The sequence below is a fragment of the Actinoplanes utahensis genome (assembly GCF_016862455.1).
GTDB classification, from domain to species: Bacteria; Actinomycetota; Actinomycetes; order Mycobacteriales; family Micromonosporaceae; genus Actinoplanes; species Actinoplanes utahensis.
The window spans coordinates 1-56,035 of the sequence record NZ_BOMZ01000093.1; the positions used below are offsets into that span (position 1 = coordinate 1).

General features: G+C 71.3%; 53 protein-coding genes and 1 pseudogene (1 of these 54 cut by a window edge). 27 read left to right on the forward strand and 27 right to left on the reverse strand.

Translation table 11 applies throughout. The annotated features are described in order from the left end of the window. Positions 1-597 precede the first annotated feature (597 nt). Complete coding sequence (locus Aut01nite_RS33615; protein WP_236643098.1) at positions 598-1,290, forward strand: Tn3 family transposase; 693 nt, start codon at positions 598-600, stop codon at positions 1,288-1,290. Positions 1,291-1,311: 21 nt separating this feature from the next. On the opposite strand, the gene Aut01nite_RS44970 is transcribed toward Aut01nite_RS33615, so the two are convergent. Further along, positions 1,312-1,626, reverse strand: coding sequence for an MmyB family transcriptional regulator (locus Aut01nite_RS44970; protein ID WP_373871560.1), 315 nt, complete (start codon positions 1,624-1,626; stop codon positions 1,312-1,314). Here Aut01nite_RS44970 and Aut01nite_RS33620 point away from each other — a divergent pair. After that, complete coding sequence (locus tag Aut01nite_RS33620) at positions 1,526-2,032, forward strand: aldo/keto reductase (RefSeq protein WP_201775619.1); 507 nt, start codon at positions 1,526-1,528, stop codon at positions 2,030-2,032. The two genes, Aut01nite_RS44970 and Aut01nite_RS33620, sit on opposite strands and share 101 nt — an antisense overlap. A 364-nt stretch (positions 2,033-2,396) precedes the next feature. Here Aut01nite_RS33620 and Aut01nite_RS33625 read toward each other — a convergent pair whose 3' ends face one another. Then, on the reverse strand, positions 2,397-3,893 hold the full coding sequence (locus Aut01nite_RS33625) for a cellulase family glycosylhydrolase (RefSeq protein WP_043531562.1): 1,497 nt from the start codon (positions 3,891-3,893) through the stop codon (positions 2,397-2,399). Between the two features lie 196 nt (positions 3,894-4,089). On the opposite strand from Aut01nite_RS33625, the gene Aut01nite_RS33630 reads away from it, so the two are divergent. After that, a complete protein-coding gene (locus Aut01nite_RS33630; RefSeq protein WP_043531564.1) occupies positions 4,090-5,349 on the forward strand; it encodes an ROK family protein in 1,260 nt (419 codons plus the stop codon). A gap of 559 nt (positions 5,350-5,908) precedes the next feature. Here the strand turns inward: Aut01nite_RS33630 and Aut01nite_RS33635 are convergent. The 7 genes and pseudogenes from Aut01nite_RS33635 to Aut01nite_RS33665 all read right to left on the reverse strand — a co-directional run bounded on the left by Aut01nite_RS33635 (position 5,909) and on the right by Aut01nite_RS33665 (position 15,120). Continuing rightward, positions 5,909-8,095, reverse strand: coding sequence for an ATP-binding protein (locus Aut01nite_RS33635; protein WP_083999867.1), 2,187 nt, complete (start codon positions 8,093-8,095; stop codon positions 5,909-5,911). 453 nt (positions 8,096-8,548) lie between these two features. Beyond that, positions 8,549-8,857 carry an STAS domain-containing protein gene (locus tag Aut01nite_RS33640; protein WP_043531566.1) on the reverse strand — a complete coding sequence of 103 codons (309 nt, stop codon included), beginning with the start codon at positions 8,855-8,857 and terminating at the stop codon, positions 8,549-8,551. Positions 8,858-9,015: 158 nt separating this feature from the next. Continuing rightward, complete coding sequence (locus Aut01nite_RS33645) at positions 9,016-9,387, reverse strand: STAS domain-containing protein (RefSeq protein WP_152629048.1); 372 nt, start codon at positions 9,385-9,387, stop codon at positions 9,016-9,018. Between the two features lie 100 nt (positions 9,388-9,487). Further along, the gene (locus tag Aut01nite_RS33650; RefSeq protein ID WP_043531570.1) at positions 9,488-9,685 is read right to left on the reverse strand and encodes an ATP-binding protein; all 198 of its coding nucleotides are present in this window, start codon (positions 9,683-9,685) and stop codon (positions 9,488-9,490) included. A gap of 395 nt (positions 9,686-10,080) precedes the next feature. Further along, complete coding sequence (locus tag Aut01nite_RS33655) at positions 10,081-13,053, reverse strand: PAS domain S-box protein (protein WP_052164426.1); 2,973 nt, start codon at positions 13,051-13,053, stop codon at positions 10,081-10,083. A gap of 518 nt (positions 13,054-13,571) precedes the next feature. Further along, positions 13,572-14,065 (reverse strand): annotated as a pseudogene (locus Aut01nite_RS44975) (Tn3 family transposase); the annotation flags it as partial. 65 nt (positions 14,066-14,130) lie between these two features. After that, positions 14,131-15,120, reverse strand: coding sequence for a LacI family DNA-binding transcriptional regulator (locus Aut01nite_RS33665; RefSeq protein WP_083999869.1), 990 nt, complete (start codon positions 15,118-15,120; stop codon positions 14,131-14,133). 284 nt (positions 15,121-15,404) lie between these two features. On the opposite strand from Aut01nite_RS33665, the gene Aut01nite_RS33670 reads away from it, so the two are divergent. From Aut01nite_RS33670 to Aut01nite_RS33685, 4 genes are all read left to right on the forward strand, one after another. Next, positions 15,405-16,646, forward strand: coding sequence for an ABC transporter substrate-binding protein (locus Aut01nite_RS33670; protein WP_236643099.1), 1,242 nt, complete (start codon positions 15,405-15,407; stop codon positions 16,644-16,646). Between the two features lie 67 nt (positions 16,647-16,713). Next, the gene (locus tag Aut01nite_RS33675) at positions 16,714-17,646 is read left to right on the forward strand and encodes a carbohydrate ABC transporter permease (protein WP_043531578.1); all 933 of its coding nucleotides are present in this window, start codon (positions 16,714-16,716) and stop codon (positions 17,644-17,646) included. 10 nt (positions 17,647-17,656) lie between these two features. Further along, complete coding sequence (locus tag Aut01nite_RS33680) at positions 17,657-18,556, forward strand: carbohydrate ABC transporter permease (protein WP_043531580.1); 900 nt, start codon at positions 17,657-17,659, stop codon at positions 18,554-18,556. Beyond that, positions 18,553-19,956 carry a GH1 family beta-glucosidase gene (locus Aut01nite_RS33685; RefSeq protein WP_052164427.1) on the forward strand — a complete coding sequence of 468 codons (1,404 nt, stop codon included), beginning with the start codon at positions 18,553-18,555 and terminating at the stop codon, positions 19,954-19,956. Before Aut01nite_RS33680 ends, Aut01nite_RS33685 begins: the two co-directional genes overlap by 4 nt. A 44-nt stretch (positions 19,957-20,000) precedes the next feature. Here Aut01nite_RS33685 and Aut01nite_RS33690 read toward each other — a convergent pair whose 3' ends face one another. Next, complete coding sequence (locus tag Aut01nite_RS33690; protein ID WP_043531583.1) at positions 20,001-21,143, reverse strand: hypothetical protein; 1,143 nt, start codon at positions 21,141-21,143, stop codon at positions 20,001-20,003. Between the two features lie 56 nt (positions 21,144-21,199). Next, entirely contained in the window at positions 21,200-21,667 is a 468-nt protein-coding gene (locus Aut01nite_RS33695) for a pyridoxamine 5'-phosphate oxidase family protein (RefSeq protein WP_043531585.1), read from the reverse strand. Between the two features lie 61 nt (positions 21,668-21,728). Here Aut01nite_RS33695 and Aut01nite_RS33700 point away from each other — a divergent pair, with 61 nt between their 5' ends. Then, a complete protein-coding gene (locus Aut01nite_RS33700; RefSeq protein ID WP_052164428.1) occupies positions 21,729-22,763 on the forward strand; it encodes an RNA ligase family protein in 1,035 nt (344 codons plus the stop codon). 3 nt (positions 22,764-22,766) lie between these two features. Here Aut01nite_RS33700 and Aut01nite_RS33705 read toward each other — a convergent pair whose 3' ends face one another. Then, entirely contained in the window at positions 22,767-23,738 is a 972-nt protein-coding gene (locus Aut01nite_RS33705; RefSeq protein ID WP_043531587.1) for a hypothetical protein, read from the reverse strand. Between the two features lie 113 nt (positions 23,739-23,851). On the opposite strand from Aut01nite_RS33705, the gene Aut01nite_RS33710 reads away from it, so the two are divergent. Then, positions 23,852-24,931 carry a DUF808 domain-containing protein gene (locus tag Aut01nite_RS33710; RefSeq protein WP_052164429.1) on the forward strand — a complete coding sequence of 360 codons (1,080 nt, stop codon included), beginning with the start codon at positions 23,852-23,854 and terminating at the stop codon, positions 24,929-24,931. Between the two features lie 214 nt (positions 24,932-25,145). Here the strand turns inward: Aut01nite_RS33710 and Aut01nite_RS33715 are convergent, their stop codons facing one another. After that, positions 25,146-25,730: a TetR/AcrR family transcriptional regulator gene (locus Aut01nite_RS33715; protein ID WP_043531589.1), complete on the reverse strand. Its 585-nt coding sequence runs from the start codon at positions 25,728-25,730 to the stop codon at positions 25,146-25,148. Between the two features lie 146 nt (positions 25,731-25,876). Between Aut01nite_RS33715 and Aut01nite_RS33720 the strand changes: the two genes are divergently transcribed. Further along, positions 25,877-26,791, forward strand: coding sequence for a hypothetical protein (locus Aut01nite_RS33720; RefSeq protein ID WP_043531591.1), 915 nt, complete (start codon positions 25,877-25,879; stop codon positions 26,789-26,791). On the opposite strand, the gene Aut01nite_RS33725 is transcribed toward Aut01nite_RS33720, so the two are convergent. Further along, positions 26,792-28,249, reverse strand: a complete 1,458-nt coding sequence (locus Aut01nite_RS33725) for an MFS transporter (RefSeq protein WP_043531593.1) — start codon at positions 28,247-28,249, stop codon at positions 26,792-26,794. It abuts the gene before it with no gap. A 40-nt stretch (positions 28,250-28,289) separates the two neighbouring features. Here Aut01nite_RS33725 and Aut01nite_RS33730 point away from each other — a divergent pair, with 40 nt between their 5' ends. Beyond that, positions 28,290-29,189, forward strand: a complete 900-nt coding sequence (locus tag Aut01nite_RS33730) for a phosphotransferase family protein (protein ID WP_236643109.1) — start codon at positions 28,290-28,292, stop codon at positions 29,187-29,189. A gap of 87 nt (positions 29,190-29,276) precedes the next feature. Here Aut01nite_RS33730 and Aut01nite_RS33735 read toward each other — a convergent pair whose 3' ends face one another. Then, positions 29,277-31,022 (reverse strand): sensor histidine kinase, encoded by a 1,746-nt coding sequence (locus tag Aut01nite_RS33735; RefSeq protein ID WP_083999876.1) that lies wholly within the window; start codon positions 31,020-31,022, stop codon positions 29,277-29,279. A 156-nt stretch (positions 31,023-31,178) separates the two neighbouring features. Beyond that, positions 31,179-32,072, reverse strand: a complete 894-nt coding sequence (locus tag Aut01nite_RS33740) for an RDD family protein (protein ID WP_043531787.1) — start codon at positions 32,070-32,072, stop codon at positions 31,179-31,181. Positions 32,073-32,130: 58 nt separating this feature from the next. Here Aut01nite_RS33740 and Aut01nite_RS33745 point away from each other — a divergent pair, with 58 nt between their 5' ends. Beyond that, positions 32,131-33,093: a stage II sporulation protein M gene (locus tag Aut01nite_RS33745; protein ID WP_043531598.1), complete on the forward strand. Its 963-nt coding sequence runs from the start codon at positions 32,131-32,133 to the stop codon at positions 33,091-33,093. Here the strand turns inward: Aut01nite_RS33745 and Aut01nite_RS33750 are convergent. The 5 genes from Aut01nite_RS33750 to Aut01nite_RS33770 are packed head-to-tail and all read right to left on the reverse strand — an operon-like array spanning position 33,060 to position 38,032. After that, positions 33,060-34,370 (reverse strand): DUF58 domain-containing protein, encoded by a 1,311-nt coding sequence (locus Aut01nite_RS33750; protein WP_043531600.1) that lies wholly within the window; start codon positions 34,368-34,370, stop codon positions 33,060-33,062. The two genes, Aut01nite_RS33745 and Aut01nite_RS33750, sit on opposite strands and share 34 nt — an antisense overlap. Further along, positions 34,370-35,332: an AAA family ATPase gene (locus Aut01nite_RS33755; protein WP_043531602.1), complete on the reverse strand. Its 963-nt coding sequence runs from the start codon at positions 35,330-35,332 to the stop codon at positions 34,370-34,372. Before Aut01nite_RS33755 ends, Aut01nite_RS33750 begins: the two co-directional genes overlap by 1 nt. Further along, entirely contained in the window at positions 35,329-36,612 is a 1,284-nt protein-coding gene (locus Aut01nite_RS33760; RefSeq protein ID WP_052164432.1) for a DUF4350 domain-containing protein, read from the reverse strand. Before Aut01nite_RS33760 ends, Aut01nite_RS33755 begins: the two co-directional genes overlap by 4 nt. Beyond that, the gene (locus tag Aut01nite_RS33765) at positions 36,609-37,184 is read right to left on the reverse strand and encodes a DUF4129 domain-containing protein (protein ID WP_043531604.1); all 576 of its coding nucleotides are present in this window, start codon (positions 37,182-37,184) and stop codon (positions 36,609-36,611) included. Before Aut01nite_RS33765 ends, Aut01nite_RS33760 begins: the two co-directional genes overlap by 4 nt. After that, on the reverse strand, positions 37,181-38,032 hold the full coding sequence (locus Aut01nite_RS33770) for a hypothetical protein (protein WP_052164433.1): 852 nt from the start codon (positions 38,030-38,032) through the stop codon (positions 37,181-37,183). Before Aut01nite_RS33770 ends, Aut01nite_RS33765 begins: the two co-directional genes overlap by 4 nt. Before the next feature lie 61 nt (positions 38,033-38,093). Here Aut01nite_RS33770 and Aut01nite_RS33775 point away from each other — a divergent pair, with 61 nt between their 5' ends. Both Aut01nite_RS33775 and Aut01nite_RS33780 read left to right on the forward strand, forming a co-directional pair. Then, complete coding sequence (locus Aut01nite_RS33775; protein ID WP_043531790.1) at positions 38,094-38,975, forward strand: LLM class flavin-dependent oxidoreductase; 882 nt, start codon at positions 38,094-38,096, stop codon at positions 38,973-38,975. A gap of 207 nt (positions 38,976-39,182) precedes the next feature. Continuing rightward, on the forward strand, positions 39,183-40,604 hold the full coding sequence (locus tag Aut01nite_RS33780) for a hypothetical protein (RefSeq protein ID WP_043531606.1): 1,422 nt from the start codon (positions 39,183-39,185) through the stop codon (positions 40,602-40,604). Positions 40,605-40,624: 20 nt separating this feature from the next. Here the strand turns inward: Aut01nite_RS33780 and Aut01nite_RS33785 are convergent, their stop codons facing one another. Next, positions 40,625-42,739: an ATP-binding protein gene (locus Aut01nite_RS33785; protein WP_152629050.1), complete on the reverse strand. Its 2,115-nt coding sequence runs from the start codon at positions 42,737-42,739 to the stop codon at positions 40,625-40,627. A gap of 160 nt (positions 42,740-42,899) precedes the next feature. On the opposite strand from Aut01nite_RS33785, the gene Aut01nite_RS33790 reads away from it, so the two are divergent. Further along, positions 42,900-43,040: an FAD-dependent oxidoreductase gene (locus Aut01nite_RS33790; RefSeq protein WP_161790742.1), complete on the forward strand. Its 141-nt coding sequence runs from the start codon at positions 42,900-42,902 to the stop codon at positions 43,038-43,040. A 91-nt stretch (positions 43,041-43,131) separates the two neighbouring features. Then, positions 43,132-43,530 carry a hypothetical protein gene (locus Aut01nite_RS33795; protein ID WP_152629052.1) on the forward strand — a complete coding sequence of 133 codons (399 nt, stop codon included), beginning with the start codon at positions 43,132-43,134 and terminating at the stop codon, positions 43,528-43,530. On the opposite strand, the gene Aut01nite_RS33800 is transcribed toward Aut01nite_RS33795, so the two are convergent. Beyond that, complete coding sequence (locus Aut01nite_RS33800) at positions 43,527-45,119, reverse strand: methyl-accepting chemotaxis protein (protein WP_043531793.1); 1,593 nt, start codon at positions 45,117-45,119, stop codon at positions 43,527-43,529. The genes Aut01nite_RS33795 and Aut01nite_RS33800 overlap by 4 nt on opposite strands. A 93-nt stretch (positions 45,120-45,212) precedes the next feature. On the opposite strand from Aut01nite_RS33800, the gene Aut01nite_RS33805 reads away from it, so the two are divergent. The 7 genes from Aut01nite_RS33805 to Aut01nite_RS33835 all read left to right on the forward strand — a co-directional run bounded on the left by Aut01nite_RS33805 (position 45,213) and on the right by Aut01nite_RS33835 (position 49,995). Continuing rightward, the gene (locus Aut01nite_RS33805; RefSeq protein WP_043531608.1) at positions 45,213-45,584 is read left to right on the forward strand and encodes a GntR family transcriptional regulator; all 372 of its coding nucleotides are present in this window, start codon (positions 45,213-45,215) and stop codon (positions 45,582-45,584) included. Next, positions 45,581-46,447: an ATP-binding cassette domain-containing protein gene (locus tag Aut01nite_RS33810; protein ID WP_043531611.1), complete on the forward strand. Its 867-nt coding sequence runs from the start codon at positions 45,581-45,583 to the stop codon at positions 46,445-46,447. Before Aut01nite_RS33805 ends, Aut01nite_RS33810 begins: the two co-directional genes overlap by 4 nt. Next, positions 46,444-47,121 (forward strand): hypothetical protein, encoded by a 678-nt coding sequence (locus tag Aut01nite_RS33815; RefSeq protein WP_043531615.1) that lies wholly within the window; start codon positions 46,444-46,446, stop codon positions 47,119-47,121. The genes Aut01nite_RS33810 and Aut01nite_RS33815 overlap by 4 nt, the downstream gene beginning before the upstream one ends. Before the next feature lie 50 nt (positions 47,122-47,171). Further along, positions 47,172-47,933 (forward strand): sugar nucleotide-binding protein, encoded by a 762-nt coding sequence (locus Aut01nite_RS33820; RefSeq protein ID WP_052164456.1) that lies wholly within the window; start codon positions 47,172-47,174, stop codon positions 47,931-47,933. A gap of 16 nt (positions 47,934-47,949) precedes the next feature. Continuing rightward, positions 47,950-48,303 carry a DUF6204 family protein gene (locus tag Aut01nite_RS33825; protein ID WP_043531619.1) on the forward strand — a complete coding sequence of 118 codons (354 nt, stop codon included), beginning with the start codon at positions 47,950-47,952 and terminating at the stop codon, positions 48,301-48,303. Between the two features lie 53 nt (positions 48,304-48,356). Beyond that, entirely contained in the window at positions 48,357-49,013 is a 657-nt protein-coding gene (locus tag Aut01nite_RS33830; protein ID WP_043531621.1) for a Clp protease N-terminal domain-containing protein, read from the forward strand. 121 nt (positions 49,014-49,134) lie between these two features. Beyond that, positions 49,135-49,995 (forward strand): sigma-70 family RNA polymerase sigma factor, encoded by an 861-nt coding sequence (locus tag Aut01nite_RS33835; RefSeq protein WP_043531623.1) that lies wholly within the window; start codon positions 49,135-49,137, stop codon positions 49,993-49,995. Between the two features lie 114 nt (positions 49,996-50,109). Here Aut01nite_RS33835 and Aut01nite_RS33840 read toward each other — a convergent pair whose 3' ends face one another. Continuing rightward, complete coding sequence (locus Aut01nite_RS33840; RefSeq protein WP_043531625.1) at positions 50,110-50,625, reverse strand: GNAT family N-acetyltransferase; 516 nt, start codon at positions 50,623-50,625, stop codon at positions 50,110-50,112. 79 nt (positions 50,626-50,704) lie between these two features. On the opposite strand from Aut01nite_RS33840, the gene Aut01nite_RS33845 reads away from it, so the two are divergent. Next, complete coding sequence (locus Aut01nite_RS33845; RefSeq protein WP_043531627.1) at positions 50,705-51,136, forward strand: MarR family winged helix-turn-helix transcriptional regulator; 432 nt, start codon at positions 50,705-50,707, stop codon at positions 51,134-51,136. Positions 51,137-51,245: 109 nt separating this feature from the next. Continuing rightward, on the forward strand, positions 51,246-51,665 hold the full coding sequence (locus Aut01nite_RS33850) for an organic hydroperoxide resistance protein (protein ID WP_043531628.1): 420 nt from the start codon (positions 51,246-51,248) through the stop codon (positions 51,663-51,665). 575 nt (positions 51,666-52,240) lie between these two features. Here Aut01nite_RS33850 and Aut01nite_RS33855 read toward each other — a convergent pair. Beyond that, positions 52,241-52,720, reverse strand: coding sequence for a hypothetical protein (locus Aut01nite_RS33855; protein ID WP_043531630.1), 480 nt, complete (start codon positions 52,718-52,720; stop codon positions 52,241-52,243). A 220-nt stretch (positions 52,721-52,940) separates the two neighbouring features. On the opposite strand from Aut01nite_RS33855, the gene Aut01nite_RS33860 reads away from it, so the two are divergent. Both Aut01nite_RS33860 and Aut01nite_RS33865 read left to right on the forward strand, forming a co-directional pair. Continuing rightward, a complete protein-coding gene (locus Aut01nite_RS33860; RefSeq protein WP_043531633.1) occupies positions 52,941-53,435 on the forward strand; it encodes an NUDIX hydrolase in 495 nt (164 codons plus the stop codon). Between the two features lie 109 nt (positions 53,436-53,544). Further along, entirely contained in the window at positions 53,545-53,976 is a 432-nt protein-coding gene (locus Aut01nite_RS33865; RefSeq protein WP_152629053.1) for a hypothetical protein, read from the forward strand. A 502-nt stretch (positions 53,977-54,478) separates the two neighbouring features. Here Aut01nite_RS33865 and Aut01nite_RS33870 read toward each other — a convergent pair. Both Aut01nite_RS33870 and Aut01nite_RS33875 read right to left on the reverse strand, forming a co-directional pair. Next, positions 54,479-54,949, reverse strand: a complete 471-nt coding sequence (locus Aut01nite_RS33870) for a DoxX family protein (protein ID WP_052164437.1) — start codon at positions 54,947-54,949, stop codon at positions 54,479-54,481. Positions 54,950-55,393: 444 nt separating this feature from the next. Beyond that, on the reverse strand, positions 55,394-56,035 hold the 3' portion of the coding sequence (locus tag Aut01nite_RS33875) for a hypothetical protein (protein WP_152629054.1). The gene runs 324 nt beyond the window's last position; only the last 642 of its 966 coding nucleotides appear in the window; its start codon lies off the right edge, out of view; its stop codon occupies positions 55,394-55,396.

Below are 56,035 nucleotides of genomic sequence, written 5' to 3' on the forward strand. Positions count from 1 at the left end.
CATCGCGTACCGCTGGAGCCCATGGCCGGCGACTGACAAAGCCGTCGCCTCACTGATCAGAGGCGGGAGCGTTCGCGACATATGGTGACCCTATCCAGGAAGACGAAGAGGGCAGACGGCGACTCGAATCGGCCTTGGTCATAGAGCAACGGGAATTACTCCTACGCGGAACCGCCCCTGAGCACAGCCGGCCGGTCCGGACAGGACAGGATGACTCATAGAGCAACGAACACCGAGGGCTGGAGGAGCACTGACATCCGATGGCCAAACTACTGACGTTCGGATGGCACTCCACACCTATCTGGCACAGGCTCTGTGTAACTGGCAGAAGCTCCGTGAATCTGGCGGGCGGCTCTGGCTATCTGGCAGATCTTCACGGCGAGTTCAGACGCGCGCCGACGTCGAGCCGGGCTCTTGGACGCAGCTTCTTCGAGGACTATCCGCTTGGCGTAGCCGTTGTATTTGATCGTCTCGGGCGCAGCCTCATGCGCCTTCTCGGCCCTTAAGGACCAATGGCAGTGGATCCGGCGCTAAGCCATCCGGCCTGTTGACGTTCGTGGATGTGCCGTACGTTGATCGGTCGTGCCGACCAGATTCTTGACGGAGATCGGGCTAACCGGCAAGGTGCTGTCCGGCACCCCACGCGACCCCCTCAACGTCGTCGACCTGGTCTACAACCCTGACGGCGGGCCGCGGCCGGATGTGCTGATCACCGACGCCGGGTCGTACTCCGACGTGGTATTCGGGATCGTCACCATGCTGGGCTTCGACTACCGGCCCGTGCTCGCGGACCTATCGGACACCAAGCTGGGGCGTGTCGACGCCCGCGCCGACTACGGCATGCTGGATAAGGCTGCTCGGGGCCGGGTCGACCTGGACAAGATCCGCCGACACTGGCCGGACGTGCTACGAGTGATCGCTTCGGTGCACACCCGGGAGATCTCCGCGCACGATGTGATCCGGGTGTTGCAGCACGACGGCCGGCTCACCGACCTCGGCGAGGCGGTCGCGCACTACGGGCGCATTTTCAAGACGCGGCACGTACTGGCATTCGCTGACGACCCGGACTACCGCCGGCATCTCAAGGGGATGCGCAACCTGCAGGAAGGCCGCCACGGCCTTTGGGACGCACTGCGCGAGCAGGCGTACCCGGTGCTGGATGCCGACGCCGCCCGCCTCTCCGCGTACCAGTACAGACACATCAACGTGCACGGCCACTACACCTTCGCTCTGCCCGAGCTGGACGGTGCTCGCCGGCCGCTGCGCGACCCCGATGCCGTCGAAGAATAAGCCCAGCCGAAGCGACCGGCGTCAGACAGCGCGGAGGGCAGTGCGGTGTGGGCGCTCGCATAGGTGATCTAGCGCCGTGGCGGTCGCGTCATCAGCGGGTAGGAAAAGTACAAGTTGCTGGGCGTCCGAGGCAGGAAGTTCAAGGACCTCCCGACTCCACCGCAGTTGATGCGCGCGCGGGTGAGTCATCCTCAGCGGGCCTCGGGTAGGAGGGATATGGCGGTGCAGCCGCCGTGTGAACTCGGTGCCGGCAACGGTCGCGAAGTCTGCCGTGAACCATTCGAACGTCTCGGTCGAGGGCCCGAGCCACAGGTTGAAAACCTGTTCGTCGGCGATCTGGTCCCAGTCGACGAAGGAGGAACGGGAGATGTTCGGGCTCCTCGCCGATCAGGCCGTATCAAGTCTGACCTGGTGCCCACTCGCCTCCGGCCGCCTTGCCCGCCCCTACGGCCAGCAGACGTCACGCTCGGCCAACGACCAGATCGGCAAGCACTTCTTCGACGACGCCGACCACGCCATCATCGACGCGGTCCAGACCGTCGCGAACGCCCATGACGTCACCATGGCGCAGGTCGCGCTCGCGTGGATCCTGAGCAACCCGGTCGTTGCCGCACCCATCGTGGGTGCCACCGCACCACACCACCTCGACGACGCCGCTGCGGCCTTGAAGGTCACCCTCAGCGGGCAGGAGCACGTCATGCTCACCGCTCCCTACACTCCACGGCAGCCGACCGGCTACTGAAGCGCCGGTGGAAGGAAGGCCGAGGGTGCTGCGACCGAGTCGCAGCACCCTCGGCCTCAACAGCCGCGAGGTGCGGCTGACCAGGGCCACCAAGCGGATCGGCGTACGGGTCCCTTGGTGCTCCCTGGTAGAGGACAGGGCGCGGCGGCCGGCCTCTATACCGGCCGCTGACATCGACGGTAAGCCATGGCCAAGGCGCCGATCACCCGTCGGTGGCGGACCGCTGGCACCTGCGGCAGGGTCGTCCCGTGATCCCGAAGAGCACGAAGCCGGCGCCTTCCGGGTGCTCACCAGTCGGCAAGCTGCGTTGAGGGGGAGGGCTTCCAGCCGGCCGGCGTGACGAGCCGGCCGGCCGAGAGAGCGGTCAGAGGTACGGGCTCTGGGTCAGCAGGTGGGCCTTGAAGCCCTCGCCGACACCGGGCTCGGGGGTGCCGGCCCAGTCCTCGATGAGCACGGCGCCGGTGGTGCAGCCCCAGGGGTTCCAGGTCCAGGCAAGGTATCCCATGTCGTGCGCGTCGGCCCAGTTCACCAGCCGTTGCATGTAGTCGAAGTTGCAGTCGTCCTGGCCGAATTCGCCAAGGACGACCGGCACCTGCTCGGCCAGCGGGGCGATCTGCGTGTCCCAGCAGGATTCGGTGGCGCAGGCGTTGAAGCTGTAGGCGTGCCATGACGCGGCGATGTTGTTCAAGGGGTCGGCCGGCTTGTGGGCCAGCCATTCGCGCATGTCGTTGGTCCACTCGAGTCCGCTGACCATCAGCATGTTGGTGGCGCCGGTGGCGCGGACGGCGTCGACCAGGTCCTGCATGCCGGCCACCTCATAGTCGATGCCGGTACAGGTACCGCCGTCGCGCAGGCACTGCCAGCCGAGCGTCTTGTTCCAGCCGGCGGCCATCTCCGGGTACGGCTCGTTGAACAGGTCGAAGACGACCGCGTCGTTGCCCTTGAACGTGTTGGCCACGCCGGTCCAGAACTGCGGAGCGTACTTCGCGTCGGGTACCGGCTTCTGGCAGGTCGCGTGTTCGTCGGTGCAGTGCCAGTCGGGTCCGGTGGTGTAGGCGCCCCACGTCCAGTGCAGATCCAGGATCACGTTGATGCCGTTGGCGACCAGCAGGTCCACGTAGTCCTTGACGCCCTGCTGGTAGGCGGCACCGCTGGGCGAGCCGTTGATCCCCAGCCAGCACTCCTCGTTCAGCGGCAGGCGTACCGCGTGGATGTTCCAGGTCTTCATCGCGTCGACGGAGGCCTGGTCGACCGGGCCGGAGTCCCAGAGTCCTTTGCCCTGGACGCAGGCGAACTCGCCGCTGGAGCGGCTCACGCCCAGCAGCCGGTAGGCCCGGCCGTCCGCGGTGACGATCTTGTTGCCCGAGACCTTGAGCTCCGGAGCGGATCCGCCGACAGGCGGTGTGCTCGGCGGGACGGACGGGGAGTTCGACGTGGGCGGGACCACGGACCCCGTACACGTGGTGCCGTTGAGCGAGAAGGAAGTGGGCACCGGATTGCTGCCGCTCCACGCGCCGGTGAACCCGACCGATGTGGAAGCGCCCGTGCCGAGCGACCCGTTCCAGCTCAGGCTTGCCGCCGTCACCTGTGCGCCGGACTGCGCCCAGGAGGCGCTCCAGCCTTGGTTGAGCCTCTGGCCGGTGCTCGGGAAGTCGAATGTCAATGTCCAACTGGTGACGGCCGAGCCGAGGTTGGTGACGGCGACGTTCGCGGCGAATCCGCCGGTCCATTGGCTCTGCACCGTGTAGGTGACCGAGCATCCGGTGGTTGCCGCCGCAGCCGGGAGCGTGAGCGTGGCCACGGTGCCGGCGCCGAGTGCCGCGGCGACGCCGCAGGCCAGCAGGGTACGACGAGATCTCATCAGCTGATCTCCTTGCTCTTCTGAGGGCAGCGCATATGGGAGCGCTCCCATGAACTTAGTTATGACATTTATTAAAGTCAATGAAACGCCATGCGCGTGAGGGCGGCGGGACCCCCGCCCTCACCGCGGTCGAGCGTCCGCTCGACGGTCCAAAGTAGGCTGACTGACGAAAGTCGATACGTGCCCAGGAGGTTGCATGGCGACCAGCCCGGTCCGGAGCAACCGACCGAAAACCCGTGGGGCGGTGTTCGACCTGATCCGCGCGGCCCGCTCGATCAGCCGGGTCGAGCTGGCGGCGTCCTCCGGCTTGACGCCGCCGACGATCTCCGGGCTGGTCCGAGATCTGATGATCGAAGGACTGGTCGTCGAGGCCGGGCGCGGCGTGTCGACCGGTGGCAAGCCACCCACGCTGCTGCAGCTCAACCCGTCCGCCCGCTACAGCGTCGGGGTGCAGCTCGAACGCAACACCTGCGTCATCGTGGTCATCGACCTGGCCGGGCACCGAGTGGCCCGAACCTCGTTTCGCGGTACGGCGCAGATGCCGCCGGAACACGCGCTGCCGTTCCTGGCCGCGCAGGTGAATGCGATCCTGGACGCGGTGGCTGTCGACCGCGGCAAGGTGCTGGGGGTGGGCCTGGTCAGCTACGGCCCGCAGGACCGGCACGCGGGCCTGCTGTTGAGCCCGCAACCGACCGGCGAGTGGTTGGACTACCCGGTGGCACCGAGACTGGCCGAGATCCTCGGCATGCCGGTCCTGCTGGACAACGACGCCGCTGCGGCGGCGATCGGCGAGTACTGGCTGGGCACGGTCGACCCGTGCAGCGCGTACGGATGCATTTACATGGCCACCGGGATCGGCGGCGGAGTCGTCGTGGCCGGCGAGGTGTATCGAGGGAGCTCCTCCAACAGCGTGGAAATCGGCCACATCTCCATCGACGTGCACGGCGACGAATGCTCATGCGGCAATCGCGGTTGCCTGGAGAACTACGCCGGTCCGGCCGCAGTCGTCCGGCAGGCGCTGACAGGACCCGGGCTCGCCGAGCAGCTCGCGCTCGACCCGGCCGGAACGGACTTCCTCCACGATTTCGCGCGTATCGCCGCGGCCGCCAACGCAGGCCACCCGCAGGCGCGGCCCCTCATCGAACAGTCCGCACGGTACCTGGGCTGCGCCGCCGTCACGATCACCAGCCTGTTCGACCTGGACCTGATCGTGCTCGCCGGGCCCAGCTTCACCGTGGCGGGTTCGATCTACCAGACGCTGATCCAGCAGGAGGTGGACCGGCGCACGTTCGCTCGCCGGGCGCACCCGGTGCGAGTCGTGCCGTCGGTCAGCGGGCCTGACGCGGCGGCGATCGGCGGGGCAGTGCTCGTGCTGCAGAGCGAGCTGACCGCGGGCCGAACCCGCGCGCAAGACGGTGCAGCTCCGGGGGTGGCCGAGGTGACGCAGTCGATCTGACGGCCGTGAATGTCAAAACCCGGATCGTGGCTCGTATGCGGATGTAGGACCCGGGGCAGACTCCGAAACTGAAAGCGCGGCTGGAGTTTCAGGGGTGCGGCCAAGGCAAGGCCAATGCCCGCCATGAGATGGTCTTGGAGGACTGAGGCCGCGCCATTGCGCGACTCGGCTCGCCGCCGCGGTACCCGCCCCGATGAGGCCGCTTGCCGGCGTGCTGCGGTGGTCACTTCGTCGTGTTCATGGCGCAGGTACAAGAAAGACCGCGGCGGGAGGAGGGGGTCGTGACAGGGCGAATGTCGGGACTGTCCAGTGATCCGGCACCAGGCCGTAGCGGGGTTTGCCAGGCTGGTGGGCGTGGATAGCAGCGGCCGGGGCATCCCGCGTCATGGTGGGCGCAGTTCGTGCAGGTCTCGGAGCCTTCGACGCTGCGGCGAGTTCCCGGGTGATCTCGTCAAGCGTCTCCTGCGCGTCGGACAGTTCACCGGCCAGGCGGCTCGCCTCCTCCACCGCAGCTAGCTCGGCGGCTTCCTGCGCGGCTTCCTTGGGCGGGAGTTGCAGTTCAGCTGGTGCTGTGGTGTTGGGGTAGGCGCACGATGATGCGGGTGCCGGGCTGGTGGTCGGGGTCGTGGGTGATGGTGCCGTTGTGGGCGTGGACGAGGGCGCGTACGAGGGCGAGGCCTAGGCCGTTGCCGCCGATGGCGGTGTGGCGGGCGTTGCCGGCTCGGTGGAAGCGGGTAAATAAGTGAGCGCGGTCGTCGACGGGGATGCCGATGCCGGTGTCGGTGACGGTGAGTTCGATGACGCCGGTGTCGTTGTGGTGGGCGCTGATGTGGATGTCGCCGCCGTTGGGGCTGTATTTGATGGCGTTGGACAGCAACTGGTCGATGATCTGCCGCAGGCGGTGGGGATCGGCGTCAAGGATCAGCGTGGAGGGGATGCCGGTGTGTATGCGTGGCCGGGCGTCAGGTGGGGCGCCGACGACTGCGGCGTCGACGACGTCGCTCAGGTGCACGGGGCGCGGTCGGAGGGACGCATGGCCCGATTCCAGGCCGGCGAGATCCAGCAGCTCGTTGATGATTGTCTGCAGGGCGCCGGTGTTGCGGATGATGGCGCTGAGCATGGGGACGAGTTCCGGATCGGTGATCTCCTCGGCAAGCACGGTGCTGTAGCTGATGATCGAGGTCAGCGGAGTGCGCATCTCGTGGCTGACGAGGGTGAGGAAGTCGTCTTTGGCGTGGGCCAGTTGCTGTTGCAGTTCGATGTTGCGGCGGTGGGTGAGGAACTGGCCGAGTTGCGCGGCGACGCCGGCGAGCAGCCAGGTGATCGAGACGTCGTACTCGGCGGTGGAGCTCAGCGACACCAGGACGCCGAAGATGGTGTCGCCGTCGGGCACCGGTACAGCCATGCTGGCGTGCAGGCCCCGTTGAGCGGCGGCGTGCGCGAAGGCGCGGGCTTGTTCGGTGACGGCGAATTCGGGGTTGGTGAGGTCGGGAAGCCACAACGGCTGGCCGGTGTCCCAGACGTGCCCGGGTCCGGTGCCTCCGCGGGGGACGACGTGAGCGACCAGGTCGTCGACGTGGATTCCGGGGGCGCTCCAGTAGGCGGTCAGGCGCAGCACGTCGGCGACGTCGTCGGCCAGCAGCAGCGCCAGGTGCTGCCAGTTCAGCGTCTCGCCGACGGTTCGCAGGATCGGTGGTGCGGCCTCGGTGATGGTGTCGCAGCCGTTGAGGATCTTGGCCACCTGTAGTTCGCAGTCGCGGAAGCGTTCCCGGCGTCGCCGTTCGGTCACGTCCTGGATGGCGGCTACCGCGCCCAGCAGGCGCCCGTCGGCGTCACGGATCGGCTCGGCGTTGGTGAGCATGTGACGGTCCGGCAGCCCGGGTATCCGCAGGATCGCCTCGACGTCACGGATGCTGCGCCCCTTGGAAGCGCGCACGGTGGAGAGTTCGTCGGTGGTGTAAGGCCTGCCGTCGGGGTGACGCACCTGGTGGTGGCCGCCGGCCATGGCCTGGGCGGGGGTCAGGTGATCGGGCAGGCGGAAGAAGTGGCGCAGGGCGCGGTTGAACAGCACCGGCCGCTGATGGGCGTCGACGGCGAAGACGCCGACCTGCAGGCTGTCCAGGAGCGCGGTGATGAAGCCGGCTTGCACGTCGGCGTGCATCGCAGCGCTGACCGTGGCCGTCGTGGCGGGGCCGTGGTGGTCGGCGCCGGCGTGAGCGAGTCCCGTCAGGGTGGCCATCGCGGTGTCGAGGTCTGCGTCGACAGGGATGGGACCGAGCATTTCGGTGATCTCCACCAGCGTGGCCAGGTCACCGTCGGTCCAGGTGTGTGGTTTGTCGTCCAGGACGGTGAGGGCGCCGACCTGCCGGTCCTGGTCGTCGCGTAGCGGCACCCCGGCGAAGGCCCGGATGCCGTGCCGGGTGAGCAGCGGATCCTCAGCGAACTCGGCGGCAGCCGCCATGTTCGCCATCGCCAGCGGCGCGCCGACGCTGACCACGTTCGCGCACACCAGGTGTTCGCCGGCGCCCCGTGCGGTCAGCGCTTCGGGCAGGCCGAACACGCCGAGCAGCTGCTCGTCGGATCTTCCGACCAGGCTGACGACTGCCATCGGCGCCCGCACCAGGCGTGCTGCCATGCGGGCCACCGCGTCCAGCGGGACCGACATTGTCGGCAGGACCCGGCGGGCGCCGGCGCCCGCCGGGAGCCGGGACGGCGACTTCGGCATCCCGGCGTTCGTGTCAGGCATGTCACTCACCAGCCCTGATCAGGAATGGCCAGGAACGGTTCCTGATCATCTCGTGAGGTTAGAAGGTCAAAACCGGCAGAAACGATGTAAAAGCATGATCTTCCCCCACCCTCCGGTTGGGATCACTGCGGCTTGACGGGTAAGCCGATGGCGAAGGTGGCGCCAGGCCGTGGTGACGTTCGATGATGGCGCTGATGGAACAAACCGGGTCCGTGCCGGGGATGCGCCGGTCCAGAGCGGTGCAAGCGCGGTAGAACCGCCGGAACACTCGGGGCCGCTCACCAGCGGACGGGGATCCCGATGCCGCCGTCGGTGACGGTCCAGCTGATCGTCCGCCCGCTCTCGTCAACGGTAGCCACGATGGTGACGCAATTCTAACGCTCCGCTGTACCGATCTTCCTCAGCCCCGGACTTCTGGTACGGGCGTTCCCGGCAGCAGGCTATGGGTGCGTGTCAGGAACGAGTGAGGGTGTCCAGCATGCCGAGCAGTTCCAGGACGCGACGGACCGGCGGTTGCAGGCCGACGAGCTGGAAGGCGACGCCTTCGGCGGTGGCAGCGCCGTAGGCCCGGTCGAGGACGTTCAGGCCGGAGGAGTCGCAGAAGCCGACCTGGGCGAAGTCGACCAGGATCCTGGTGGCGCCCGGGGCGGCGATCGCGGTGTTCAGAGCTTCGCTGACGCTGTCGGCGGTGGCCATGTCGAGTTCGCCGGCGACGCTGACGTGCACGACACCGCCGGTGTCGGCGCTGGTCTGGATGTTCACCGGCGGCCGGTCAGCGTCGGCCCGGGCATGGCCGGGGCTTCAATACCGCCGGCGGAGGCGCCGATCACGACCACGTTGCTGGCAGCAGCTGCGCTCATCCCACCAACGCTACCCACAGCGCCACGAGCGATCTGCGATGACGGTGCGGCTGGTTGGTGTCACTCGATCGTGGCCGGTGGTGGCGCGTAGTCCAGCAGTCGAGGAATCGGGCACAAGCGCAGCAGCACATCCAGCCAGGGCCCGGCTGCGGTGATCCGCGCCGGCCGTTGCGCCTGGGCGGCGTCGCCTACCGCTTGCAGGGCGCGCAGCCCGGCGACGTCGCAGAAGTCGATACCGGACAGGTCCAACTCCACGCGCTCGCCGCCGCCCTCGTCGGTGAGCAGCGCGGACAACCGCGAGCGAAACACCGGCACGGTCGCCGCGTCGAGATCACCGACGGCCCTGACCCGAACGACGCCTGGAACGAGCTCGGTGGTGGTGGCGGTGACCGTGATACGCGGTGCGCTGACATCCATCATGTGCTCCTTCACCGTCGCGTCCCCCGCGCTCACCCCGCTCTGCCCGCCGTTCTACTCGCCTCCCGACCCCGCCGCCAGGACCGGCTGGGAGGAAACCGCCGGACCGTTAAGGTCATGGGGACAGCCGACCATCGAGCCGGTAGGTCAACAGCAGGCGGGCGCCGGTGGCGTCGGTGGTGATGTCCAGACCGGTGCAGGCCTGCCGGATGACCCACAGCCCCCGCGGACCGGGCTGCCCCGCCGCGGCGACGGGGGCATTGTGACCGGCAGGCGGGTGGGTCGCTGGGATGCCGGGACCGTGATCGCTCATCTCGCACCGTAGGTGCTCGCCGTGGCGCCACAGCAGCAGCTGTCCGTGACCGCCCCGTGGTTCACGGCGTTGATCATCGCCTCGTGCACAGCTAGCTCGAACCGGTACAAGCTATCGCCCTGCAGCCCGTGCCCGGCACCGACCGTGCGGACCTGCCTACGCGCTGCGGACCCTGCAGGCCGGTCGGCCAGCAGGGTCCGCATGGTCTTGCGGGCCCGGGCTCCGGAACGCCGCCGGGGTGCTCTGGCAGATGGCGTCGGGGTCGGGCATGCCCATGAGGCCGACGAGCAGGTAGCGCGGCGTACCGGGTGGGTCAGGCACAGCAGCCTGGGGCCCTCAACAGCCCCGACATGATCGAATCCCGGCGTTCCGTCGCCCACGCTCACCTGAGCATTTCAGGTGTGTGGTCCGCCGTTGGGCAGGGTGATGGTGAAGCGGGTTCCGCCGTGGGCGGCGGGTTGGGCGGTGATGGTGCCGTGGTGGGCGTCGATGATGGCTTTGGTGACGGCGAGGCCGAGGCCGGTGCCTTTGATGCCGCGGTCGGTGGCGGTGCTGGCGCGGAAGAAGCGGGTGAACAGGTGTGGGTACTGGTCGGCGGGGATGCCGATGCCGGTGTCAGTGATGGTGATGGTGATGCCGGTGGTGGTGTTACCGGCGGTGATGGTGACGGTGCCGCCGTCCGGGGTGTATTTGATGGCGTTGGAGAGCAGGTTGTCGAGGACCTGCCGCAGTCGGGCAGCGTCGGCGGGTACCGGGCGTAGTCTGTCGATGTCGGTGGTGATGGTCAGGTGTCTGGTGGCGGCGGCGGGTTCGTGAGCGCGGATCGCGTCGCGGAGCAGCCGCACCAGTGACAGCGGCCGCCGGTTGAGTTTGGCTCCTCCGGCGTCGAGGTGGGCCAAATCGAGTAGGTCGTCGACGATGTGTTCCAGGTGGCTGGTGGTGCGGTCGATGACGGTCAGGTCGGTGCGCTGCCGTTCGGGAAGGTCCGGCTCGTCGAGCAGCATCTCGGTGTAGCTGCGGATCACGCCGATGGGGTTGCGGAGTTCGTGGCTGACCACCGCGACGAGGTCGTCTTTCATCCGGTCGATCTCCCGCAGCCGGTGCACCTGTTCCTGCTGGGCGGTGAGCAACTGCTCGCGTTGCTCTGCCAGCTGCCGGCGTTCGGTGATGTTGGTGCTGATGCCGTCGACGACGAGGTGATCGCCGTCGCGTCGGGGAAAGGCACGAACCCACAGCCAGCGGGTGACACCATCGGCGCCGACGACGCGGCATTCCATCTCAGTCTGCTCGTTGTCGGCCAGCGTGGTGAAGAATTCCTCCAGGATGGGGTGGTCGTCGGGGTGGACCTGCCGGCGCATGGTCTTTGCCGGGTCGGTGTCGGTGGGGAACGGGCCGCCGTAGACGTCGTTGCTGTTGGAGCTGGTGTAGAGCACCCGCAGGGTGCCGTCGGGCAGCATGCGCAGGCGCCAGACGAAGTCGTTGACCCGTGCGATGACCTGGTCGAGGTCGTGGCGGGCGGCGGCCAGGTCCAGGGCGAGGTCTTCGGCGCGGCGGCGTTCCATGAAGCGGCTGACGTGTGCGCAGACGCTGCCGAGCATCGTCAGCACGTCTGGATCGCGGGGCACTTCGGTGTCGGTGAAGAAGGCCAAGACTCCGACGACGCGGTCCGCGCTGTCCACGGGGAGCCCGATGACGGTACGCAGTCCGGTCTGTTCGGCGGCCGACCGCCGGGTGAAGGCGGTGATGTCGGTGCCTGGATCGGTGGTCCAGACCACGGTGGCGTGCTGCCACACGTAGCCGGGCAATCCTTGCCCGCGGTCGAAAGTCAGCGGTTGCGCACCGGTGAAGGTGCTCAGGTCACGGCCGGGCGCTGTCCACGAGCTGACCCGCACGATCTGCTGCCGGTCCTCGGTGACCTGCCAGTATTCGGCACAGACCCAACCCAGTTCGCCGGCCACGGCGGCGGCTGCTGTAGTGGCTGCCTGTTCGGCGTTGGTCGCTTGCGACAGTGCCTCGGCCACCGCGTGCCGTGCTCGGCGTAGCGTCTCAGCGTGGTGCGCGTCGGTGATGTCGTGCATCGCCACGACGGCGCCGAGCCGGCGACCGTCCGGGGTGTCGATGGGCCGGCCGTTGACCACAAATCTACGCGGTTGGCCGCTGGCTGCCTCAATGATGAGGTGCTGACCCTGGACCGTCTCCCCGGCAAACGCGCGGGCCAGTGGCACCTGCTCCGGAGCGAGGATGTGCTGTCCGTCGGAGGTATACAGCTTGTACGTTTGCGCCCACGCCTCGTCAGCCAGCGGGCCTTGATATACCCCGTGCAGCCGCCGGACAGCTTGGTTGAACAGCGTCAGACGCCCGTTGTCATCGCAAGCGACGACACCAGCGTCGAGGCTGTCCAGCAAGGCCTGCAGGAATGTGCGCTCGTCGGCCAGATGCTGCCGTTCGGACTCCAGTTGCGCCTGCGCCTGTTTGCGACTGGTGATGTCGTGCAGGAAGGCGTGGAACACCAGCTCACCGTGTTCGGCATTGACCTGCAGGGTCAACTCGATCGGGAACTCCCGGCCCTCACGGTCGACCGCGGCCAGCTCCAGCCGCTGCCCCGCCAGCGTCGACACCCCCGCCGACCGTACCCGGGCCAGACCCGCGTCGTGCGCGGCCCGGAAGCGTTGCGGGATCATCAGCTCGGTCACCGCACGCCCCACCGCTTCGCCCGCCGGCCACCCGAACAGACGCTCAGCCGCGGCGTTCCACGCGACGACCACCCCGTCGGCCGTCATGGACACGAAAGCATCCTGAGCAGTATCGAGCACCGCCTGCATCCGCGCCGCCGACAGCAGCAGCTCGCGGTTGGCCAGCCGCACCGCGATCTCCGACTCGACCGCCTGCGCCAAACCTTCCACGATGGCCAACTCATGCTCAGTCCACTGCCGGGGCCGGGTATCCACCACACAGAACGACCCCAGCACCTGCCCGTCCGGCGACCGCACCGGAAACCCTGCGTAGGCGATGGCCTGGCCGTCGGCGATCGCCGGACTCCTGCGCAACCGCTCGTCGCTGCGGGCGTCGGCGACCACCAGCGGCGCATCGTCGGCGACCACGTATTTGCAGTACGAGTGCGACAACGGCGTCTGCCGCTCGACAGCCGCGCGCCCGCTCAACCCACACTCGCTGGCGAACACCTGCCGGTCCGCGTCGACCAGCGACACCAGCGCCAGCGGCGCCCCCACCAACTGGGCCGCCAAGGACGTCAGCCGGTCCAGCGACGGCACTGCCGCGCTGTCCAGCAAGCCGGTTGCCGCCAGCAGCCGCAGCCGGGCCGGGTCAACCACCCGCCCGCTCTCTACCGGCTCCACCCGATTCGGCATCACCCCTCATCGTCGACCAAAGTGAAAAGCTCTACGACCGATAGCCGGAAAGCGGATCCCTGAAGGTGGGGGCGGCTCCTGAGCCAACCCCGGCTGGCTGGCCGGGAACCAGGAACACCATCAGGGGGTCGTCGCGGGCCGGCGCTCGCGGACAGCGACATCGGGCTCTCCGGTGTCGGCGACGACATCACTCTCGGCCGTGCGATGAGGTGTGGGTGAGGTGGTCGGCGGTGCGGATCAGGTCGGTGCGGACCTTGGTCATGTAGGCGATGGCGTCGGCTACCTGCGTTGACGCGGCCCGCTCCTGGCGAGCGGTGTGCTGTTTCAGACGGGGTCGAGCTGCAGCACGATGCGCTGAGCAGCGTCGGATACGCCGAGGGACCCACCTCCGGCGCGCGCTGACCGGCCGCAGCTCGCAGCGCCGCCCCACGCCACGGACTTGTGGCCGGCGCTGCGAGGACGTTCCGGGCTACGGCCAGTTTCTCGGGTAGCCGCCGGGCGGCGTCTTCCGCTCGGGCTCAGGCGGAGTCCATACCGGCCAACTCGACGCCCAGGTACGCGTTGTAGGCGTCCGGGGCGAGCGCGACCTCGTCGGTGGCGTAGACGCCGAAGCGTTGGATGTGTGCGGTCAGGTACGGCGAGAGCACCGCCAGGTCATCGCCGGCGATCTGCCAGCCCTCGCCGAGCAGGCCGCGGAGGACGGTGGTCATGTCCACGGCGGTGTGGAAGATGACGCAGTTGGCCAGCAGGGTGCCGAACTTGATGATCTTTTCCTGCTCGTCCGGGTCGTTGTCGGCCACGATTCCGCGGTTGCCCAACCGGCACCAGGACACGAAGTGGTTGTACGACTCGACCTTGTTCGTCGCCGCGTGGTACGCGCCCGAAGTTGCGGGTCCGACAGGTAACGCAGCGGCGCGACGGTGCGGATTACCCGGCCGACCTCGCGGAACGCCTGGTAGAAGTCGTTGCGCCGCGACACCACCCGCCGGAACCGGGTGGTCCGTTCCAGGCGGCGTTCGATGACATAGCGGGCGGGCGCTCTATGCCTGGAACGCACGATGTCGGCGCCGGGCTTGACTAGGTGGAGCCGCGCACTATCAGGGTGGTGGGCAGCACGGTCGGGGCGGGTGGCTGTCCGGCGTTCTGCAGCATGGTGACGAGGGCTTCGGCGGCGGCCGTACCGAAACCGGCCCGGTCCTGGGCGACGGTGGTGAGCCCGGGTGGGACCAGGGCGGCCAGTTCGATGTCGTCGAAACCGACGATCGCGATGTCGTCGGGGATCCGCAGGCCGGCCTGCCGGGCGGCCCGCATGGCGCCGATCGCCATCTCGTCGCCGGCGGCGAAGACCGCGGTCGGCCGCGGCGCCGAGGCGAGCAGCCGGAGCATCGCGGTGTGCCCGCCGTCGAGGTAGAAGTCGCTTTCCACCATGTGGTCGGCGGCGATCGGCAGGCCGGCCGCGGCCAGGGCGGCGCGGAAGCCGGTGAGCCGTTCCGCGGCGGGTGCGGTCTGCAGGGGGCCGGTGATGGAGGCGATCCGGCGGTGGCCGCGGTCGATCAGGTGCTGGACGGCGAGGGTGGCGCCGCCGGTGTTGTCGGAGGTGACGTAGGTGCAGGTGGGGCCGGTGCGGCGCAGGTCGAGGGCGACGCAGGGGATCTCGGCGTCGGCGAGGGCGAGCACCGCGGGATCCTGGGATCCGTTGTCGATGATGACCACGCCGTCGAGGTTGTGCCGGCGGGCTGCCTGGAGGTAGGGCTCGCGGTGCGACAGCATCAGCAGGTGCAGCCCGTGTGCGCTGAGCGCGGTCTTGAGGGTGACCAGGATTTCCTGCAGGAACGGGTGGCGCCAGCCGGGCCGGCGGTGGTCGGTGTCCCAGATCAGGCCGACCATGTTCGACTTCTTCGTGGCCAGGGTGCGGGCCGACTCGTTGGGCAGGTAGCCGATTTCGGCGGCGGCGTCGAAGATGCGCTGGCGGGTCTCCGGGCTGACGATCTCGGGGGTGTTGAAGACGCGGGACACGGTGGCGACGGACACGTCGCAGTAGCGGGCCACTTCCCTGATCGTCGCCATGCGCACCCTTTGTGTAACCGGTTTCATGGACCGTAACATCGCGGTTGCGCGGCAGTCAACGCCGCAACCCTCGTTACCGTTCCGTTACTTGACATGACCCCCATCGATGCCGCCAGACTCTGCATCCAAGGGCGGCCCCTGGCACGGCCTGACCCGACCGATCCCCGCAACGACATCCGCTCACTGTTACGCGGCTGATGTAACCGGTTTCATGCCGTCCATGAAACCGGTTACATCGAGCCGCGCGAAAGGATCCGGAGACCATGCGCCACCGACTGTTTCGGATGACCGCGGCCGTTCTGACCGCCGGCTTGCTGCTGACCGCGTGCGGCGGCAACGACGGCGGCGCCGGGAGCGACGGCAAGATCACCCTGACCATCAACCTGTTCGGCAACTTCGGGTACCAGAAGCTCTACGAGCAGTACCAGAAGGACCACCCCGACATCGTGATCAAGGAGAACACCGCCGCCTACAACGACCACCACCGGGAACTCGCCACCCACCTGGCCACCAACTCCGGCGCGGGCGACATCGAGGGCGTCGACACCGGTTTCATCGCCCAGATGCGCGAGCGCGGCAACCTCTTCACCGACCTGGGCACCGACCGGCAGGCCGAGTATCTGCCCTGGAAGTGGCAGGCCTCGCTGACCAAGGACGGCAAGCAGATCGGGTACGGCACCGACGTCGGCGGGCTGGCCATCTGCTACCGCAAGGACCTGTTCGAGAAGGCCGGGGTGCCGTCCGAACGCGACCAGGTCTCCGCGGCCTGGGCGAGCGGCTGGGACCAGTTCATCGAGTTCGGCAAACGGTACGCGCAGAAGGCCCCCGCCGGCAGCGCGTTCTTCGACGGCGGCGGCCAGCTGTTCAACGCCGTCGTCGGGCAGGCGCCGGTCGGCTACTACAGCGAGGACGACACCATCGTCGTCGGCTCCAACCCGGAGGTCCGCAAGGCCTGGGACCTGACCGTGCAGGCCATCCAGGGCAACCTGTCGGCGAAGCTGATCGGCAGCTCGCAGGAGTGGAACAACGGCTTCGCGAAGGACCAGTTCGCCACCGTCGCCTGCCCGGCCTGGATGATGACCAAGATCAAGGACCAGGCGAAGCACGCCGCCGGCAAGTGGGACGTGGCGGCAGTGCCCGGTGGCGGCGGCAACTGGGGAGGTTCGTACCTGACGGTGCCCAAGCAGGGCAAGAACGTCGAGGAGGCGAAGAAGCTCGCCGCCTGGCTGAGCGCCCCCGAGCAGCAGGCCCACGTCTTCACCGAGATGGGCAACCTGCCCTCGATCCCCGCCCTCTACGACAAGCCGGAGATCGCCGGTTTCACGAGCGACTTCTTCAACGACGCGCCGGTCGGCCGGCTCTTCACCACCGCGGCCAAGCAGCTGAAGCCGCAGCACCAGGGCCCGCGCGCCGGTGACATCCAGACCACCATCCGCGACGCCCTGGTCCGTGTCGAGCAGGGCAAGCAGACCCCGGACGAGTCGTGGCAGCAGATGGTCGAGGACGTCGAGCGCCTCGCGAAATGACCGTGGACGTGCCGCCGGCGACTCGGGCGCCGAACGCCGGCGGCACCCGGCGACAGAAGGATCGTTGATGGTCACCTATCTGCAGCAAGCCCGGCGGGCCGGCCTGAGCCGGCTCGACACCAAGGGCTCGCCGTACCTGTACATCGCACCGTTCTTCCTGCTCTTCGCGCTGTTCGGCCTGTTCCCGCTGCTGTACACGGCGTACGTCTCGTTCAACGACTGGGACCTGCTCGACGCCGGCTCGCACTCCTGGGTCGGCCTGGCCAACTACCGCGAGCTGCTGCAGGACGCGTACTTCTGGAACGCCCTCGGCAACACCCTGAGCATCTGGGTGCTGTCCACCGTGCCGCAGCTGCTGGCCGCGCTCTGGATCGCGCACCTGCTCAACCACCGGCTGCGCGCCCGGACCGCGCTGCGGATGGGCGTGCTGCTGCCCAACATCACCTCCATCGTGGCGGTGACCATCGTCTTCACCCAGCTCTTCGGCCGGGACTTCGGCATGGTCAACTGGCTGCTCGGCGCGGTCGGCATCGGCCCGGTCGACTGGCAGGCCGGCACCTGGAGTTCCCACCTGGCCATCTCGTTCATCGTGGCGTGGCGGTGGGTCGGGTACAACGCCCTGATCTACCTGGCCTCCATGCAGGCGATCCCGCACGATTTGTACGAGGCCGCGGAGCTCGACGGCGCCTCGCAGAGCCAGCAGTTCTGGCGGATCACCGTGCCGATGCTGCGCCCGACGATCATCTTCACCACCGTGATCTCGACCATCGGCGGTCTGCAGATCATGGCCGAGCCGCTGCTGTTCGCCAGCTCGCAGACGCCGACCGGCGGGTCCGACCGCCAGTTCCAGACGGTGGCGCTGTTCATGTACGAGCAGGGCTTCCGCGAGTTCCGGTTCGGCTACGCCTCCGCGATCGCCTGGACGCTGTGCCTGGTCATCGTCGTCTTCGCGATCGTGAACTTCCTGCTCACCCGGCGTATCGCCGACGACGAGGACTGAGGAGGCTCTCGTGACCACCCTCATGGAACCGCCACCGGCGGACACCGTCCCCGCGCCGGCGCCGCGCCCTGCCCGCCGCCGGCGCGGGTTCGGCTATCCGCGCAAGGCCTCGATCTGGACGTACGGGGCGCTGCTCGCGGTCGTGGCCGGGTCGGTGTTCCCGCTCTACTGGTCGCTCGTGGTGTCCTCGCAGACCAGTGACGCGGTGACCCGGGTGCCGCCGGCGCTGATCCCCGGCGGCCACCTGTTCGACAACATCGCCCGGGTCTTCGACACCACCGACTTCGGCCGGGCGCTGCTGAACTCGTTCATCGTCAGCGGCTCGATCACCGTCTCGGTGGTGTTCTTCTCCACCCTGGCCGGTTTCGCCTTCGCCAAGCTGCGGTTCCGCGGCCGTAAGCCGCTGCTGGTGCTGGCCATCGCGACCTCGATGGTGCCGCATCAGCTGGGCATCATCCCGCTCTACATCATGATGGCCGAGTTCGGCTGGACCGGGCGGCTCACCGCCGTGATCGTGCCCGGGTTGGTGACCGCGTTCGGCGTCTTCTTCATGACCCAGTACCTGGGCCGGGCGGTTCCCGACGAGCTGCTCGAAGCCGGCCGGGTCGACGGCGCCGGCACCTTCGGGCTCTACTGGCACGTCGTGCTGCCGGCGGCGCGCCCGGCGGCGGCGGTGCTCGGCCTGTTCACCTTCATGCAGGCCTGGAACGACTTCTTCTGGCCGCTGGTGGTGCTGCAGGACAACGCGACCGTCCAGGTCGCGCTGTCCGCACTGGCCAGCGGTTACACCACCGACTACACGCTGACGCTGACCGGCACGCTGCTCGCCACGTTGCCGATCCTCATCGTGTTCATGGTCCTCGGCCGGCAGATCGTCGGCGGCATCATGCAAGGAGCAATCAAGGGATGACATCGATTTCGGCCGACCCCACCCCGGCGCCGGCGCTGCCCGACCTGCCGGCCGGTTTCCTCTGGGGGGCGGCCACCGCGGCGTACCAGATCGAGGGCGCGGCCGGCGAGGACGGCCGCGGCGAGTCGATCTGGGACGTCTTCTGCCGCCGTCCGGGCGCCGTCGCCGACGGGTCGTCGGGCGCCGTCGCGTGCGACAGCTATCACCGGTGGCGCGACGACGTGGACCTGCTGGCCGGGCTGGGCGTGGACGCGTACCGGTTCTCGGTGGCCTGGCCGCGGATCGTGCCGGACGGCGGCGGCCCGGTCAACCGGGCCGGCCTGGACTACTACGACCGGCTCGTGGACGCGCTGTGCGAGCGGGGCATCCGGCCGTTCGTCACCCTCTACCACTGGGATCTGCCCCAAGCCCTCGAAGACCGGGGTGGCTGGCGGGTCCGGGACACCGCCGAGCGGTTCGCCGCCTACGCGGCGGTGGTGGCCGGCACGCTCGGTGACCGGGTGGAGGACTGGATCACCCTGAACGAGCCGTACTGCTCCTCGATCGTCGGGTATGCGGAGGGCCGGCACGCGCCCGGCCGCACCGAGGGGCACGGCGCTCTCGCCGCGGCCCACCACCTACTGGTCGGGCACGGCCTGGCGACGGCCGCGATCCGGGGCGCCGTCGAGCAGGCCCGGGTCGGCATCACCCTGAACCTGTCGCCCGCGGTCGCCGCCTCCGGCAGTCCGGCGGACCGGGCCGCGGCGCACCGGCAGAACCTGATGCTCAACCTGCAGTTCACCGACCCGGTGCTGGCCGGGCGCTACCCGGCCGGGTTCGAGGACCTGTACGCCGGGGTGAGCGACCTGTCCTTCCGGCGCGACGGGGATCTCGCGCTGATCTCCGCGCCGCTGGACTTCCTCGGCGTCAACTACTACTACCGGGTGCACGTGGCCGACGCCCCGTATCGCAGCAGCGACCCGGCGTCGCGCAGCGCCTACGACATCGGGGTGCGGCAGCTGCCGGCGCCGGCCGGGGTGCGCGCCACCGACCTGGGCTGGCCGGTCGAGCCGGAGGGCATGTACGACACGCTGGTCGGCCTGGCCGACCGCTACCCGGGGCTGCCGCCGATCTACGTGACCGAGAACGGGTGCGCCGAACTGCGCGAGGAACCGGCGCCGGACCCGGAACGGATCGCCTTCGTGGCCGACCATCTGGACGCGGTGGCCCGGGCCGCGGCCGACGACGACCGGCTGGACCTCCGCGGCTACTTCTACTGGTCGCTGATCGACAACTTCGAGTGGGCGCGCGGCTACGGCCCCCGCTTCGGGTTGGCGCACGTCGACTACCGCACCGGCACGCGGACGCCGAAGGCCAGCTACCACTGGCTGCGGGCGCAACTCGCCGCGCGGCGCGGCTGACGGGGGGGCCCGGCGGGTGGCCGAGGCCACCCGCCGGGCACGGGTCAGCTCAGCGGGCCGGTGAGGCGCCAGAGCTCGGGCAGGGTGCGGTTGCCGGCGGCGTCGGTGCCCCGGCTGAAGGCCCACAGGGCGCCACCGGCCGGGTCGGCGGCGAGGTGGGTGACCTCGGTGGTCCGCGGGTGCGGGCCGGTGATCGGCTGCCAGGTGGAGCCGGTCCAGCGGCGCAGGGCGCCGTCCGGGGCGGTTCCGGTCCGGGGCGGGGCCAGGCCGATCACCCAGTCGCCGCCGTATCGGGTGATGGTGCTGACCGCGGACGCCTGGCACAGGTTCTGCCGGGCGAACGACGAGCCGTTCCAGCGCAGGGTCAGGCCGCAGCCGGTGACCGGGTCGGTGCCGGTGATCCAGATGTCACCGGGTGTCCCGGTCACCGCGGCGGCCGGGACGGGAGTGGCCCGGCCGTACCCGGTGCCGGTCTTCACCTCGCTCCACGTGCTGCCGTTCCAGCGGGCGGCGTACAGCTGGTAGTCGGTGTAGTTGCTGGTGCGGTCGCCGATCACCCATACCTCGTTGCGAGCCGCCACGTGGATGTCGTTGATCTCGACACCGCCGGCCGCGGCGGCGGCCGGCAGGGCGGTGACCGTCCAGGTGCTGCCGTTCCAGCGGGCGATCGCCGGTTTGTAGGCGGTGCCGAACTGGCCGGTGCCGGCGACCCAGATGTCGTCGGGCCCGGCCGCGGCGGCGCCGCTCGGGTCGAATTTCACCGAGGGGACCGTGGTGGTGGTCCAGGCGGCGCCGTTGTAGCGGTGGGTGCGGAAGGCGCCGCCGGCGCCGGTGTCGAAGGCCCACTGGTCGGTGGGCGACAGTGCCACGTATCCGCCGATGTACGAGGTCAGCGGCGGGCGTGGGGTGCTGGTCCAGGTCGTGCCGTTCCACCGCCAGCTCAGGTAGGAGAAGGGGCAGACCCAGTCGCAGTCGACCGGTTCGAAGTAGAGCGCGGTCATGACGGCGGAGTCGCCGCTGAAGGCGCGGATCTGCGGGGCGTTCAGGCTCTGGTAGTCGGGGCGGGGTGGGTCGGTCTGCTGCCAGGCGGGCGCCGCGGTGGCGGTCGCCGCCTGTGCCGGGGCTCCGGCGATCAGCATGGCCAGGGCGAGGAGTACGCCGCCGGCCAGCCGGGTGAATCCGGGCATGACTGTGGCCCTTCGTCGAGGAAGTGCCCAGCGTGTCCCGGCGCACTGGCCCGTATCTATACGCCGGGGCGCAGGGGGATGCGGCGTTCCGGGCCGTCCTCGGCGGGCAGCAGCCACGCCTCGGTGATCGCGGCGCGGTAGAGGCGCAGCGGTGCGTCGCCGGTGACCTGCTCGAGCCGCCAGGTGGGGAAACCGTGGGCGGCCGAGTGGGCGGAGAACGTCGCCAGCAGGCCGGGCAGGTCGGCGTCGGGGCAGAGGCCGGCGGTGGCGAGCGCGTAGAACGCCGTGGCGCCGCCCATCGGCACCGTGGAGTCGAACACGGTCACGGCGATCCGGTCGTTGGCGGCGATCAGTTCGGAGTGCCGGGACGTCGGCCGGGACAGCCACAGCACGGTGTCCAGATCGGGCACGACGACGTACAGAGGGCTCACCCACGGCGCGCCGCCGGGCGTGGCGGTGCCGATCACCGCGTACCGGTTGGCGGCGAGGAGGGCACGGGCCTGGACGGTGATCTCGTCGGTCATGGGTCCACGATGCCGGTTATTCGGTGGGGCCGCCGGGCGGGAGCGGCTAGATTCCGGAGCCATGAGTGACGACCGGGCGATGGCCACCATCGAGAGGATCACCGAGCTGGCGCGGATTCCCGGGGCGGACGCGATCGTGCGCGCCCGGGTGCGGGGCTGGGACGTGGTGGTGAAAGCGGGCGAGTTCGCGACCGGGGACCTGTGTGTCTACTTCGAGGTGGATGCGCTGCTGGACACCGGCGACGAGCGGTTCGCGTTCCTGGCGGCCCGGGGTGTGCGCACCGACGGTCACGGCCGGACCGGGCACGTGCTGAAGACGGCCCGGCTGCGCGGCCAGTACTCGCAGGGGCTGGCGCTGCCGGTCACCCTGTTCCCGGAGCTCGGCGACGGCCGGCCGGGCCAGGACGTCACCGCGGCGCTCGGGGTGGTCCGGTGGGATCCGCCGATCCCCACCGACCGGCTCGGCAAGATCCGTGGGTACCGGCCGTCGTGGATCCGTTCGACCGGCCAGGTGCGCCTGCAGAACCAGCCGGAGCTGCTGCGGTGCCGGGATCAGGGCTGGATCGCGACCGAGAAGATCGACGGTACGTCCACGACGTACTGGGTGGACGGCGACGACCGGGGCGCCTGCACCCGCAACGTCGACCTGCTGGAGGAGCCGGCGAGCCGGGTCTGGCAGACCGGGATCGGCCTGGGCGTCCACGATCTGCTGCGCGCGGAGTTCCCGGGCCGGCGGGCCGCGGTGCAGGGCGAGCTGTACGGGCTGGGCGGTCACGTCAACCCGCTGCGGCTGCCGGACACCCGGTTCTCGGCGTTCACCCTGCTGCTCGACGGTGCGGTGGTACCGCGCGACCGGTGGCCGTCCTGGCTGACCGCTCTGTCGGTGCCGGTGCACGATCTGCCGTTCCCGGCGACCGTCGACGAGGCGCTGAGCCAGGTCGACGGCCTGCCCTCGGCGATCAACCCGGCGCGGCCGGCGGAGGGCGTCGTCTGGGTCGCCGGCGGCGCCGACCTGGTGCAGTTGCCCGGCGGCGGGTACGCGCCCGGCTCGTTCAAGGTGATCTCGAACCGGTACCTGCTGAAGAACGACCGCTGACGCTCAGTCCGGCCTGCACGTCTGGTTCGGCAGCTCCCAGACGTGCAGGCGGTCGCGGCCCGGAGAGACCGTGTACCACCGGCCGGGACCGGCCGGGCGGGCTGTCCCCGAGACCGGAAACGGGTAGCCGATCGGGCCGTCCACGGCGCCGGTCCGCAGGTCGGCCAGCCAGTGCCGTTCCTCGTCGGTGCCGACCACCGCGGCGTCGTCCCAGGCGAAGGCGCCCTGGAAGTCCCAGCGGACGTCCTCGCCGGCGTCGATGCGCAGCGTCACAGCGCCGTCGGTCATCCGGTGCAGCGACAGCGACGTCATGCTCAGGTCGGTGGTGAGGAAGTGGTTGCCGGCCGGGTTGACGCCGAGCAGGATCTCCTCGGGGAACCGCTGGACGGTCAGGGCGGCGCCGTCCCAGTGGCCCCACAACACCGGCGAACGGTCCTCGCCTTCGGCGATGGACAGGCCCATGTACGCCGGATCCGGGTGCGGGACGTGATCGGATCCGGAGGCGACCGAATCGGTCGAGGCGCGGGCCAGCACGGTGCCGTCGGCGGCGTCCAGGACCAGCCATTCCTCCATGTCCTCGTAGTCGAAGGTGCGCACGTGCGCCCAGAGCAGCCTGCCGTCGGCGGAGAACGCCGCCGACCCGCTGCTCAGAACGGCGTGGTCGGGGTCGTCGGCGTACTCGGTGTACGACGTGTGCGCGGCCTCACACTCGGTGTCGGTCCAGCAGCCGTGCCGGTGCTCCCAGCGGACGGCGCCGAACCGGTCGACCGCGTGCAGGGCGTGCGTGCCGGCGAAGACGACCAGGTCGGCGGTCGGCGAGACGGCCACCGTGCCGAACCGGCGGGGCCACGGCGCGGGGAAACGCCGGTCGCCGACGGTCACCTCGGTGTCGCCGTGCTGCACCGGCAGGGTGTGCGGCAGGGCCGGGTCGCCCAGCGGGGTGGGCACGGTACGGATCAGACGAGCGGCAGGCACGCGGTGACGATAGCCGGGCCGCGATGGGTATAGGAGGGGGGTCATGCGGGGATCGCGGCCCTGAACGAGAATGGGTCTGCACGAACGCATACCGAACTTGAGAGGACTTCTCCTTGAGCGCTGGACTCGCAGCCCTGCTGGACGACGTGGCGGTCCTGGCGCGTGCGGCAGCCGCGTCGATCGACGATGTCGGGGCGGCAGCCGCCAAGGCCGGGGCCAAGGCGGCCGGCGTGGTCATCGACGACACGGCCGTCACCCCGCAATATGTGCACGGATTGGCCGCCGAGCGGGAGATCCCGATCGTCAAACGGATCGCGTGGGGCTCGCTGCGGAACAAGTTCCTGATCATTCTGCCGGTGATCCTGCTGCTCAGCCAGTTCCTGCCGGGGCTGCTGACGCCGCTGCTGATGATCGGTGGGGCGTACCTCTGCTATGAGGGCGCCGAGAAGATCTGGGAACGCATCGCCCACCACGACACGCACGCCGACACCGAGGAACGCAAGGACGAGAAGGTTCTGGTCGCCGGGGCGATCCGGACCGACCTGATCCTGTCCGCCGAGATCATGGTGATCTCGCTGAACGAGGTGGCCAGCGAGACCTTCGTGAAGCGCCTGGTCATCCTGTCCGTGGTGGCGGTGCTGATGACCGCGCTGGTGTACGGGGTCGTCGCCCTGATCGTGAAGATGGACGACGCCGGTCTGAAGCTGTCGCAGCGCGACAGCAAGGGGGCCGCCGCGTTCGGCCGTGGCCTGGTCAAGGCGATGCCGAAGGTGCTGACCGGGCTGAGCGTGATCGGCACCGCCGCGATGCTCTGGGTCGGTGGCCACATCCTGCTGGTCGGCACCCGCGATCTGGGCTTCCACCCGGTGTACGACTTCGTGCACCACATGGAGAAGGCCGCGCACGACGCCACCGGCGCGCTCGGCGGTGTGGTGGGCTGGCTGACCAACACCCTGGCCAGCGCGATCATCGGCCTGGCCGTCGGCGCGCTGATCGTGCTGTTCATGTCGCTGACCTTCCACCGCAAGAAGGCCCACGGCGACACCGAGCCGGAAACGGCCAAGACCGGGACCACGACCGCTTCCGGTACGGAGGAGCGCGCACCGGTCGTCGTGACCGAACCGGAGTCCGCGGCCACGCCGGAGCCCGTCGCCCCGAAGACCGACCCAGGCCCCACCCCGCCGAAGCCCTGACCCCTGCACCGACGGCCCGGCCGGCACCGCGTTCACGGTGCCGGCCGGGCCGTTCGCTTTTCGCGGGCGCCGTTCAGATGGTGTGGATCGTGACGTCGTGTGCGCCGTATGCCTCGGGCACCCTGGTCGTGATGACCGCGTTCATCTCCTTGGCCTCGTGGAGCACCTGGGCTGCCATGAGCGGTCCGATGAGTGCAACGGGTGATGTCATGCGTCAGGACCAGGGAATCGACTGCCATAGCGAGGGCTGGTGGGTCAGCTGGATCAGCCGCCGCTCCAGCTGGCGGAACTCCGGGCCGCGGGCGGAGGCGCCCCACAGCGGGGCGCTGCTGACGCCGTCGGCGGCCGCGGTCACCAGGGTCATCACGTCCCGGGGCAGGCCGTCGGCGTACAGCTCGGTGTTGAGTCTGTCGGTGTCCTCGGCGACCAGGTCGGCGACCGCGGGGATCGTGGTGAGCAGGCCGATCAGGCCGATCGCCTTGCGGGCGGCGATCTCGTCCTCGGGCGGGGCGAGCAGCGCCCGGATGTAGGCGCGGGTCAGCCGCCCGGGCGCTGTGTCGGCCGGGTCGAGGCGGCTGTCGATGTCGGCGCGGAACGCTTCCAGGAGGCTGCGGACCAGCTCCAGGATCAGTTCGTCCTTGCTGGCGAAGTGGTACAGCAGCCCGCCCTTGGACACCCCGGCGTGCCGGGCGATGTCGTCCAGGGAGGCGTTGACACCGCGGCTGCGGATGACGTCGCCGGCCGCGTCGAGGAGCGCCCGCCGGGTGTCCGCGGGTGTCCGCCCGGCCGTGCGTCCCATGCGCGCTGTTCCTCCCGATCACCGGGTGTGTGCCGTTGCGGGACCTCTCGCGGCCCCGAACCGCACACACTGGTCCGGACACATCTTTTCGTACGCCGGGAACGCACCCGTTCCCAGGGTTCGCGGCAGCGTTCTAGAGTGCGCGCATGACTGATTCTCGCCGGTGGTCTGCCCTGGTGGCCGCGGTCGTTCTCGCGGTGACCGGCTGCGCCCGGGTGGACGCCGCACCCGGACCGGCGCCGGCCGCGCCGAGCGCCTCGCCGGCCGCCGACATGGCGCGGCTGATCGTGCGCGACGGTGACCTGGTGGAGGCGAGCGGCACGGTGCTGGCCGCGCCGGGCGGGCCGGTGCGGTTCTGTGCCCCGGCGCCGACGACGGCGATCGGCGGCGGCCCGCCGGTGCCGGACTGCTCGGTCGGGGTGCCGGTGCTCGGGGTGGACCTGAACCGGCTGGCCGAGGCCGGGCGGTACGAGAAGACCCGATTCGGGCGGGCCCGGCTGCGCGGCGAGTGGCGCTCGGGCACGTTGCGGGTCACCGAGCAGGGGCCGCCGGTCGCCGCCACCCTGGAGCCGGCGGAGCCGACCCCGTGCCGGCCGCCGGACGGTGGCTGGCAGCGGGGGCCACTGGGCGACACCAACAGGGTCTTCGAGTACGTCGAGAGTCGGCATCCCGACCGGTTCCGGCGGCCGTGGGTGACCTATCCGCGCGGCGCTACCCGCGACGAGACGCCGATGGCCGGCGCCACCGAGGTGCTGGTGATCGAGGTGGTCCGCGGCGACGTCGACGGGGCCCGCCGCGATCTGGCCGCGCTGTACGCGGGGAATCTGTGCGTGGTCGGCCGGGCCGGCGCCAAGAGCCTCGCCGACCAGAGAGGCCTCCACGAGGCGGTGCAGCCGGAACTGACCGCGATCATGGAGGACGCCGCGAACGGGGTCTACGCCAGCGGCTCCGAGGACACCGTCAGCGTGGAGATGCTGATGCTGACCCCGGCGCTGCACGGCAGACTGACCGCGATCAGCGCCGACGGGATCACCGCGGTGCCGTGGCTGCGGCCGCTCTGATCAGCGGTTCGGGATCAGCCGCCAGGCGACCAGCGCGGCCACGGCGGTGAACCCGGCCGCCACCAGGGAGGTGGTCTGCATGGCGGCGACGAACGCGTCCTTGGCGGCCGCCGCCGGGGACGCTTCGAGGACCTGCAACGCCGAGCCGAGCGAGTCGGTGGCCGCGGCGCGCACGCCGTCGGGCAGGCCGGGCGGCAGGGTCAGGCCGTCGCGGTAGAGGGCGGTCAGCAGCGAGCCGAGCACCGCGATGCCGAGGACCACGCCGAGTTCGTTGGCGGTCTCGGTGACGGCCGAGACCGAACCGGCCTTGTGCGGCGGGGCGGCGGAGATGACGGCGTCCCCGGCGAGTGTCATGGCCAGGCCCACTCCGAGGCCGACGGGGATCAGGCAGAGCGCGATTCCGGCGTACGACGACAGGTCTGCCGCCGGGGCCACCAGAGCCAGGCCCGCGGCCGCCACCGCGAGGGAGACGGCGATCGCGCGGCCCCGGCCCAGCCGGATCGCCCGCCCGACCAGGACGACCACGACGATCGAGGCGAGGGTGGCGGGCAGTTCGGCCAGGCCGGCTTGCAGCGGGGTGAAGCCGCGGGCGAACTGCAGGTACTGGGAGAAGAAGAACAGCAGGCCGACCAGCGCGAAGATGGAGATCAGGTTGGCCAGGACGGCGCCGGAGAAGGCGGGGTTGCGGAACAGGTCGACGTCGAGCATCGGAGTGTCCAGGCGGCGCTGGCGGCGCACGAACAGGATCCCCGCGATGATGCCGACGGCGAGCATCGGGCTGAGACGCCCCGAGGCCAGGTGGGTGATCGCGTAGACGATCGGGGCGATGGTGAGCAGCGACAACACCGCCGACGCGACGTCGAAACGGCCCGGGCTGGGGTCGCGGGACTCGGGCAGCAGCAGCATCCCGGAGATCACCACGGCGACCATCACCGGCACGTTGATCAGGAAGACCGAACCCCACCAGAAGTGCTCGAGCAGGAAGCCGCCGATCATCGGGCCGGCCGCGGAGCCGGCGCCGAACGCGGCCGACCAGACGGCGATGGCGCGGGTGCGTTCGGCGTCGTCGGTGAAGATGTTGCGGATCAGCGACAGGGTGGACGGCAGCAGGGTGGCGCCGGCGACGCCGAGCAGCAGGCGGGCGGCGATCAGCTGCTCGGCGCTGGTGGCGAACGCGGCGAGCAGCGAGATCAGGCCGAACGCGATCGATCCGGTGAGCAGGATCCGGCGGCGGCCGAACCGGTCGGCGAGGTTGCCCATCAGTGGCAGCAGGCCGGCCAGCGCCAGGGAGTAGACGTCGCCGATCCAGAGGATCTGCTCGGCGGTGGGGCGCAGGCTCGCGGTCAGCGACGGCACCGCCAGGGCGAGCACGGTGCCGTCGATCGACAGCAGCAGGACCGCGGCGGACAGCACGCCGAGAGCGGCCCAGCGCCGGACCGGGGTGGCGGTGATCAGCATGCCTTTACTGTACCGACCAGCCGGTACAGTTCCTAGCTTGATGATCGTCATTACTGTCGGCGGCATGGATTTCGAGCGGACCGCCCGGTCGATCGCCCGTACCGCGCTGGGCCACGACCCCGGCGACCTGACAGCGATCGGAAGCCTCTCCCACCAGGTGTTCGTCGGCGCCGACGTGGTCGTGAAGATCATCGGCGCGGCCGGGCACACCCGCCTGGACCGAGAGATCGCCCTCGCCCCGCACCTGCCCGACGGCCTCACCGCCCCGCTGCTCGACAGCGGCGTGCACCCGGCCGGCGACGTCCGGTACGCGGTCTACACGCGGGCGCCCGGCGTCGCTCCCGGCATGGACCTGCCCGGCATCGACGCGGCCACCGCCTGCCGGCTGGCCGCCCAGGCGGTCCGGCGGCTGCAGTCCCTGCACGGCTGGACACCCGCCGACCCGGCCGCGCAGGTCCTGCGGGAACCCCTCGACCACGGCGGATTCGCCGGTCGGGCCGCCCTGGCCGCCGAGATCGACGCCATCGCCGCCGCCCTGCCCGCGCCGGTCGCCGACGGGTTACGGGCGATCGCGGAGACCGCGCCGCCGCAGGTCACCACCACGGTGCCGGTGCACGCCGACTGCCATTGGGACAACTGGCTGGCCGCCGACGGCACGGTCACCGCCCTGCTGGACTTCGAATGGGCTCGTTTCGGCGACCCGCTCGACGACTGGTTCTTCCTGATCTCCGGCAGCGGGCCGCACCGGGCCGCCGTCCTGGACGTGGTCGCGGCCGAGACCGGCATCGCCGCCGACGTGCTGCGCGCCGAATGCGAGGCCCGGCACGTCGCCCACCTGGCCGCCGACATCCGGCTCGCCCTCGCCGACCCGCCCGGCCACCGGGCCCTGCTCACCGAACGCCTGACCAACCTGACCGACCTCCTCGACGACCCGTGGTGACCGCCGGCCGGACCGAGGCGGCCCGCGGGCGCCCGACCTCGTTCGCCGGGCCATCCTCCGGGTTCTTCGGTGCGGTGGGGCGGGTGGTCACGGAACGCGTCGACCAGCGTTGCGCGGGGACGCGGCACCTTCGCCGTCGGCCGGAAACAGGGAGACCACTCCATCAGCGCGGGGAAGTGCACCGGCCGCCGGATCGAGTGAGGGCGCCGGTTCCGGGCTGCGCTGCGCGCGGGGCAGGCGAAGTACGAAACGGCTGCCGTGCGGAACGACGTCCTCGTACCAGACCTGGCCCTGGTTCGCCTCGGCGAGCAGTCTGGCCAGGTACAGCCCGAAACCGGCCCCGGTTCTCGCCGGGCCGGACTGCTCGGCCTGAGTGAAGCGGTCGAACAAGTGTTCGACGAAGTCCGGCGGAACCCCGTTGCCCTCGTCGATGACGGCGAAAAGGACTTCGTCACCCGTGCCGTCGAGAGCCACCGACACGTGGATGTCGCCGGGACTGTACTTGACCGCGTTCGTGACGAAGTTGGTCAGCACCTCATGGGTGTGCACCGGGTCCGCCCACACCGCCGTGCCGGGCGGGGCGTCGCTGACGCTGACCCGTACGCGGGCCTGCTTGGTCAGGTTTTCGGTGACCCGGGTCAGGGCCTGCTCGACCGGCAGAACCACCGGCCGGGTATGGATCTGGCCCGGCTCGGCATGACAGAGCACAAGCAGGTGCGAGGCCATGTCGAGTAGCTGGTGGACCCGGTTGCCGAGCGTCTGGACGGCGGCGCGGCGTTCGTCGTCGGTGGTGGCGGTCCACTCGTGGGTCAACTCCTCCGAGCAGGCCGAGATCACCGACAGGGGCTGGTTGATCTCGTGGGTGATAGTGGCGATGATGTCGCTCTTCCAGGTCCCCGCGGCCTCCAGTTCCCGGTTCGCGGCGGCCAGATGCTCGGCCCTGCGGCTCAGTTCCCGGTGCGCCCGGTCGAGATCCTGGTGGGCTGCCGAAAGCCGGCGGTAGAGACTCGCGGTCTCGGCCAGCAGCGCCACCAGCACCACCCCGGAGGACACCAGCAGGGTGACCCGTGCCACGTAATATGCCAGCGTGAACCGGTGCGGAGCGGCCATGAACAGCGTTGCGGTGGCCAGGGACGCGCTGATCGCGACCACCACCCACTGTTCCACCGGGGGCCGGTGACGCAGATTCTTGATCACTACCAGCAGGCTGACGGCGGTCACCAGCAGAACCGCACCTACCACCCAGCGGCTGGCCGCTGTCGGCGTACCGTCCCGGTAGATCGCGGGCAGCCGGTCCCCGGCACCGACAACGGCACCTGTCACCGCGGTCACCAGCATGGCCGCGCCCGCCACCGCGACCACGACCGCCGTCCGCCGCCGGGCTCGGGCCAGCGCGCTCAGCCGGGCCGGTAACGCCGCGAAAACGTACTGTTGCACCGCCACCAGCGCGGGAAACCCGCACAACAGGGCAAAGAACAGCCACGGCCCTCTGACCTCGGACCAGATGGAGTCGCCACCCTGGTGCTGAATCCGGGTGAAACTCACGGCGTACGGCAGCATCATCAGGGTGGAGTACAGGTAGGCCGACGCGAGACCCAGTGTCGCCGGCCGGCCACCGGCCAGGAACTGCTGCACCAGCAGGTACGCGGTCAGCAGATCCGCTGACGCCATGAGGACGAAGAAGGCGAATATCAGGTTCGGGTGAACGGCCAGGCGAAGGTCGGCGATCGGCACGACGGCCACGGTCACGGTGATCACCGCTATCGCGTACACCCACAAACCCCGGCGTACCGGGGCCTGCTCCGGCCGTCCCGCCACACTCTCCGCGCTCATGTCATCGCCTCCAACGACCACGGATTCCCCGTTGACGCTACCTGGGTCAGTCGCCGGGCCTGCCGGAATCCGAGACGGTCGACCGACTCGCGTAGGCCGGGCTGCTGTCGGTGTGTCCTTGACGCTCCGGGCCAGGCGTCCGGGTGCCGCCTGGGCTCAGGCGGGGTGCGAGGGGCGTACCGGGGAGAGGGTGTGGTTGGTGCGGGCCGCGCCCGGGCCTGGCACCTGGCCGAATCCGGGCAGGACGCGCTGGGTGACGGCGCGGGTGGTGGCGAGTTGCAGGGCGGCGCGACGGCGGCGTTCGGCGAGCACGGCGACGAGGAACAGCCACGGCGCGGTGCCGGGTGGCGGCGGTGGGGAGACCTTCGCGGCGACCTCGGTGTACAGGCTCTTGCCCAGGACCGTACGGTACGGCTCGGCGAACTGGTGGGAGCGGGCGGCGAACTGGCGGATCGCCTCGGCGAGATCGTCGTCGACGGCGGACAGGTCGGCGGTGGACGCCCACAGCGCCAGGCCGGGTGGCATGCCGGGGACCAGATTCCACGGGACGGGACGGCGTTCGTGGACGACCAGGGTGCCGGCGGCGAGGTCGCCGAGGCGGCGGCCGCGGCGGGAGGCGAGCATGGTGGTGAGGCTGCCGGCCCAGGTCACGAACGGCATGAGCAGGCCGGGCCATTCGACGGCGAGGCCGATCAGGGCACGGGTGAAGGCGTGCCGGGCGCGGATCGGGCCGCCGTCCTCGCGGATCACGCGCAGGCCCATCACCGCCTTGCCGGGGCTGCGGCCGTTGCTGGTGGTCTCCACGACGGTGGGGTAACCGACGGCGACGAGCGCGATGACGATCAGCCAGACGGTGTCGGGGAGCAGGTACTCGTCGTACGGCTCGGGCAGGAACTCCGTCAGGATCAGGTAGAACATGAACAGGAAACCGGCGACGATCACCTGGCAGACGATGTCGAACATCAGCGCCAGCGCCCGCGAGCCGAGACGGGCGGGGCGCACATCGATCTCGACGGCTTCGGCGGTGGTGAGCACCCGCACAGTCAACACCACCCGGACGAGGTCGCAGCCCCGCGGGGGGCCACCGGGCAGGGACTAGCATGCGTGCGTGGATCTGGATGCCTATGTTGCTGAGCACGGCGGTGAGTGGCGCCGGCTGGAGGCGCTGATCAGCAAACGTAAGCTGAAACCGGACGAGGCCGACGAGATGGTGCTGCTGTACCAGCGGGCCGCCACCCACCTGTCGATCGTGCGCAGCCGCACCCCGGACGCGGTGGTGCTGGCCGACCTGTCGCGGCTGGTGCTGGCGGGCCGGGCGGCGATCGACCGGGGTGGCCGGATGTCGTGGCGGCCGGTGGGGCGGTTCCTGGCGTTCCGGCTGCCGGCGGCGCTGTACGCGACCCGGGTGTGGTGGCTGACGGTGATGGTGGTGATGGTCGGCGCGGCGTGGGCGCTGATCGCCTACTCGCTGGATCATCCGGATGTGCTGGCCACGTACTACGCGCAGAACATCGACGACGCGCAGCTGATCGACGACTTCGTCAACTATTACAGCGAGTACCGGGCGGGCACGTTCTTCAGCCGGGTGTGGGTGAACAACGCGATGCTGGCCGCGCAGTGCCTGGCGTCCGGAGTGCTGATCGTGCCGGTGTTCTACCTGCTCGGGTCGAACCTGGTGGCGATCGGGATGATGGGCGCGGCGATGTTCGACGCCGGGGCCGGGGACGTCTACCTGACCTACATCGCGCCGCACGGATTCCTGGAGCTCACGGCGATCTTCATCGGTGGCGGGGTGGGGTTGCGGCTGGGCTGGGCGTGGATCGCGCCGGGGCCGGAGCTGACCCGCCGGCAGTCGCTGGTGCGCTGGGCGCGGGAGGGCATGGTGGTCGCGGTCGGGCTGGTGCTGGTGCTGCTGGTGTCCGGGATCCTGGAGGCGTGGGTGACGCCGTCGCCGCTGCCGCCGTTCGTGCGCATCGGTGTCGGCGGTGGCCTGTGGGTGCTGTTCCTGTTCTACGCCCTGGTGTGGGGGCGGGCGGTTCAGAGCCGGCCGGAGGCCTTGAGCAGCAGGTAGACGTCGGCGACCTGCCCGGCGAACGTGTCGGCGTCGGCGTCGACGACCGTCGCGCCGGCGTGCGCCAGGACGTCACGGACCCGGTCGCGTTCGGCGAGGACCCGCTGCGCGGCGGCGGCCCGGTGCACGTCGCCGGCGTCCGGGTTGCCGGGCAGCTGGGCGAGGCGGCTGACCAGCGGGTCACGGACCCCGGCGACGATCACCTTGTGCCGGGCGGTGAGTTTCGGCAGCAGCGGCAGCAGCCCGGCGATCATCGGGGCGGTGTCCAGCGCCGTGAAGATCACCAGGAGGGCGCGTTTGCGGTCGCGGCGCAGCATCTCCTGGCCGAGGACGGTGAAGTCGGTCTCGGCGAGCACCGGTTCCAGGGATGCCATGCCGTCGATCAGCCGGGACAGTTTGGTGCGCTGGCCGCCGCCTTCCACCCGGGTCCGTACCGCCGCGTCCAGGGCCAGCAGGTCGACCCGGTCGTCGGCGCGGGTGGCGAGCACGGCCAGCAGCAGCGCCGCGTCGATCGAGGCGTCCAGGCGCGGCGCGTCACCGATCAGCACCGACGAGGTACGCCCGGTGTCGAGTACGCAGAACACCCGCCGGTCGCGTTCCGGCCGCCAGGTGCGGACCACCACGTCGTTGGCGCGGGCGGTGGCCCGCCAGTCGATCGACCGGACGTCGTCGCCGATCACGTATTCGCGCAGGTTGTCGAACTCGGTGCCGTGCCCGCGGCCGCGGGTGACCACCGACCCGTCGACGACCCGCAGCCGGGCCAGTTTCTCCGGCAGGATCCGCCGGGACGGGAACCGGGGCAGCACCCGCAGGTTCCAGGCCGGGGTGTTCGCGGTGTTCCAGCGTTGCCGCCGCTGCCGGTAGGCCAGCCCGAGCGGCCCCATCGACCGCAGGGTGACCCGCACGGCCGGCCGGTCGCCGTGCCGGGTCGGGGTGAGTTCGGTGGTGACCGGCTGGGGCCGCCCGGCGGGCAGGGTGAGGTGGTGGAACAGCGGCCCGGCGCCGGCCGACGGCACCCAGCTGTCGCGCAGCCGCAGCCGCACGGTCCGGTCGGAGGTGTTCGCCACGGTCAGCCGCACCCGGGCGGTGCCGCCGAGCCACACCGTCCGGTCGCCGTCGCGGTGCAGCCGCAGCCCGGTCAGCGGCCCGGCGAGCGCCGCGTCCAGCAGGGCGAGCAGGACCGCGCAGCCGGTGACGGCGGCGACCACCGGCCACGGGGCGATCGTGACGAACGGCAGGCCGAGCGCAAGCAGCAGCGCGAACCGGGCGGTGACCATCAGCGCGGCGCCGGCACGGCCGCCAGGACGGCGGCGAGCACGCCTTCGACGGTGGCGCCGTCGAGTTCGGCGTCGGCGCGCAGCCGCACCCGGTGCCGCAGGGTCGGCACGGTGTACGCCTTCACGTCGTCGGGCAGCACGTAGTCGCGGCCGTTGAGCCAGGCGTTGGCCTTCGACACCGCCAGCAGCGCGGTCGCGCCACGCGGGGACGCGCCGAGTTCCAGGGCGGGCGCGACCCGGGTGGCCCGGCACAGGTCGACGATGTAGGCGAGCACGCTGTCGGCGACGTCGACGCGCTGGACGGCGTACCGGCCGGCGATCAGGTCGGCGGGCCCGGCGACCGGCTGCACCCCGGCGGCTTTCAGGTCGCGGGGGTCGAAGCCGCGGTGGTGGGCGCGCAGGATGTCGAGTTCCTCCTCGCGCTGCGGCAGCGGCACCGACAGTTTCAGCAGGAACCGGTCGAGCTGGGCTTCCGGCAGCGGGTACGTGCCCTCGTACTCGATCGGGTTCTGGGTGGCGGCGACCAGGAACGGCCGGGGCAGCGGCCGCGGGGTGCCGTCGACGGTGACCTGCCGTTCCTCCATCGCCTCCAGCAGCGCGGCCTGGGTCTTCGGCGGCGTCCGGTTGATCTCGTCGGCGAGCAGCAGGTTGGTGAAGACCGGGCCGGCCCGGAAGTTGAACGCGCCGGTGTGCGCGTCGTAGATCAGCGAGCCGGTGACGTCGCCGGGCATCAGGTCGGGGGTGAACTGGACCCGTTTGGTGTCCAGGTCCAGGGCGGCGGCCAGGGCCCGCACGAGCAGCGTCTTGGCGACGCCGGGGACGCCTTCGAGCAGCACGTGGCCGCCGCACAGCAGCGCGACCAGGACCCCGCCGACGACCCCGTCCTGGCCGACGACGGCTTTGCCGACCTCGGCGCGCAGCCGGCCCAGGGCCTCCCGGGCCTGGTGGGATTCGGTGTTCACGGCTGCTCTCCTTCATGACGGGGTGCGGTGACGTCGTTCACCAGGTTCTGCAGCAGGGTCGCGGCCTCGACCAGGTCGGCGTCGGATTCCGGTGGGTGGCCGTCGAGGATGTCACGCACGTACCGGACCGGCAGGCCGGCCTGGGCGGCGATGTCCTCGACGCTCGCGCCCGGCGGCAGGGCCAGGTGGGTGGTGATCCGTCGGCGGGCGGCGGTGGTCAGGATGGCCAGGGACGCGGCGCGGGCCCGGCCGCGTTCGTAGAGCCGGGCGTGGCCGAGCATGGTCTCGTTGGCCGGCACCCGCGACGGCAGGGGTTCGGCGACCGGGGCGCCGAGCCGGCGGGCGTACGCGGCCGCCAGCGCCAGCATGATCAGCAGCAGGAGCAGCAGGGTCGCCCAGAGCGCCGGCGGGAGGGCGTCGAACAGCGGGTCGTTCTCCTGCTGCCGCTGCTCGGACTGGGGAACGTCGCCGTCGTCGGCGCCGCTGCCGTCACCGCGGCCGGTGCCCTGACCGCCGTCGCCGTCGCCGGAGGTGTAGGTGGGCCGCACGCTGACCGTCGGGTCCGTCCCGCCGATTCCGGTCTTCGCCGGGGTGGGCTGCGGGGTGGGCCGGTCGCGTTCGTGCACGTCCAGCCACACCACCCGGCGGTTCTGGGACAGCAGCCCGACCGCCAGGGCGGCGTTGCCGTGCTCGGCGATCCGGTCGTCGCGGAACGGGTCCGGTGACCCCACCACGGTCAGCCAGTAGTAGCCGTCCACCCGTACGGTGACCAGCGCGCCCTGGTAGCAGACGGTGGCGCCGGGCTGGGTCCGGTATTCGGTGAGCCGGACCGCGGCGGGGCCGGCGGCGCGGGCGATCGGGTCGGCGCAGTCCGGGTCGGCGACGCGGGTGGTCCAGTGGCTGCCGGTGGCCTGCACCGGCCAGTTGCTGCGCCGCAGGGTGCCGGCCGACGGGTTGACCGCGACGACGCGGCTGCCGTTGGGCAGCCGGCCGATGCGGGCCAGGTCGGCCAGGTCGGGGGTGGTGACGAACAGGGTGGCCGGGCTGCCGCGCCGCATGGTGGCGACCGCCTCGGCGGTGGTCTCGGCCCGGTGCACGGTGATGCCGTCGGCCTGGAGCCGGGCGGCGAGGGTGAAGCCGGTGATCTCCTGTCGCTGCCGTGGGGTCAGGAACTGCGGGTCGTCGGTGTCCGGGGTCTCGATCGCGTGCACGATCAGGGTGCCGGTCACGACGGTGGCCAGCACGGCGAACGGGATGGCGGCCTTCAGCCAGCGTTTCATCGGCGTTCTCCGGATCTGAGGGCCTCGCGGACCTCGGCGGTGAGGTGGCGCATCCGCTCGTCGTCGGACGCGCCGGCGCGCTGGCGGCCGTACCAGACGCGGGAGAACAGGCCGGTGGCGCCGGTCAGGGCGGTTTCGACGGCGGGCCGGCCGGCGGCGGCCTCGGCGGTGATCTCGGCGGCGGTGGTGCCGGGTTCGGGGGTCACGACGCCTGCGTGGGTCAGGTCGGTGACGGTGTCGCGCAGCCGCTGCCGGATCGCCTCGTCGTAGCGGCCTTCGGCGGCCAGCCGGTCGGCGAGGTCGGTCGGCGCCGCGGCCGGGACCGGTTTCCTGCCCCGCTTGGCCTTCTCCGGCGGCTTCTCCGTTCTGCCGTGTCTGGCTTTCCTGGTTCGTTTCTTGAGGCGGGGCAGCCGGAAGCGGAAGCGGAAGCGGGGCAGCCGCCGCGGGATCCACGCCGGGTACCAGTACCAGGCGGCCGCCCACAGTGCGGTCCCGCCGACCAGGATCAGCAGCAGCAGGCGCAGCGACAGCAGCCCGATCAGGAGACCGACGAACTCCTCGTAGGCTCTCACCGGGTCACCACCAGCGCGGCGGCGGCGTCGGCGCCGCGGCTGCGGGCCCGGTTGACCGCGATGTCCAGGCCCTCGGTGCGGATCCGGATCTCCAGCAGCAGCACCGCCGCCAGGCAGGCCAGCGCCGCGTAGGCGACCCCGTTGGCCAGCGTCCACGCCACCGGCACCGCCCAGGGCAGCCAGCCCGAGCCGGAGAACGGGGTCAGCCACTCGGCGATCACGATCCAGCCGCTGCCCAGTGCCAGCCGCACCACCAGCCAGGTCAGGTAGCCCAGGATCTGCACGCCGATGCCGCGCATGCCGCCGCGGGTGGAACGGCCCATCGCCCGGCCGATCGCGGTGAACGGGTTGCGCACCCGGTCGATGGTGAGGGTGGCGGTGACCAGCCCGGTCAGGCCGTAGATCAGCGGCCACAGCACGAACCCGGCCAGCGCCGCCGTCCCGCACAGCACCGCGACCAGCACCGCCAGCGGCAGGACCGCCAGCGGGCGGCTGCGCCGCCACAGGGTGCGGCCGGCCGGGTCGTGGCCGAGCAGGGCCGGGCCGGCGGCGGCGCCCGCGTAGCCGGCCAGGACCGCGATGATGAACGCCTCGGTGGCGAACCCGGTGGCGAGCACCGGCCACCAGCCGGGGGCGGTCAGGTCCGGCGGCAGATAGTAGTAGGGCGGGCGCATCCCGGCGGCGTCGCGCAGCACCGCCAGGACGGCCTGCTCGGCGGCGGCGAACGCCAGCGACACCCCGAGCAGCGGCGCGGCGCGGTGGCGCAGCAGGGCCACCGCCGCGTCCAGGGTCTCGCCCGCGGTCATCGCGCGCAACGGAACGATGCCCGCCTCCCTGAACGCCTGCATGGCGGGCATCCTAGGTGAACGCCGCACCACCGCCTGCGGCCGGTCTGGCAAGGTGGCGACCATGCGACTCTCGATCTGGCCCGGTGCGGGGCAGCCGTACGCCGACATCCTCGACGTGGCCCGGCACGCCGCCGACACCGGATGGGACGGCGTGTGGATCGCCGACCACTTCATGCCGAACACCGCACCGGACGTGCGAGCCGACCATCCGGTGCTGGAGGCCGGTTCGCTGGTCGCCGCGCTCGGCGCGGTGCTGCCGCGGGTACGGATCGGCACGCTGGTCTACGGCAACACCTACCGTCATCCGGCGGTGGTCGCGAACATGGCCGCCACCGTCGATCAGATCACCGGCGGCCGGTTCACCCTCGGTGTCGGCGCGGGCTGGCAGGTCAACGAGCACGAGCAGTACGGCATCGAGCTGCCGGCGGTGCGACAGCTCCTCGACCGCTTCGAGGAGGCGCTGCAGGTGTGGCACGGGCTGCTGCGCACCCCCACCACCGACTTCCAGGGTACGTATTACCAGCTCACCGGCGCCGTCTGTGAACCCAAACCGATCCAGGACCCGCTCCCGATCATGATCGGGGCCAAGGGGGAGAAGCGGATGCTGCGGATGGTCGCCGCGTACGCCGACCAGTGGAACACCTGGGGCCTGCCCGAGGTGATCGCCCACAAGTCGGCGGTTCTCGACGAGCACTGCGCCGCGATCGGCCGTGATCCCCGGGCGGTTCTGCGGACCGCGCAGGCCCTGGTCGCCGTCGACACGCCGGTGCCGCCGGATCTGCGCATGCCGGCGTACGGGGGCACACCGGATCTGGTCAAGGCTACCGTCGAGGCGTACCGGGAGATCGGCCTGGACGAGCTGATCATCCCGGACGGGCTGCTCGGCACCGGCCCCGAGCGCCGTAAGGCCCTCGACACGATCCTCGGCATCGTCAAACCCTGATCGCACCCCCGGCCGGCTGTCTCCGGCGGCCGTGACGGCCGGCCGGGGTAGCCGGGAGCGGACGCTCACGCCCGCAGCGGGCGGCATGGCCCGTACCCGGCAGCCACCTCGCCGGGGATGGTCACGGCCGCCGTGCGTGGCCCGTACCACTCCATGGTCTTGATCTGCCTGAACCGCACGCGGGCGCCGGGATGATTTGATCCACGGATGGCGATGCGGGTGGGGGCGAAACGGCGGGTGCGGCGGGCGTTCCGGGACGGGACGGCGCTCGAGCTGAACGGGGAGACGGTCGACGGGGAGTTCCTGGCCGGGCTGCTGCGCGAGAATTCCGGTGGGCGGCTGAACATCGGCGGCGCGCGGATCACCGGGGAGCTGGATCTGACCGGGGCGCGGGTGGAGACGCCGATCCATGTGCGGCGGTGCGTCTTCACGAGCGCGCCGCGGCTGGATCACGCCGAGCTGGCGTCGGTGAACCTGGACGGGTGCACGATGCCGGGCCTGGAAGCCGACGGGGCGCGGGTGTCGGGGGATCTGTCGGTCCGCGACGCGACCGTGACCGGGAACGTGTGGCTGCAGCCGGTCCGGGTGGACGGGGCGCTCGAGCTGGACCGCAGCACCGTGGACGGCACCGTCTATCTGGAACGGGCCGAGATCACCGGCGGCGTGTACCTGACCGGTGCGGTGGTGACGCGCGGGGTGCGGCTGTCGGACGCCCGGGTCGGCGGGACCGTGACGTTGCTCGTGGCCCGGATCGGTTCGCAGGAGGGGACCAACACGGCGGTCCGGGCGGTGGGGCTGACCGTCGGCGGGTCGCTGACGATCAGCGGCTTGGACGCCGACGGGTCGGTGAACCTGGTCGGGGCGCAGGTAAGCGGGGCGATCAGCCTGCAGGACACGGTGGTCCGGTCCCGGGGCCGCAACCATGCGCTGCTGTTGATCGAGGCGCGGGCGCAGTTGCTGACGATCCGGCTGGCGCCGACGTCGCAGGGTGCGGTGAGTCTGCGGGACGCCCGGGTGGGACGGCTGGTGGACGATCCGGTGGGCTGGCCGCCGGCGTGCCGGGTGGAGCTCGACGGGTTGACCTATGAACGGTTGTCGCGCCGGTCGGAGGATGCGGCGCAGTGGTCGGCGCGGCAGCGGCTGGCGTGGATGGCCCGCTACTGCGAGGGGTTCGCGCCGGGTCCGTACGACCAGTTGGCGGCGGCGTTGACCCGCGACGGCCGGGAGCAGGAGGCCCGGCAGGTGCGGGTGGTGCGGGAACGGCGCCGGCATCGGGCGATGGGCTGGGCGGGCGCGGTGTGGGGTGCGGTGCAGGACGCCGGGATCGGGTTCGGGTACCGGCCGGGCCGGGCGCTGGTGTGGCTGCTGCTGGTGGTGGCGGCCGGTACCGGCTGGTTCGCGTGGTCGGGGCCGTTGCGGGCGGTGAAGGCCGATGAGGCGCCGGTCTGGGATCCGTTGCTGTACAGCGTGGATGTGCTGGTGCCGCTGCTGGATCTGGGGCACGACAAGGCGTTCGATCCGGCGGGCGCCGACAAGGCGGTGATGCTGGCGCTGATGGCGGCGGGCTGGGTCCTGGCGACCACGGTGATCGCGGGTGCGGGCCGGACGCTGGGCCGCGGCGCGGCCTGACCGGGCTCGGCGCGCGGGTGCTAGCGCACGGCCCAGGCGGCGATGGCGGCCCGGTTCGGCAGGCCGAGTTTGGTGCCGATGTTGCGGATGTGGGTGTCGGCGGTGCGGGCGCTGATCCGTAGCCGGGCGGCGATCTGCGGGCTGGTGAGGCCGTCGGCGACCAGGGTGGCGATCTCGCGTTCGCGGGTGGTGAGGCCGCCGCCGGCCGGTGCGGAGGTGCGGCGTGAGATCGGTTCGCCGAGGGCGATGCGCACGGCGTGGGTGTGCGCGTGCCGGCCGGCGGTGATCTGTTCGGCGGCGGCGTCCGCGCCGATCACGGCGGTGATCTGCCGGCGGGCCCGGTCGCGGCCGGCGGCGAAGGGCCGGAGCCCGGCCAGGTCGACGCCGAGGCGCTGTTGCCGGGCGGTGGCGGCGCCGAGCAGCCAGGCCGCGCGGCGGGCCTCGCCGACGGGGTCCACCGCACCGGGTGTGGCGCCGGCGGGGTCCGCCGCGCGGGCGGCGATGATCCAGGCGGCGAGTTCGATGCTCCAGGTCTGGCCCCACTGGTCGTCCATGGAGCGTTGCATCTGCAGGCAGCGTTCGATCAGCGTGCCGGCCCGGCCGGCCTCGCCGGCCCGGTGGGTGGCCAGGGCGCCGGTCCACAGCGCCCAGGAGATCGCCCACGGCGCGCCGGCCTGTTCGGCTTCGTACAGGTGCGCGGCGGCGGCGTCGGCGGGCCCGTCGGTGAAGGCGGTGCCGATCGCCCACATCATGGTGGCCATGTGCCCGTCGCCGGTGTGCCGGTCGCGGACGGCGTCCAGGGTGGTCACGGCGGCCGGGTCGGCGTGCAGCAGCACCGCGCCGGCGGCGGCGGCGAATCCGGTGCCGTCGGTGAGGGCGAGCAGGTCCCGGCCCTGGGTGGCGGCGATCCAGGCGGTCAGCGCGGCGACGGTGTCGCGGTCGGTGGGGTCGGGGTGGTCGGCGGCGCGGTGCAGCCGGGTCAGGGTGAGGTCGAGGAAGCCCCAGAAGAACGGGGCCCGGGTACGGACCAGGTCGCGCAGCAGTTCCCGGGCGGCGACGATCGCGCCGGTGGCGAGGCTGTGGTCGACGGCGGCGAGGATGTCCGGCAGTTCCTGGCGGACGGCGGCGAGCACGTCGAGTTCTCGGGTGGAGAACCAGGTCCGCGCGGCCCCGGCCAGGTAGGCCCGGTAGTGGTCGCGGTGCCGGTCGCGGGCCGGTCGCGGGTCGCCGAGGCGCTGCAGGCCGTAGTCGCGCAGGGTGTCGAGCATGCTGAACCGGGCCGGGTGGGTGTCGGTGGCGGCGGTCAGCACCGATTTGTCGACCAGCCCGTCGAGGGCGTCGGCGCGGTCGCCGGCGACGTCGCGGACGGCGGCCGCGGTGAACGGGCCGGCGAACACCGCGGCGGCACGCCACAGCGCCTGCTCGTCCGGGGTGCACATCCGGTAGCTGAGGTCGACGACTCGTTCCAGCGGGCTGAGCAGGCCGAACCGGTCGCCGGTGCGGTCGGTCAGTTCGGTCAGGCTCATGGTGCGGGCCCGCCCGGCGGCGAGTTTGACCGCCAGGGGCAGGCCGTCGAGGTGGCGGCAGAGCCGGGCGAGGCGGTCGCGGTCGGCGAACGCGGCCGGGTTGACCCCGGCGGCGGTGGCGAGTTCGGTGAACAGCCGGGCCGCGTCGGTGTCGGTCAGCGGCGGCACGGTGAGGGTGTGTTCGCCGTCGACGCCGAGCCGCTGGCGGGAGGTGACCAGGATCCGCAGCCGGGGCGCGGCGCGCAGCAGGGCGGTCGCCGCGGCGGCGGCCTGGGGCACGAGCCGGTCGCAGCCGTCGAGCAGCAGCACACCGGGCCGGCCGACCAGGTGGGCGGCGACGACGTCGGGGCCGGGGTCGCCGTGGTGGCGGATGCCGAGGGCGAGCGCCAGGTGCGCCCACAGTTGGTCCGGGTCGGTCAGCCCGGCCAGGTCGGCGACGTGGACCCGGTCCAGGCCGGCGGCGATCCGCAGCGCGAGCCGGGTCTTGCCGGCGCCGCCGCTGCCGGTGAGGGTGAGCAGCCGGACGCGTCGCAGCAGGCCGGTGGCGGTGGCGAGGAGGTCGTCACGGCCGATGAACGGGCTGAGATCCAGCGGCAGATCCGTCATCATCGGCGCACCATACCGTTATCTGCGTAGACGGTCCGGCGCCCCCTACGCGATCGTCCGGATGCGACAGAGTTCACGATCGAGGCACACTGCCGCCGGTGCCGCCCGGCCGCCCCCCAGCTAGGCCGGGCGGCACCGGCTGCTTTGCCGCAAGGGAGAAGAGTTGCGCGACATCCTCATCGTCGGTGCCGGTCAGGCCGGGCTGCAGCTGGCTCTGGGTCTGCGGGCCGAGGGCTTCGACGTGACGGTGGTGTCGGCGCGGACGCCGGCCGACCTGCGTGCCGGCGCGCCGCTGTCCACCTGATCAAGGCGTATCTGCCTGCGGTGCACGAGCGGGCGGGCGCGGTGGAGGCGGCCGGGGGCGGGCCACCCTGGCCGGCCGGTTCACCCCGACGGTGCGCAGGCCGGTGGGGGTGCTGCCGGGCGGCACCCCGGTGCTGGGCCTGGGGGACGTGGTGGTGCAGAACGATCCGATCACCGGGCAGGGCGCGAACACCGCGGCGAAGGCCGCCGACCACTGTCTGACCGCGATCCTGGCCCATCAGGGGCTGTTCGACGCCGTCTGGATGACCGGGGTGTTCGAGTCGTTCTGGCGGCTGCACGGCCAGGCGGCCACCGACTGGACGAACCTGATGCTGGGCCCGCCCCCGCAGCACGTGCAGCAGCTGCTCGGGGCCGCGGCCCAGCATCAGGTGGTGGCGGACCGGCTCGCCAACGGGTTCGCCGATCCCAGCGACTTCGGTGACTGGTTCCTGACCGCGGAGAAGGCCGACGCGTACCTGAGCTCGCTCTAGAACCGGAACCGGGTGACCAGGGAGCGCAGCTCGCCGGTCACCTGGCCGAGCTCCTGGACCGCCTGCTCCGACTGGTTGACCAGGTCGGTGGTGTTGCGGGCCACGGAGGCGACGGTGCCGATGTTCGCGGCGATCCGGCTGGAGCCGCTGGCGGCCTCGGAGACGCTGCGGTTGATCTCGCCGGTGGTGGCGGTCTGTTCCTCCACCGCCGACGCGATCGTCGTCTGGTAGGAGTTGATCTGCTCGATCACCTCGGCGACCTCGCTGATCGCGGCGACCGCCCCGGCCGTGTCGGCCTGGATGGTCTGTACCCGCCGGGCGATGTCCTCGGTGGCCCGGGCGGTCTCCTGGGCCAGGTCCTTGACCTCGCCGGCGACGACGGCGAAGCCCTTGCCCATCTCGCCGGCGCGGGCCGCCTCGATGGTGGCGTTGAGGGCGAGCAGGTTGGTCTGCTCGGCGATGCTGGTGATCGTCTTGACGACGTCGCCGATCTCGCGGCTGGAATCGCCGAGCCGGGACACGCTGGCCGTGGTGGTCTGCACCGCGGTGACGGCCCGGGACGCCACGGTGGCGGCCTCGTTGGCGCTGGTGGCGATCTCGCGGATGGAGGCGCCCATCTCCTCGCTGCCGGCCGCGACGGTGTGCACGTTGCGCGACACCTCGTCGGCGGACGCGGCGACCACGTCGGCCTGCATCGAGGACTCCTTGGCGCCCTCGGCGAGCTGGGCCGACAGGCGGCTCATCCGGTCGCTGGTGGCGGCGAGGCTGTCGGTGCCGGCGGCCAGGCCGCCCATGGCCGAGCTGATGGACTCCAGGGCGGTGTTCATCGACCGGCTCATCTGGCCGACCTCGTCCTGGCCGGCGGTGTCGAGGCGCCGGGTGAGGTCGCCCGCGGCGACGGCGGCGAGCACGTCGGCGGCCTGGCCGAGCGGCCGGGTGATGCTGCGGGTCACCCCCCAGGCGATCGCGGCGGCGAACGCGACGGCGGCGGCCAGCAGCAGGTACATCAGCAGCCGGAAGTTGTGGCCGATGTCGCGGGCGGTGGCGGTCTCGGCCTGGTTCATCGCCTCTTCGAGGTCGATGAACACGTTGATGACGCGCAGCCATTCCACGAAGGCGGGCTTGGCCTGTTCGGTGAGCACGGTGACGGCCTGCCGGGTCTGGCCGGCCTCGCGCAGGGAGACGACCTGCTCGACGAGCGGGTTGGTCCGGTCCTGGACGTCGTTGATTCCCTCGAAGGCGTCCTTCTCGGCGTCGCTGACCAGGCTGTCGTCGGCGAAGATGTCGTTCATCCTCACCTCGGACTCGCGGTAGGCGGCGGCGAGCTTGTCGATCAGGGCCTTCTCGGCGGCCACGTCGGTCGCGGTGCCGGCGTAGACCAGGTCGCGCAGCGCGATGGCGCGGTCGTGGACGCTGCCCCGGAAGTTGATGGCGTACCGCTGTTTCACGGCGTTCTGGTCGTTGATGACGGTGAGCTTGTCGTTGATCCGGTTGACCTGGACGACACCGGTCACCACCAGCGCGACCATGGTGAGCACGACGACGAGGAATCCGGCCCCGAGCCGACGTCCGATGGTCAAGTTCTTCATGCCCACCTTGATCGGCAGCTTTCGGTCCGACATAAGGTTTGCGCCATGCTCTATGGTTAGTTGGTGGAGTAACGAACCAAAGGAGTGGAGGGCATGTTCGATGACCGCAGCCCGATCTACCGGCAGATCGCCGATCAGGTCAAGGACGACGTGCTGCGCGGCGTGCTCGGCGCCGGCCAGCAGGTGATGTCCACCAACCAGTACGCCGCCCACTACCGGATCAACCCCGCCACCGCCGCCAAGGCGTTCCAGCAGCTCGTCGACGAAGGCGTGATCTACAAGCGCCGGGGTGTCGGCATGTTCGTGGCCGACGGCGCCCGCGACCGGCTGCGCACCGAGCGGCGGGAGCGGTTCTTCACCGAGGTCGTCGGCCCGATGCTCGCCGAGGCGCACGCCCTGGGCATCCCGGTCGCCGACATCGTGGCTCACCTCCAGCGGCACGACCCCCCGGGAGACAGCAGATGATCACCACGTCCGCGTTGCAGGTCCGGTACGGCGACACCACCGCCCTGCACCCCCTCGACCTCGACCTGAGCGCCGGCCGCATCTACGGGCTGCTGGGCCGCAACGGCGCCGGCAAGACCACCCTGCTGTCGGTGCTGGCCGGGTTCCGCGCGCCGAGTGCCGGCTCGGTGACCTTCGACGGCGCGCCGGTCTTCGAGAACGCCGCCGCCACCACCCGGATCTGCCTGATCCGCGACGACGGCGGCCTCGGCGACCCGACCGACAAGCTCACCGACATCCTCGACATGGCCGCGATCCTGCGGCCCACCTTCGACCGGGCGTTCGCCGGCGAGCTGCTCGACCGGTTCGCGCTGCCCCGCCGGTCCACCCTGGGCCGGCTGTCGCGCGGCCAGCGGTCGGCGTTCGGCGTGACCGTCGGCCTGGCGTCCCGGGCGGCGTTGACCATGTTCGACGAGGCGCACCTGGGCATGGACGCCGCGGCCCGCAAGGTGTTCGCCGACGCGCTGCTGGCCGACTATCTGGCCCGTCCGCGCACGTTCCTGCTGTCCACCCATCTGATCGAGGAGCAGAGCCCGCTGTTCGAGCAGGTGCTGATCCTGCACCAGGGCCGGCTGCTGCTGCGCGAGGACCTCGACGACCTGCGCGGCCGCGGGGTGGCGGTGACCGGCCCGGCCACGCTGGTCGACGACTTCGTGTCCGGGCTGACGGTGCTCGCCGAGCGCCGGCTGGGCCCGACCAAGGAGGTCACCGTGTTCGGCGGGCTCGACGACGAGCACCGGCGGCTGGCCGGCCGCGCCGGCCTGACGCTGGGGCCGGTGGCCGTGCAGGACCTGTTCATCCACCTGACCGGAGGTCTGCCGTGAGCCGTCTGCCGATCGCCCGTTATCTGTTCTCCTCCCACACCCTCTTCCTGATCATGTTCCTGGGCGCCTTCTACCTGCTGGTCGCGGTCGTCGTCGCGGTGGCGGCGCTGGCCACCCCGATCACGCTGAGCGGGGTCGACGTCGCCGGGCAGGCGCTGCACTGGCTGGCGCTGGGGTACGGCTACAGCGCCGCCACCCTGCTGACCACGATGATCGTGCACGGCCGGACCCGCCGGGAGTTCCTGGTGCAGCATCCGCTGTTCCAGGTCGTCACGAGTGCCGTGCTGGCGGCCCTGATCACCGGGGTCTACGCGCTCGAGGCCGTCGTCTACCGGGCGGCCGGCTGGACCCGCCGGCTGCAGGATCACCGGATCTTCGAGGCGACCGACTATCCCACCATCTTCGGGGCGTACTGGAGCATGCTGACGGTGTGCCTGATGACCGGCGCGTTCCTCGGCGCCGCGATCCTGCGGTGGGAGACCGCGGGTGCTCTGGCGCTGCTGCCGGCGGCGGTGGTGGTCGTCTACGCGGGCGCCGCCAACGGCCTGTTCAGTCTGCCGTTCGCCCGTGTCGGGCTGGACGTGGCGGTCACCGCGGTGATGGTGGCGGCCGGGTGGGCGCTGCTCTGGTCGGCGGTCCGCGACATGCCGGTGCGTATTAGAGTTCCGGCGTGATCCGACGCCTGCTCGTCACCGGTGCCACCGGTTATCTCGGCCGCCGTGTCATGGCCCGCGCGGCGGTCGCCGGGTTCGAGGCGGTGGGCGCGTCGCTGGCGGCGTCGCCGGTGCGCCTGGACATCCGGGATGCCGCCGACGTGCGGCGGGTGGTCGCCGCGGTGCGGCCGGACGCGATCGTGCACACCGCCGCCGGGCGGGACCGGCACGACTGGCCGGCCACCGCCGACGGCGCCGCCCACGTCGCGCTGGCCGCCGCCGGGATCCGCCTGGTCCACGTGTCCAGCGACGCGGTCTTCTCCGGCACGCTGGGGGAGTACGACGAGGACGCCCTGCCCGACCCGGTGTACGCGTACGGGGCCGCGAAGGCCGCCGCCGAGACCGCCGTCCGCGCGATCGCCCCGGGCGCCGCGATCGTCCGCACCTCCCTGATCATGGGGGACGGGCACGGCGGTCACGAGCGGTTCACCCACGACCTGATCGCCGGCCGGGCGTCCGGAGCGCTGTTCACCGACGAGATCCGCAAGCCGGTGCACGTCGACGACCTGGCCGACGCGCTGCTGGAGCTGGCGGCGGGCGACTACGCCGGGGTGCTGAACGTGGCCGGCGCCGACGCGATCAGCCGTTACGACCTGGGTGTGCTGGTGGCCCGCCGCGACGGTCTGGACCCGGCCGCCATCCCCGCCGCGAGCCTGACCGGGCTGGGCCTGTCGCGGCCCGTGGATCTGCGGCTGACCCTCACCCGGGCGCGCCAGGTGCTGTCCGTGCGGCTGCGCGGCGCGACGGAATTCGTTCGCCCCGCCGCCGGCTGATCACGATACTGGCGCGATGAGCACCAGCCGCACGATCCGCGTCACCGTCCGCGGGTCCTTCGACGACCTGTCCGATGCCCAGAAGGCCGAGCTGATCGCCGCCGGGGACGCGCACTCCGACATCCTCGCCGTCGAGTACACCGCCGACGGGCATCTGACCTACGACCTGGCCGCCCGCCCGTTCTTCACGTTCCGGTTCGGTGAGACGGTCGACGACGAGCGGGAGATCCCGCGGGTGACGGCCCGGGCCGAGGCGAAGGCGGCGGCCTGGATGACCGCCCGCGGGTACGGCTTCAAGCGCCTCACCTCGCAGACGGTCGACATGTCGGAGATCCCCCTCGGCAAACGCGGCCGCAAACTCCAATCCTGATCAGGTCAACCGTAGGTTGACGGCGCGCATGGCGTCAACCTACGGTTGACGCCATGACGCAGCCTCCGGTCCGTCTCGACGACCTCATCCACGCCGTCACCCGTGAGCATCCCGACGACCCCCTCGGCCGGCTGTCCGGCGCCGTCGTGCTCAGCGACCACCTCGGCGACCTCGCCGATCACCTGATCGGCCACTTCGTCGACCAGGCCCGCCGCTCGGGCGCCTCCTGGACCGACATCGGCCGCAGCATGGGCGTGAGCAAACAGGCCGCCCAGAAGCGATCGGTGCCCCGCGAGCAGGGTTTCGAGCGCTACTCCGACGTGGCCCGCGCGGCCGTGGTCGCCTCGATGGCCCACACCGCCCGGTGGCGGCACCCCGAGATCAGCTGCGGTCATCTGCTGCTCGGCGTGCTCGACCAGGCCGACGGCCTCGCCGTCCGGGCCATCACCGCCCAGGGCCGCACCGTCGAGGAGATCCGCGACCAGGTCACCCTGCCGCCCGGCGACGCCGAGCCGCGGCCGCTGATCCCGTTCGACACCCGTACCCGCAAGGTTCTGGAACTCACCTCCCGCGAGGCGCTGCGGCTGGGCCACGACAAGGCCGGCACCGGCCACCTGCTGCTGGCCCTGCTCGACGAGGGCGAACCGGCCCTCGACCTGGACCGCGACGCGATCCGCGAGGCGGTCGACGCGGGCCCGCAGGAGACCTGACCCCGACTTGAGAAGAAATTCGCGGTGCAACCAAGCAGCAACCGAGAGTGCACGCCGGTTGCACCCGTAGCCGCGAAAAGTTCCCCCTGCAAGCCGGTCAGCCGACACAGGGGGAACCGAAATGACCGCCACCATCGCGCCGAAGTCCGTGACCCGTGACCAGGAAGAGCTCATCCGCGACAACATGGCGCTGGTCGGTCACATGGTCCGCGAGATGCTGTTCCGGGTGCCGCCGCACGTGCACCGCGACGACCTCGCCTCGGCCGGGTACGCCGCCCTGGTCACCGCCGCACAGGCCTACGACGCCGAGCGCGGCATCCCGTTCGGCCGGTTCGCCGCCGTCCGGGTCCGCGGCGCCCTGCTCGACGAGCTGCGCAGCATGGACTGGGCCAGCCGTTCGGTGCGGGCCCGGGCCCGCCGCGCCGACGTCGCCCGCGAGGAGCTGACCCGCCGGCTGGGCCGCACCCCCACCCCGGAGGAGCTGGCCGAGCTGCTCGGCGTGGCGGTCAACGAACTGTCCAGCGTCGACGACGACGTGCAGCGCGCCGCGGTGCTGTCGCTGCAGGGCTTCACGGCCGGCGCCGCCGAGGACCTGGTCACCGAGTCCTCGATGAACCCCGAGGAGATGCTGCTGCACCGCGAGCGGCTCGGCTACCTGCACGACGCGGTCACCGTGCTGCCGGAGCGGCTGCGCTACGTCGTCGAGGCGTCCTTCCTGCAGGAACGCCCGCTGTCGGAGGTCGCCGCGTCGCTGAGCGTCACCGAGTCGCGGGTCTCCCAGCTGCGCACCGAGGCGCTGGCCCTGCTGCGCGACGGCCTCAACACCCACATGGAGCAGCAGAGCGCCGCGGCCGCGCCCAAGGACGGCTGCGTCTCGCGCCGCCGGGCCGCGTACGCCGCGCAGATCGCCGCCCGCAGCACCATGACCTCGCGCCTGTCGGCCACCGACGTGCACGGTCAGCGCCTGGCCGCGGCCGCCTGATGCGCAACGGGGCCTTGAGAGGTACGCGGCCGGCCGCCCCACCCTGATCCGGCCGTCCCGTCGGCTCCCGGCCATCACCGCAGGCGACGGTTGCGGCGCCGATGCGCCGCCGGCTCATGCCGTGGGGTGCGGCTTCTCCCGCAGGTAGACGTCCTCCAGCCCGTCCTCGGCGTCCCACTGCTCGCCGATCTTGCGGAACCCGAATCCGGCGATCACCTTCTTCGAGCCGATGTTGTCCGGCCGGATGCTGGCCCGTACCGCGGTGACCCGCGGGTCCGCGTCGGCGCGTTCCAGCAGGGCGGCCAGGATCGCCTTGCCGTACCCGCGCAGCCGGTGCTCCGGAGCCACCGTGTACCCGACCTCGACCCGCCCCGCCTCGTCCGGCGGCCCGTGGAACCCGCCGTGCCCCACGATCACCCCTTCGGGTTCGGCCACCACGGCCCGGGCGATCCAGTCGGCGGCCTCCGGGTCACGGCGGATGTCGTCGAGCCGTACCCGCCACAGCCACCGCTCCTCCACCAGGAACGAGCTCAGCGGATGCCCCGCGGCGGCGCCGGCCGCCTCGAGATCGCCGTCGATGAGCGCGGCCAGCACGGTGGGGGAGAGCGTGAGGAAGCGGATGGACGCCATGGCCGCATGATCACACACCGTGCTGATTCATGGCACCAACCAGTTGTGCGCAACTAAGTTGTGGGCTACTGTTCTGGTCATGCGAGAGAGCACCGCCCTCGACCGGATGATCTGCTTCCAGCTCTACGCGGCCAGCCGGGCGATGACCGCGCTCTACCGCCCGCACCTCGACCCGCACGGCCTGACCTACCCCCAATACCTCGTCCTGCGCGTCCTCTGGCACGACGGCCCCACCACCGTGCGTGACCTCGGGCGGGCTCTGCGCCTGGACAGCGGCACCCTGAGCCCCCTGCTCAAACGCCTCGAAGCCCAGGGCCACATCGTCCGCCGCCGCGGCGCCCACGACGAACGCACCGTCGAGGTCCACCCCACCGACACCGGCCTGCGCCTGCAGACCGACATCGGCGACCTCACCCAGGCCCTCGCCTGCGCCACCGGCCTGACCACCGACGAGCTGACCCAGCTGCACACGCTGCTGCACCGCGCCCGCGGCACCACCCCGACAGCCTGACCAGGTCGCCCGCGGCACCGTTCCGGCGGCCCGGCCGTCGACCAGCTCACCCCGCCGCACCGCACCCGCGGCGCCGGCACACCCTCCGCACCCCTCAGGGAGACATCGCATGAGCGCCCTCTACACCGCCTCCGCCACCGCGACCGGCGACGGCCGCAACGGCCACGTCCGCTCCAGCGACGGCGTCCTCGACTTCGACCTGGCCGTCCCGAAGGAGCTCGGTGGCGCCGGCGGCGCCCTGACCAACCCCGAGCAGCTGTTCGCCGCCGGCTACGCCGCCTGCTTCCACAGCGCCCTCAAGCGCGTCGCCAGCAACCAGAAGCTCACCCTGACCGACACCGCCATCACCGTCGACGTCGGCATCGGCCCGCTGCCCTCCGGCGGCTTCGGCCTGACCGTCGCCATCGAGGCCGAGCTGCCCGGCCTGGACGAGGCCACCGCCAAGGCCGTCCTGGACGCCGCCCACCAGATGTGCCCCTACTCCAACGCCACCCGCGGCAACGTCGACGTCCAGCTCAACCTGGCCTGACCAGCCCACGAAACGACCCGGTCCGGCCGGACCGATCCTGAGGCCGGCTCAGTCCAACGCACCCGTGAACGTCACCCCGCACCTGCTGGTTTGACGCACCCGTGAAACGGCACCGGCCCGCTGGGCCGGTGCCGTTTCGTTCAGCCCACTCCACGGCCGGCGCCTGGGACGGCCCGGCTCGTTCTCACGGCTGTCTCGCCGGCTCCGAGACAGCCGTGACGACCAGCCGGCCGATTCGCCGCCCGCCTTGTCGGTCATGGAGATTGCGCCGTCCGCGCCACCACGCGCTCACCGGCCCTCAGCGGACGAAGACCCGCCCGCCCGCGACGGATCCACCCCTTCCACCCCGTACGCGCGAGATCTTGGGAGTTTCGGGCGAACCGATTCACCGCAACCTCGCAAGATCGGCAACCGGCGGGCCGGCAATCGGCCGGCAGGGTCAGCACTCACCACCAGCCGGGCTGGCGGCACGCGGATCCGGTGTGCCTGTGGCGGCGCGGTAGGTGGATGTCGCGTCAGCCCCCGCCTACCCGGCGCGCGATCCCCGTCAGCGTGTTCGCCCGCGAGGGCTGGTCTCAGGCATCGCCGCTCGGGCTGGAGATGCCCCGGCCGGCGAACGACCGAGCCGTCTGGTCGAAGATCGACACCGCGAGTTCGGGCCGTCCGGCAGCGTCGGCCACGCTCATCCCCACCTGACCGTCGTACCCGGCGAGCCCGGTGTGCCGCTCCACGCTCAGCCCCAGCTGGTAGATCAGCCGGACGACCGGCTCGGCCCGCTCACCGGCATACCAGTACGGCACGGTGACCGCCGCCTCCCCGTCGTACAGGCTCACCTGAATCCCGGTCGCCTCATGATCCAGCTCGAAGAAGCCGTCCTCGGCATGCAGCGCCACCTCACCCAGCAACCCCCGTGCATCCGCGACGATCCGCTCCCACGCCGCACCATCCGGCGCGCCACCGCCCGCCTCGTCCTCGGCCCGTTCCTCCAGCGCCTCCAGCGCGTCCTCCCACGACTGGCCGTCACTCTTCACCAGGAACGTCAGGTCATAGCTCATGCGCCCGCACAGTACCCTCGCCGGCCGTCTCGCCCGCGCCGATCCGCTCAGACTCGTTACCGGTCCCCTCACGAGCCGTCGACGTGCCGGCAGCCGCGCCGCGCCAACCCCGAGGGCGACCGCGGGTCCCGGCGTCCGGACAGCGCACACTCGGGGTGCGGCCGCGGTCCCGACGCCCGGGCGGGTGCGGGGCGGCCCCGCGCAGTCGTAGGCTCCCGGCATGCCCGAGTACACGCGGCGCTCGGCCCGCGCGATCGTCCTGGACCGCGCCGACCGGGTCCTCCTGCTCCGCTCGGCTCTCGACCCCGGTGATCCCTCGGCCGGCTTCGGCTGGTTCACCCCGGGCGGCGGTGTCGAACCCGGCGAGGACATCGCCACCACGGCCGCCCGGGAACTCGCCGAGGAGATCGGCCTGACCGTGCCCGCGCCGACGTTGCGATGGATCGCCTCCACCGCCGGGCCCGCCGGGTTCGACGGGGGCACCGGCTACTTCCGCGACGACTTCCTCCTGCTGCGCGTCGACCGCCACGATGTCGACACCAGCGGCCAGACCGAGTGGGAACGCCGCCACTACGGCGGCCACCACTGGTGGACCGTCCCCGATCTGCACGCCACCACCGAGATCGTCTACCCGGCCGGCCTCGCCGCCCTGCTCACCGACACGATCACCGGAAACCTGCCGCCATCCCCGGTCGAGCTGCCCTGGCAGCCCTGACCGCACGGGCGTACCGGCTTGATGCGGCCGGCTCGCGGTGGCCCTACAGCGCACCGCATCGAGGCCGGTGTCCCGCGGCCGCTGTGCCACGATGCGCGAGGATGTGCCGGTGAGTCAGTATGTCGAGTTCTTCGCCGCTCCCTGTGACGCCGACGCGGCTGCCGTCCGCAACCGGGGACCGGCCGAGCGGTACGCCGTTGCGGACGCCGGCGGCATCCATTTCGATGCCGATGACGCGGTGATCGCCTGGCGCGACCTGTTGACCGGCCACCTCTCCGAGCAGGACGACCTGCGCATGGTGGCGGACCTCGTCAACGACGGCAGCGCGGTGTTCGCCCTGCCGGAGCAGTTCGTCAGCAGTCTGGTGACGGCTTCTCCTCGCCGGCTGCGTGAGGTCGCCGAGGCATGGGTTCCCGCCGTGACCGCGGAGGGCAGCGAGATCGATGTGGAGACCGCGGCGGCTCTCATAGCCGAGATCGCCGAACTGGCGCGGGGCGCAGTGGGCACGGACGACCGCCTCTACTGCTGGGTGGCATGCTGAGAATGCCGGGTGGCACGCTGGAAGGCGCCCCGCGGCGTGATCACGTTCCCTGATCCGCGGCGATCGCGGCGAGGGTGCTGATGACCGCATCGCCGCGCAGACCGACCTCGCACACTCGGCCGGCAGGGGCGCGCCACGGCGGCCACTCTGCTGAATCGCTCCGCGTGCATACGGGGGAGGGGCCTGGCCGAGTGGAGTGGCCGGCTGAGCCGGACCGGCGCCCCGCTCGCGCCGTGGCTGCGTCCCGGACGTCTCCGGCCACCTGCTCGCCGAGATCACCAAGGCGCTGCCCGGCAAGCCGGTGGACATGACGGCGAAATCACCGCAGTGCTCGGACCGGACGTGCCGGACACGGCCCGTACCCGGTTCTCCTGGTGTGACGGCGTCGAGGACACGCCGGGCCGGACGATCGGCGACTGCTGGGTGATCCCGGCCCTCTGCCCAGGTGCCCCTCGCCGAGACCGTGATGCCCCGCCGCCACGACGACGGCGGGGCATCACGGTCAGACCCGCTCGGTGACCGAGGCAGGGGTCGGCGCGACGGCGGCCTCCGGGGTCGCGGTGGTGCCGGCTGCCCGGCGTCTGCCGATCAGGTCGTCCAGAGACCAGCGCCCGGCGCCGAACGCGGCGACGGTCAGGAAGATCCAGGCGTACAGGGCGGCGTTGACCCCGCCGTTCTCGATCGGCAGCAGCCCGTCCGGCTGGTGCACGACGAAGTAGGCGTAGGCCATCGAGCCGGACGCCAGGATCGCCGCCGGACGGGTCAGCAGGCCGAGCATGACCAGGATGCCGCAGACGAGCTGGATCAGCGCGGCGTACCAGCCGGGCCAGAGCCCGACGGGGACCGGCTCACCGCTGCCACGGCTGCCACCGAACACGCCGAACAGGCTGGACAGCCCGTGACAGGCGAACAACAGGCCGACCACGACCCGGAACAGCGGCCAGGTGATCTGGGCGACACGAGGCGAGGACAATAGACGCTCCTTAGCCGAAACTGGACTACGGTCGCGTCGACGCTAGCGAGGAAAATTATCGAAGATTCTCAATGAGATTAAGATCTTTCTAAGAACCGCCATCGCCCACCGCCGGCCTCGCCAGCGGCGCCCACCCGCCCTGCTGACCGTCACCGACCACGCCGCCGCCCGCGACGTCGTTACCGGCGACCCCCACCGGCAGCCCCGACGACGCCCGAGCCACCGCGGAACACGTCACCGCACTCGGCGGCCACCACCTCGACGCCGCACTCCAGGCCACACCCGACACCATCGGCGCCACCACCATGGGGTACAGCGGCTCCCGCCACGCCTTCGACCGGCACGCCACCACCCTTACCGCCCTGCGGCACCTCACCCGCCTCCGGGCCGGCGCCGCCCTCGGCGACGGCGGCCCGACCACGGTGACCGCCCGCATCGAAGCCCTCATCGCGACAGGACGGCGATCCCGCGGACCGACCGCGACGACCGACGCCACGCCACCCCCAGCAGCGTGACCACCAGCACCGCCCCGAACACGTCCGACACCACCATCAGCCACGGCGCCGCCGCCTCATAGGGCGGCGACAGGAACGCCCCACCCGCGGCCACCACCAGACCGGCACCCCACACCGCCAGCACATGCCGCCGCGACACCGCCCACCGCACCGCCAGCACGATCACCACCACCAGCGCCACCACCCGCAGCCACAACCCGGCCCAGCCCACACCGGTGAACCACGACGCCAACTGAACCACCAGCACGATCCCACCCAGCGCCAGCGGCCCCACGCCACGCCGAGCCCCGCCGGCCCGAGACTCGCGGCGCCACCGAGGCCAGACGACCGCGGCCATGATCAGCGACCCCGCCACCACCACGACGAACGACCACTGCGCGGGGGAGAGCGGGTACCACGAGTCCGACCGGATCAGCAGACTGCTCACCACGTAGAGAACCACCAGCAGCGGGATCGTCCGACGAGTCAACCACGGCGCATGCCGCCGCGACTCGCCGGTGCACGCCTCGACCACCGCGATCGGCGCACACACACTCAGCCACACATGATTACGCACGAACTCGAACAACTG

Bases quoted from the DNA above. Each gene is read 5' to 3' on its own strand.
- Aut01nite_RS33625 (WP_043531562.1), bottom strand. From the start codon at position 3,893: ATGAGATCTCGTCGTACCCTGCTGGCCTGCGGCGTCGCCGCGGCACTC.
- Aut01nite_RS33630 (WP_043531564.1), top strand. From the start codon at position 4,090: ATGGCGACCAGCCCGGTCCGGAGCAACCGACCGAAAACCCGTGGGGCG.
- Aut01nite_RS33635 (WP_083999867.1), bottom strand. From the start codon at position 8,095: ATGCCTGACACGAACGCCGGGATGCCGAAGTCGCCGTCCCGGCTCCCG.
- Aut01nite_RS33650 (WP_043531570.1), bottom strand. From the start codon at position 9,685: ATGAGCGATCACGGTCCCGGCATCCCAGCGACCCACCCGCCTGCCGGT.
- Aut01nite_RS33655 (WP_052164426.1), bottom strand. From the start codon at position 13,053: ATGCCGAATCGGGTGGAGCCGGTAGAGAGCGGGCGGGTGGTTGACCCG.
- Aut01nite_RS33665 (WP_083999869.1), bottom strand. From the start codon at position 15,120: ATGGCGACGATCAGGGAAGTGGCCCGCTACTGCGACGTGTCCGTCGCC.
- Aut01nite_RS33670 (WP_236643099.1), top strand. From the start codon at position 15,405: ATGACCGCGGCCGTTCTGACCGCCGGCTTGCTGCTGACCGCGTGCGGC.
- Aut01nite_RS33675 (WP_043531578.1), top strand. From the start codon at position 16,714: ATGGTCACCTATCTGCAGCAAGCCCGGCGGGCCGGCCTGAGCCGGCTC.
- Aut01nite_RS33685 (WP_052164427.1), top strand. From the start codon at position 18,553: ATGACATCGATTTCGGCCGACCCCACCCCGGCGCCGGCGCTGCCCGAC.
- Aut01nite_RS33690 (WP_043531583.1), bottom strand. From the start codon at position 21,143: ATGCCCGGATTCACCCGGCTGGCCGGCGGCGTACTCCTCGCCCTGGCC.
- Aut01nite_RS33695 (WP_043531585.1), bottom strand. From the start codon at position 21,667: ATGACCGACGAGATCACCGTCCAGGCCCGTGCCCTCCTCGCCGCCAAC.
- Aut01nite_RS33700 (WP_052164428.1), top strand. From the start codon at position 21,729: ATGAGTGACGACCGGGCGATGGCCACCATCGAGAGGATCACCGAGCTG.
- Aut01nite_RS33715 (WP_043531589.1), bottom strand. From the start codon at position 25,730: ATGGGACGCACGGCCGGGCGGACACCCGCGGACACCCGGCGGGCGCTC.
- Aut01nite_RS33720 (WP_043531591.1), top strand. From the start codon at position 25,877: ATGACTGATTCTCGCCGGTGGTCTGCCCTGGTGGCCGCGGTCGTTCTC.
- Aut01nite_RS33725 (WP_043531593.1), bottom strand. From the start codon at position 28,249: ATGCTGATCACCGCCACCCCGGTCCGGCGCTGGGCCGCTCTCGGCGTG.
- Aut01nite_RS33730 (WP_236643109.1), top strand. From the start codon at position 28,290: ATGATCGTCATTACTGTCGGCGGCATGGATTTCGAGCGGACCGCCCGG.
- Aut01nite_RS33735 (WP_083999876.1), bottom strand. From the start codon at position 31,022: ATGAGCGCGGAGAGTGTGGCGGGACGGCCGGAGCAGGCCCCGGTACGC.
- Aut01nite_RS33750 (WP_043531600.1), bottom strand. From the start codon at position 34,370: ATGGTCACCGCCCGGTTCGCGCTGCTGCTTGCGCTCGGCCTGCCGTTC.
- Aut01nite_RS33760 (WP_052164432.1), bottom strand. From the start codon at position 36,612: ATGAAACGCTGGCTGAAGGCCGCCATCCCGTTCGCCGTGCTGGCCACC.
- Aut01nite_RS33770 (WP_052164433.1), bottom strand. From the start codon at position 38,032: ATGCAGGCGTTCAGGGAGGCGGGCATCGTTCCGTTGCGCGCGATGACC.
- Aut01nite_RS33775 (WP_043531790.1), top strand. From the start codon at position 38,094: ATGCGACTCTCGATCTGGCCCGGTGCGGGGCAGCCGTACGCCGACATC.
- Aut01nite_RS33780 (WP_043531606.1), top strand. From the start codon at position 39,183: ATGGCGATGCGGGTGGGGGCGAAACGGCGGGTGCGGCGGGCGTTCCGG.
- Aut01nite_RS33785 (WP_152629050.1), bottom strand. From the start codon at position 42,739: ATGATGACGGATCTGCCGCTGGATCTCAGCCCGTTCATCGGCCGTGAC.
- Aut01nite_RS33800 (WP_043531793.1), bottom strand. From the start codon at position 45,119: ATGAAGAACTTGACCATCGGACGTCGGCTCGGGGCCGGATTCCTCGTC.
- Aut01nite_RS33805 (WP_043531608.1), top strand. From the start codon at position 45,213: ATGTTCGATGACCGCAGCCCGATCTACCGGCAGATCGCCGATCAGGTC.
- Aut01nite_RS33810 (WP_043531611.1), top strand. From the start codon at position 45,581: ATGATCACCACGTCCGCGTTGCAGGTCCGGTACGGCGACACCACCGCC.
- Aut01nite_RS33820 (WP_052164456.1), top strand. From the start codon at position 47,172: ATGGCCCGCGCGGCGGTCGCCGGGTTCGAGGCGGTGGGCGCGTCGCTG.
- Aut01nite_RS33825 (WP_043531619.1), top strand. From the start codon at position 47,950: ATGAGCACCAGCCGCACGATCCGCGTCACCGTCCGCGGGTCCTTCGAC.
- Aut01nite_RS33830 (WP_043531621.1), top strand. From the start codon at position 48,357: ATGACGCAGCCTCCGGTCCGTCTCGACGACCTCATCCACGCCGTCACC.
- Aut01nite_RS33835 (WP_043531623.1), top strand. From the start codon at position 49,135: ATGACCGCCACCATCGCGCCGAAGTCCGTGACCCGTGACCAGGAAGAG.
- Aut01nite_RS33840 (WP_043531625.1), bottom strand. From the start codon at position 50,625: ATGGCGTCCATCCGCTTCCTCACGCTCTCCCCCACCGTGCTGGCCGCG.
- Aut01nite_RS33845 (WP_043531627.1), top strand. From the start codon at position 50,705: ATGCGAGAGAGCACCGCCCTCGACCGGATGATCTGCTTCCAGCTCTAC.
- Aut01nite_RS33850 (WP_043531628.1), top strand. From the start codon at position 51,246: ATGAGCGCCCTCTACACCGCCTCCGCCACCGCGACCGGCGACGGCCGC.
- Aut01nite_RS33855 (WP_043531630.1), bottom strand. From the start codon at position 52,720: ATGAGCTATGACCTGACGTTCCTGGTGAAGAGTGACGGCCAGTCGTGG.
- Aut01nite_RS33860 (WP_043531633.1), top strand. From the start codon at position 52,941: ATGCCCGAGTACACGCGGCGCTCGGCCCGCGCGATCGTCCTGGACCGC.